This is a genomic window from Pseudomonas machongensis, assembly GCF_034961125.1.
In the GTDB taxonomy this organism is placed as follows: Bacteria; Pseudomonadota; Gammaproteobacteria; order Pseudomonadales; family Pseudomonadaceae; genus Aquipseudomonas; species Aquipseudomonas machongensis.
In genome coordinates, this window is the sequence record NZ_JAYFUI010000190.1 from 1 (window position 1) to 57671 (window position 57671).

32 protein-coding genes (1 of these 32 running past the window's edge) are annotated in these 57671 nt (G+C 63.1%); 20 read left to right on the plus strand and 12 right to left on the minus strand.

Translation table 11 applies throughout. From position 1 onward, the window contains the following. The 4 genes from VA602_RS22410 to VA602_RS22425 all read left to right on the plus strand — a co-directional run. A partial coding sequence (locus tag VA602_RS22410; protein WP_323454385.1) for a DUF489 family protein occupies positions 1-380 on the plus strand: 380 nt, incomplete at its 5' end. Between the two features lie 186 nt (positions 381-566). Beyond that, positions 567-1937 carry an adenylosuccinate lyase gene (gene purB / locus VA602_RS22415; RefSeq protein WP_323454386.1) on the plus strand — a complete coding sequence of 457 codons (1371 nt, stop codon included), beginning with the start codon at positions 567-569 and terminating at the stop codon, positions 1935-1937. 81 nt (positions 1938-2018) lie between these two features. Continuing rightward, positions 2019-3185 (plus strand): ribosomal protein uL16 3-hydroxylase, encoded by a 1167-nt coding sequence (locus tag VA602_RS22420; RefSeq protein ID WP_054892341.1) that lies wholly within the window; start codon positions 2019-2021, stop codon positions 3183-3185. Further along, positions 3178-3612 carry a GNAT family N-acetyltransferase gene (locus VA602_RS22425; protein WP_054892342.1) on the plus strand — a complete coding sequence of 145 codons (435 nt, stop codon included), beginning with the start codon at positions 3178-3180 and terminating at the stop codon, positions 3610-3612. Before VA602_RS22420 ends, VA602_RS22425 begins: the two co-directional genes overlap by 8 nt. Positions 3613-3647: 35 nt before the next feature. Here the strand turns inward: VA602_RS22425 and VA602_RS22430 are convergent, their stop codons facing one another. Next, the gene (locus VA602_RS22430; protein ID WP_323454387.1) at positions 3648-5498 is read right to left on the minus strand and encodes a polyurethane esterase; all 1851 of its coding nucleotides are present in this window, start codon (positions 5496-5498) and stop codon (positions 3648-3650) included. 249 nt (positions 5499-5747) lie between these two features. Here VA602_RS22430 and VA602_RS22435 point away from each other — a divergent pair, with 249 nt between their 5' ends. After that, the gene (locus VA602_RS22435) at positions 5748-7721 is read left to right on the plus strand and encodes a DNA topoisomerase III (protein WP_323454519.1); all 1974 of its coding nucleotides are present in this window, start codon (positions 5748-5750) and stop codon (positions 7719-7721) included. A gap of 86 nt (positions 7722-7807) precedes the next feature. Beyond that, positions 7808-8728, plus strand: coding sequence for a glutaminase B (glsB, locus tag VA602_RS22440; RefSeq protein WP_323454388.1), 921 nt, complete (start codon positions 7808-7810; stop codon positions 8726-8728). A gap of 105 nt (positions 8729-8833) precedes the next feature. Here glsB and VA602_RS22445 read toward each other — a convergent pair whose 3' ends face one another. Further along, on the minus strand, positions 8834-10168 hold the full coding sequence (locus tag VA602_RS22445; protein ID WP_063544244.1) for an OprD family porin: 1335 nt from the start codon (positions 10166-10168) through the stop codon (positions 8834-8836). Between the two features lie 266 nt (positions 10169-10434). Between VA602_RS22445 and VA602_RS22450 the strand changes: the two genes are divergently transcribed. The 3 genes from VA602_RS22450 to VA602_RS22460 all read left to right on the plus strand — a co-directional run bounded on the left by VA602_RS22450 (position 10435) and on the right by VA602_RS22460 (position 13266). Further along, positions 10435-11061 carry a glutathione S-transferase family protein gene (locus tag VA602_RS22450; RefSeq protein ID WP_323454389.1) on the plus strand — a complete coding sequence of 209 codons (627 nt, stop codon included), beginning with the start codon at positions 10435-10437 and terminating at the stop codon, positions 11059-11061. A gap of 177 nt (positions 11062-11238) precedes the next feature. Continuing rightward, entirely contained in the window at positions 11239-12303 is a 1065-nt protein-coding gene (locus VA602_RS22455; RefSeq protein ID WP_153773092.1) for an LLM class flavin-dependent oxidoreductase, read from the plus strand. A 9-nt stretch (positions 12304-12312) separates the two neighbouring features. Then, a complete protein-coding gene (locus tag VA602_RS22460; RefSeq protein ID WP_197891382.1) occupies positions 12313-13266 on the plus strand; it encodes an ABC transporter substrate-binding protein in 954 nt (317 codons plus the stop codon). Between the two features lie 20 nt (positions 13267-13286). Here VA602_RS22460 and VA602_RS22465 read toward each other — a convergent pair whose 3' ends face one another. Next, positions 13287-14432 carry a GGDEF domain-containing protein gene (locus tag VA602_RS22465; RefSeq protein WP_323454520.1) on the minus strand — a complete coding sequence of 382 codons (1146 nt, stop codon included), beginning with the start codon at positions 14430-14432 and terminating at the stop codon, positions 13287-13289. A gap of 224 nt (positions 14433-14656) precedes the next feature. Between VA602_RS22465 and VA602_RS22470 the strand changes: the two genes are divergently transcribed. Both VA602_RS22470 and VA602_RS22475 read left to right on the plus strand, forming a co-directional pair. Then, positions 14657-14836, plus strand: coding sequence for a hypothetical protein (locus VA602_RS22470; RefSeq protein ID WP_054892350.1), 180 nt, complete (start codon positions 14657-14659; stop codon positions 14834-14836). A 75-nt stretch (positions 14837-14911) separates the two neighbouring features. Further along, on the plus strand, positions 14912-15289 hold the full coding sequence (locus tag VA602_RS22475; protein WP_054892351.1) for a glycine zipper domain-containing protein: 378 nt from the start codon (positions 14912-14914) through the stop codon (positions 15287-15289). Between the two features lie 110 nt (positions 15290-15399). On the opposite strand, the gene zwf is transcribed toward VA602_RS22475, so the two are convergent. Together zwf and gnd are read right to left on the minus strand one after the other, a co-directional pair. Further along, a complete protein-coding gene (gene zwf, locus VA602_RS22480; RefSeq protein ID WP_323454390.1) occupies positions 15400-16905 on the minus strand; it encodes a glucose-6-phosphate dehydrogenase in 1506 nt (501 codons plus the stop codon). Then, positions 16902-17930, minus strand: a complete 1029-nt coding sequence (gene gnd, locus VA602_RS22485) for a phosphogluconate dehydrogenase (NAD(+)-dependent, decarboxylating) (protein ID WP_256673967.1) — start codon at positions 17928-17930, stop codon at positions 16902-16904. The genes zwf and gnd overlap by 4 nt, the downstream gene beginning before the upstream one ends. Positions 17931-18090: 160 nt before the next feature. Between gnd and VA602_RS22490 the strand changes: the two genes are divergently transcribed. The 8 genes from VA602_RS22490 (at position 18091) to glgX (ending at position 30177) form a co-directional block, all read left to right on the plus strand. Continuing rightward, positions 18091-18258: a DUF6026 family protein gene (locus VA602_RS22490; protein WP_226938273.1), complete on the plus strand. Its 168-nt coding sequence runs from the start codon at positions 18091-18093 to the stop codon at positions 18256-18258. Positions 18259-18429: 171 nt separating this feature from the next. Continuing rightward, a complete protein-coding gene (locus VA602_RS22495) occupies positions 18430-18888 on the plus strand; it encodes an SgcJ/EcaC family oxidoreductase (protein ID WP_153773002.1) in 459 nt (152 codons plus the stop codon). 444 nt (positions 18889-19332) lie between these two features. Beyond that, positions 19333-20892 carry a glycogen synthase GlgA gene (gene glgA / locus VA602_RS22500; protein ID WP_323454391.1) on the plus strand — a complete coding sequence of 520 codons (1560 nt, stop codon included), beginning with the start codon at positions 19333-19335 and terminating at the stop codon, positions 20890-20892. Positions 20893-20907: 15 nt separating this feature from the next. Next, positions 20908-22650: a malto-oligosyltrehalose trehalohydrolase gene (treZ, locus tag VA602_RS22505; RefSeq protein ID WP_323454392.1), complete on the plus strand. Its 1743-nt coding sequence runs from the start codon at positions 20908-20910 to the stop codon at positions 22648-22650. Then, entirely contained in the window at positions 22647-24716 is a 2070-nt protein-coding gene (malQ, locus tag VA602_RS22510; protein WP_323454393.1) for a 4-alpha-glucanotransferase, read from the plus strand. Before treZ ends, malQ begins: the two co-directional genes overlap by 4 nt. Next, on the plus strand, positions 24713-27487 hold the full coding sequence (locus VA602_RS22515; protein WP_323454394.1) for a malto-oligosyltrehalose synthase: 2775 nt from the start codon (positions 24713-24715) through the stop codon (positions 27485-27487). Before malQ ends, VA602_RS22515 begins: the two co-directional genes overlap by 4 nt. A gap of 17 nt (positions 27488-27504) precedes the next feature. Further along, positions 27505-27768 (plus strand): DUF2934 domain-containing protein, encoded by a 264-nt coding sequence (locus tag VA602_RS22520; protein WP_063544221.1) that lies wholly within the window; start codon positions 27505-27507, stop codon positions 27766-27768. Positions 27769-28023: 255 nt separating this feature from the next. Beyond that, on the plus strand, positions 28024-30177 hold the full coding sequence (gene glgX, locus VA602_RS22525; RefSeq protein ID WP_323454395.1) for a glycogen debranching protein GlgX: 2154 nt from the start codon (positions 28024-28026) through the stop codon (positions 30175-30177). Between the two features lie 105 nt (positions 30178-30282). Here the strand turns inward: glgX and VA602_RS22530 are convergent, their stop codons facing one another. From VA602_RS22530 to VA602_RS22545, 4 genes are all read right to left on the minus strand, one after another. After that, positions 30283-35433: a SpvB/TcaC N-terminal domain-containing protein gene (locus VA602_RS22530; protein ID WP_323454396.1), complete on the minus strand. Its 5151-nt coding sequence runs from the start codon at positions 35431-35433 to the stop codon at positions 30283-30285. Positions 35434-35650: 217 nt separating this feature from the next. After that, a complete protein-coding gene (locus tag VA602_RS22535; RefSeq protein ID WP_323454397.1) occupies positions 35651-39253 on the minus strand; it encodes a hypothetical protein in 3603 nt (1200 codons plus the stop codon). Then, positions 39240-43829, minus strand: coding sequence for a Tc toxin subunit A-related protein (locus tag VA602_RS22540; RefSeq protein ID WP_323454398.1), 4590 nt, complete (start codon positions 43827-43829; stop codon positions 39240-39242). Before VA602_RS22540 ends, VA602_RS22535 begins: the two co-directional genes overlap by 14 nt. 42 nt (positions 43830-43871) lie before the next feature. Next, positions 43872-48503, minus strand: a complete 4632-nt coding sequence (locus VA602_RS22545) for an Ig-like domain-containing protein (RefSeq protein ID WP_323454399.1) — start codon at positions 48501-48503, stop codon at positions 43872-43874. Positions 48504-48992: 489 nt separating this feature from the next. Between VA602_RS22545 and VA602_RS22550 the strand changes: the two genes are divergently transcribed. Continuing rightward, on the plus strand, positions 48993-50069 hold the full coding sequence (locus tag VA602_RS22550) for an autotransporter outer membrane beta-barrel domain-containing protein (RefSeq protein ID WP_323454400.1): 1077 nt from the start codon (positions 48993-48995) through the stop codon (positions 50067-50069). A 45-nt stretch (positions 50070-50114) separates the two neighbouring features. Here the strand turns inward: VA602_RS22550 and glgB are convergent, their stop codons facing one another. From glgB to VA602_RS22565, 3 genes are all read right to left on the minus strand, one after another. After that, a complete protein-coding gene (gene glgB / locus VA602_RS22555) occupies positions 50115-52325 on the minus strand; it encodes a 1,4-alpha-glucan branching protein GlgB (protein ID WP_323454401.1) in 2211 nt (736 codons plus the stop codon). Between the two features lie 201 nt (positions 52326-52526). Beyond that, positions 52527-55838: a maltose alpha-D-glucosyltransferase gene (gene treS, locus VA602_RS22560; RefSeq protein ID WP_323454402.1), complete on the minus strand. Its 3312-nt coding sequence runs from the start codon at positions 55836-55838 to the stop codon at positions 52527-52529. 109 nt (positions 55839-55947) lie between these two features. Continuing rightward, positions 55948-57671: the 3' portion of an alpha-1,4-glucan--maltose-1-phosphate maltosyltransferase gene (locus VA602_RS22565; protein WP_323454403.1), read on the minus strand. It continues 310 nt past the right edge of the window; the window shows 1724 of its 2034 coding nt (coding positions 311-2034); its start codon lies off the right edge, out of view; the stop codon is at positions 55948-55950.

Here is a 57671-nt window from a genome sequence, read left to right on the forward strand (position 1 = left end):
CGCTGCGCTACGCCCTTTCGATGCTGGGCCTTGAGCGTCAACTGGCCAAGCGTGGCGACCTGCTCGACACCATCGGCAACCGTCTGCCGCAGATCCAGTCGCAAGCCGATCATTTCGGCCTGGTTCACGAAAACGTCATCGCTTCCAGCGGAGCCTTGTACCAGGACACCCTGAGCACCCTGCGTCAGCGCATCCAGGTGCACGGCGACATGCGCTTCCTGCAGCAGGCCAGCAACGCCTCGAAGATCCGCGCCCTGCTGCTGGCGGGCATCCGCGCCGCACGCCTGTGGCGCCAGCTGGGCGGGCATCGCTGGCAGTTGGTGTTAAGCCGACGCAAGTTGCTCAATGAACTGTACGACATGATGCGCGCGCCTTCCTGACCTGTAGGAGTGGGCTTGCCCCCGAATGCGATGCCGGACTCACCCCCGCATTCGCGGGCAAGCCCGCTCCCACAGGAACCGCGACACGCGTTTCGACGGCCGACCTTTGGTCAGCCACCCGACCCAGGCGCAATTTTCATGTATGATATGCGCCCTTCCAAAAGCCTGACTGTCCGAGAACACCCCATGCAGCTCTCTTCGCTCACTGCGGTTTCCCCTGTAGACGGCCGTTACGCCGGCAAAACCCAGGCCTTGCGCCCCATCTTCAGCGAATTCGGCCTGATCCGTTTCCGCGCCCTGGTCGAAGTACGCTGGCTGCAGCGTCTGGCCGCCCACCCGCAGATCGGCGAAGTGCCGGCGTTCTCCGCCGAAGCCAACGCTCTGCTGGACAGCCTGGCGACCGACTTCAAGCTCGAGCACGCCGAGCGTGTGAAAGAAATCGAGCGCACCACCAACCACGACGTCAAGGCGATCGAATACCTCCTCAAGGAGCAGGCCGCCAAGCTGCCTGAGCTGGCCAAGGTCAGCGAGTTCATCCACTTCGCCTGCACCAGCGAAGACATCAACAACCTGTCCCACGCCCTGATGCTGCGCGCCGGTCGTGACGAGGTGCTGCTGCCACTGATGCGCCAGATCGCCGAGGCCATCCGCGCCCTGGCCCACCAGCACGCCGACGTGCCAATGCTGTCGCGCACCCACGGCCAGCCGGCCTCGCCGACCACCCTGGGCAAAGAGCTGGCCAACGTCGTCTACCGCCTGGAGCGCCAGATCGCCCAGGTCGCCGCCGTGCCGCTGCTGGGCAAGATCAACGGCGCCGTGGGCAACTACAACGCCCACCTGTCGGCCTACTCGCAGATCGACTGGGAGCAGAACGCCCGCGCCTTCATCGAAGACGAACTGGGTCTGCAGTTCAACCCGTACACCACCCAGATCGAGCCGCACGACTACATCGCCGAGCTGTTCGATGCCATCGCTCGCTTCAACACCATCCTCATCGACTTTGACCGCGACGTCTGGGGCTACATCTCGCTGGGCTACTTCAAGCAGAAGACCGTCGCTGGCGAAATCGGCTCCTCGACCATGCCGCACAAGGTCAACCCGATCGACTTCGAAAACTCCGAAGGCAACCTCGGTATCGCCAACGCGCTGTTCCAGCACCTGGCCAGCAAGCTGCCGATCTCGCGCTGGCAGCGCGACCTGACCGACTCCACCGTGCTGCGCAACCTGGGCGTGGGCTTTGCCCATAGCGTCATCGCCTATGAAGCCAGCCTGAAGGGCATCGGCAAGCTGGAGGTCAACGAAGCGCGCATCGCCGCCGACCTCGACGCTTGCTGGGAAGTACTGGCCGAGCCGATCCAGACCGTCATGCGCCGCTTCAATATCGAGAACCCCTACGAGAAGCTCAAGGAGCTGACCCGTGGCAAGGGCATCACCCCTGAAGCGCTGCTGACCTTCATCGACGGCCTGGACATGCCGGCCGACGCCAAGGCCGAGCTCAAGGTGCTCACCCCGGCCACCTACATCGGCAACGCAGCCACCCAGGCCAAACGCATCTGACCTGCGCCCTGCGTACAACGCCCGGCTCAGCCGGGCGTTTTTATTCCCGGACGAAAATTACGTTTTTTCAATAGGTTGAACATGAATCCTGATACTCCACTGCAGCTGCTTGGCGGCCTCACCGCTCGTGAATTCCTGCGCGACTACTGGCAGAAGAAGCCCCTGCTGGTGCGCCAGGCCTTCACCGACTTCGAAAGCCCGATCGATCCGGACGAGCTGGCCGGCCTGGCCCTTGAGGAAGAGGTCGAATCGCGCCTGGTGCTGGAGCACGGCGAACGCCCATGGGAGCTGCGCCGCGGCCCGTTCGAGGAAGACACCTTCGCCACCCTGCCCGAGCGTGACTGGACCCTGCTGGTCCAAGCCGTGGACCAGTTCGTTCCGGAGGTGGCCGAGCTGCTGGAGAACTTCCGCTTCCTGCCCAGCTGGCGAATCGACGATGTGATGATCAGCTTTGCCGCCCCCGGTGGCAGCGTCGGTCCGCACTTCGACAACTACGACGTATTCCTGCTGCAGGGCCACGGCAAGCGCAACTGGAAAATCGGCCAGATGTGCAACAGCGACAGCCCGCTGATCGAGCACGCCGACCTGCGCATCCTCGCCGATTTCGAGCAGAGCGACGAATGGACCCTTGAGCCGGGCGACATGCTCTACCTGCCGCCGCGCCTGGCCCACTACGGTGTGGCCGTGGACGACTGCCTGACCTACTCGGTCGGTTTCCGCGCCCCAAGCGCTGCCGAAGTGCTGACCCACTTCACCGACTTCCTCAGCCAGTTCCTGCCTGACGAAGAGCGCTACAGCGACGCCGACGCCCAACCTGTCAGCGACCCACACCAGATCCAGCACGACGCCCTCGACCGCCTCAAGGCCCTGCTGGCCGAGCACATGGGTGACGAGCGCCTGCTGCTGACCTGGTTCGGCCAGTTCATGACCGAGCCGCGCTACCCCGAGCAGGTGGCAGGCGAGGCGCTGAGCGAGGAAGAGCTGATCAATTATCTAGAACAGGGCGCGATCCTGGTGCGCAACCCGAGCGCACGCCTGGCCTGGTCGGAAGTCGACGACAACCTGCTGCTGTTCGCCAGCGGCCAGAGCCGCCTGCTGTCCGGTCATCTGCGTGCTCTTTTGCAACTGATTTGTTCAGCCGACGCCCTGCACAGCGAAAACCTTGTAGAGTGGCTGGAAGACGAAGAAGGCCTCACGCTTGTCTGCCAGTTGGTTCAACAAGGAAGCCTGGGATTTGCCAATGAATAAGATCCGCGTTCGCCTCGCCGACTGGCATAAAGACAACGCCGATATCCATCGTATCCGCAGTGCGGTATTCGTCGCCGAGCAGCACGTGCCGCCAGAGCTGGAGTTCGATGCCGAAGATCCGACCGCGGTCCATTTCCTGGCCATGGAAGGTGACTACCCGATCGGCACCGCGCGCCTGTTGCCAGACGGCACCATCGGTCGAGTATCGGTGCTCAAGGACTGGCGTGGTCTGAAAGTCGGTGACGCGTTGATGAATGCGGTCATCATCGAAGCGCAGAACCGTGACCTCAAGCAGCAGATGCTCAGCGCCCAGGTACATGCCACACCCTTCTATGAGCGCCTGGGTTTCAAGGTGGTCAGCGAAGAGTTCCTCGAGGCCGGCATCCCGCACGTGGACATGGTCCGCGATTCACGCGAGATCGCCTGATCGGACGGGGCCGGCGCTGCCGGCCCCTCCGTTGCTCAGGCAATCACGATCTGCCCATCCCCAAGCCCCTGCCCCGCAATCCCCACCAACGTCACGCTATCGCGCCCGAACGACAGCACCAGGTCATCCCCCACCCGACTCAGGTGGTCACGCCAATCCGGCGCTGCCGTCCCGCCTTCAACGCCCATGAACACCAACCGGTCCTGCCCGGTGAAGTCCAGCACCCGGTCCTGCCCGAAGTGCCCGCTGAACAGAAAGGTGTCTCGTCCACCGCCGCCACTGAGCACATCATTCCCGGCACCGCCCACCAGCACATCGTCGCCTGCCCCACCCACCAGACGATCATCGCCACCCAGGCCGAACAGCCACTGGCCCTGGTTGCCGGCCACCAACTGATCATTGCCTTGTCCGCCGCTGACCGACAGGGCGTAGGGATCCAGCTTGCCGCTGCTGAGCAGCCCATTGACGGTCACTGCGTGACTGACGTCCTTGCTGAAGAACACCAGGCTGCTTTCCTTGCTCACCAGCGACTCGACATTGCGCACCTGGCTGATCCCACCCTCGGCATCACGCACATACAGCGTGCCCTCGCCATCCCGGGCTATCGAGAAGCGCGCCAGCGCATCCCCCAGATGCAGGGTGTCATGTCCGGCGCCGCCGTCTATCAGGTTGAAACCGCCGTCGTCGCGGAAGGTGTCATTGCCTGCGCCGCCATACAGGTAGTCGTTGCCGCGCCCGCCCCGGATCAGGTCGTCCTGGGCCGAACCGACAATGAAGGTACTGCCAATGTGCGGCTCGGCGTTGCGATTGAGGTCCTGTACCCAGGTCGAGCCACGGGTGGCGTCGGACAGGTTGCTGACCACCACTGTCGAGTCGCGGCTGGTCCAGGAGTAGAACGGCGAATCCACTACCCGACCCAGGCCATCGGCGTAGGCTGCCGGCAGGTGCGAGAGCCAGGTGGCGATATTGCCGATGGAAAACGGCAGCAGGTTCCACGCGTCGGAGGCGTAGTGGTCATTGAAATTGACGATGTTGTCAGTGGTCGAGGGCTTGGCGGCATCGTGCACGCCCAGGGTCGCCCAGGTCAGCGCCGTGCCGTCGAGCACACGGAACACAGGATCGTTCTCGTAACCGATATTGAGCACCTTGTCGGGGTCGGCAGCCTGCGTGGGCGAGGCGAAGGCAACATAGCGGGCATCCTGGTAGAAGCCGCCCCAGCGCGAAGCACTGAGGTCGGCCAGGCTGTTGACCGCCAGCCCGCCAAGGCTGTGGCCGCTGACGGTGATATCGGCACCTGACAAGCCGTGGGCCCTGGCGAACGTCGCGACATCGCCCAGCAGGCGGTCGAAAGCATTGCCGGCGTAGTTGCGTGAGTAGTCGGCTGGCCCCAGCGCTGCCAGCAGGTCGTTGATGGCATCGCCGAGGGTGTCGCCAATCAGATTCTCCCGCGGGCCGCTGGTGCCACGAAAGGCGATACCGAGGCCAATAAGCTGGCCATCGCCGGCATAACGGCCGAGCACCTCGACCTGCGCCGAGGTGTAGCCCGGTGCCTCGCCATGGAAGGTGCCACGCGCATCGGTCTTGCCCTGGTAACCCAACTGTGCGGCACTGATTGGCGTCCACCCAGCCGCCTTGACCTGCGCCAGGGCCTTGGCCTCGGAGTCGGGATTCCAGGGGATGCCGGGAATCACGCCCTGGCTGTCGGTGCCGCCGATCAGAGCCTTGACCAGGGTTGCCGGCAACCCGAGGCCGAAGCCGTGCTTCTGGTAGCCAGCAGAGAAACCGTCGTCGATACCATGATAGGCATAGATCGCCAGGGCCATGGCATCCTTGTAGAGCGCGTAGGAGGCAGCACCGTCGAGCTGACGGTAATCGAATAGAGGCATGATCCGACTTCCTTGTTGTGATTGGAGTGAAGGCCCACAAGCGACATCGTCCATTGACACATCTGGCAGGCGAACGACAACGCTGGCACGGTACCGGCCGGTCATCCAAGCCCGATGCCGTGGCATTCATGCCAAACCTGCGGACATATTTCCTGGCAATAACCTGTACATGCATACAGATAAATCTTGCCTGCGCGCCCTGTCTTGCGCATCCTAGTCGCCATCAACCTCGATGAAGCGTTCACGGCCATGCGCCTTTTTCTCTGTGAAAAGCCCTCTCAGGCAAAAGACATCGCCAAGGTACTGGGTGCCAACCGCAAGGCCGACGGCTGCTGGCAAGGCACTGATGTCTGCGTCACCTGGTGTATCGGCCACCTGCTCGAAACCGCACCGCCCGACAGTTATGACGCACGCTACAAGCGCTGGTCGCTCGATGATCTGCCGATCATTCCGGAAAAATGGAAAATGCTGGTCAAGCCCAAGACCGCCAGCCAGTTCAAGGCGGTCAAGCGTCTGCTCAGCGAAGCCCGGGAGCTGGTGATCGCCACCGATGCCGACCGTGAAGGCGAGATGATCGCTCGCGAACTGGTCGAGCATTGCCGCTACCGCGGGCCGATCCAGCGGCTGTGGCTCTCCGCGCTCGATGACGCCTCGATCCGCAAGGCGCTGGCCCGCCTGCTCCCCGGCAGCGAAACCTTCAGCCTCTATCACTCGGCCCTTGGTCGCTCGCGGGCCGACTGGTTGATCGGCATGAACATGAGCCGCCTGTTCACCCTGCTTGGTCGCCAGTCCGGTTATCAAGGCGTGCTGCCGGTAGGAAGGGTACAGACACCGACACTGCGCCTGGTGGTCGACCGCGACCGCAGCATCGCCGACTTCGTGCCAGTTCCCTACTGGGCGATCGAGGTGCAGCTAGCGCATTCGGACCAGGTCTTCAACGCCCAATGGCGTGCACCACAAGACACCTGCGACGATCAGGGCCGTTGCCTGAACCAGGCAATCGCCCAGCAGGCCGCCACCCAGATGCAGGGCGCAGGTAGCGCACAGGTGCTCAAGGTACAGACCGAGCGTGTGCGCGAGGCTGCACCCTTGCCTTTCGACCTCGGTACCCTGCAGGAGCTGTGTTCCAAGAAATTCGGCCTTGGCGCCCAGGAAACCCTCGACATCGCCCAAGCGCTCTACGAAACCCACAAGCTGATCACCTACCCGCGCAGCGACTGTGGTTACCTTCCGCTCAGCCAGCACGCCGAGGCGCCCGCCGTTCTCGCCGCCCTGCAACGCGCCGACACGAGCCTCGCCCCCTTGCAGGCGCATCTGGAGCCACACCGCCGCTCCCGCGCCTGGAACGACGCCAAGGTCAGCGCGCATCACGGCATCATCCCCACCGCCGCCGCCAGCGATCCTGCGCGCCTGCCCCCCAAGTACAAAGCGGTCTATACCCTGATCCGGGCGCGCTACCTGGCGCAGTTCCTGCCCAATCACGAGTACGATCGCACCCAGGCCGAACTGGACTGTGCCGGGCACGCCTTGCGTGCAGTGGGCAAGCAGATCGTCGAACCCGGCTGGCGCCGCGCCCTGCCCGAGGCACTGACTCCAACCAAGGGACGCGAAGCGCCACCCGCGCAAGTTCTGCCGCAACTGCGCGAAGGCGACGACTGCAGGGTCCAGGACCTGCAGCTGAAAGACCTGTGGACCCAGCCGCCGAAGCCGTTCACCGAGGGCGACCTGATCAAGGCGATGAAGAATGTCGCCAAGCTGGTCGACGACCCGCAGCTCAAGCAGAAACTCAAGGAAACCACCGGCATCGGTACCGAAGCGACCCGGGCCAGCATCATCCAGGGCCTGCTCGACCGCGGCTACCTGGTCAAGCACGGCAAGGCGCTGTCCGCCACCGCCGCGGCCTTCAGCCTGATCGACGCCGTGCCACGGGCCATCGCCGACCCCGGCACCACTGCGATCTGGGAACAGGCACTGGACATGGTTCAAAGCGGCGAAATGAGCCTGGAAGAGTTCGTCACCCGGCAGTCGGCCTGGATGGGCAAGCTGGTGCAACGCTGCGCGGGAATGCGCCTGACCATCAGCGGCCCGCCCCTGGTTGCCGGTGGCAAAGGTGCACCCTGGAAGAAAAAACGCCGCAGCAGCGGTAAGGGCAAAACCGCCGGCAGCAAAGCCGCACCTCGTGCAAGCAAATCTCCAAGACGGCCTGCGGGGAAGTCCAGCTGACGATCACATCCTGGGGTGTGTCGCCGCCTCGCCAACGCTCGTCTTGTACAGCATACAAACCCTGAACCCGCTCCGCGCAGGCCCCCATGCAAGCATTACTGCAAGAAATCCTCGATCAGGTCCGCCCGCTGCTCAGCCAGGGCCAGGTCGCCCAGTACATCCCCGCCCTCGCCCGGGTCGACCCGCAACAACTCGGCATCGCCGTGCAGAGCCTGGACGGCCAGCTGCATTGCGCCGGCGATGCCCATACGCCCTTCTCGATCCAGAGCATCTCCAAGGTCTTCAGCCTGGTCCAGGCGATCAACCACAGTGGCGAGGATATCTGGACGCGCCTGGGCTACGAGCCCTCCGGGCAGGCGTTCAACTCGCTGGTTCAGTTGGAAGTGGAAAAAGGTCGCCCACGCAATCCTTTCATCAATGCCGGTGCGCTGGTGATCTGCGACATCAATCAGTCGCGCTATGCCACCCCGCCCTTGTCGATGCGCGACTTCGTCCGCCGCCTGGCAGCCAACCCACGCATCGTCAGTGACCCGGTCGTAGCCGACTCCGAGTACCAGCACCGCGCCCGCAACGCCGCCATGGCCTACCTGATGCAGGCGTTCGGCAACTTCCACAACGATGTCGACGCCGTGCTGCGCAGCTACTTCCATCATTGTGCGCTGTCGATGAATTGCGTCGATGTCGCCCGTGGCTTTGCCTTCCTGGCCAACAGCGGCTACTGCCCGCACAGCGGCGAGCACGTGCTCAGCCCGCGCCAGGCGCAACAGGTGAATGCGATCATGGCCACCAGTGGGCTGTACGACGAGGCGGGTAACTTCGCCTATCGCGTGGGCCTGCCGGGCAAAAGTGGAGTGGGCGGTGGCATCGTCGCGGTAGTGCCGGGGCGCTATAGCATCTGCGTGTGGTCGCCGGCGCTGAACGCCTCAGGTAACTCGCTGGCGGGGCTGCGGGCACTGGAGTTGCTCAGCGAGCGGATCACCGGCTCCGTGTTTTCCGCAGTGCTGTAGGCCTGACGCTTCAATCGCAGCGCACCTTGAAAAACAAACCCCACCAGGGAGGTCCCTGGTGGGGTTTGTTTTACTACAACTACCCGTAGCCGGGCTGACCCGATGTCAGAAGAAGTTGTAGGTGTAGCTCACGATCAGGCGGTTTTCGTCCTGGTCACGCTGGCCCGATACGTCGGTGCGCAGCGCAGCGTTACGCCACTGCAGGCCCAGGCCCTTGAAGGTACCTTCCTGAACGACGTAGGCCAGGCTGAAGTCACGCTCCCACTCCGAACGGTCCGAGCCCGCCGAGTTGACGTTGGTGCCCTTCAGGTAGATGGCGTTGGCGGTCAGGCCGGGTACGCCGAGAGCGGCGAAGTCGTAGGCGTACTGCGCCAGCCAGGTGCGCTCGCCGGCACGCAGGAACTTGCCGATCTGCACGTCGGTGATCAGGTAGGCACTTGCACCGTCGCCCTGGTTCAGGAATGGGAAGTCGCTGGTGCCGTTGACACGCTGGTAACCGGCGCTCAGCGCGTGGCTACCCAGCGAGTAGGTGAACTTGGCGCTCCAGGTGCGGTTGTCCACTTCACCGTTGTTCTGGTAGCCCGATGCGCGATAGCCAGCCAGGCGGCCTTCGGTGCTGGCGTTCTTGCCGTCGGAATCGCTGTAGAAGTAACGCAGGTCGGACTTCAACGAACCCACTGGCAGCGCCAGGTTGTGGGTCAGGCCCAGGAAGTGCTGTTTGTAGAAGTCGTCCAGGTTGCCGTAGTAGTACTGCAGCAGCAAGTCCTTGCTCAGCTTGTAGTCGGCACCGGCGTAGTAGAAGGCGTTGCTGCGACGGTTGGAGGTGGCGGTGGCCGGGTTGCCGTTGGAGCCGGCAATGGTCAGCGACTCCATGTTGGTGCTGTTACGGCCCTTGGCATGCTCGAGCTTGCCGCCGATCAGGGTCAGGTTGTCGATCTCGTTGGAGGTGATCTGGCCACCCTCAAACGTTTGCGGCAACAGACGACCGTCGTTGTAGGTGACTACTGGCAGCTTGGGCTGCAGTACACCGAGCTTGGCTTCGGTCTTGGAGATCTTGACCTTGCCGGTTACGCCCAGGCTGCTGAAGTCGTCAACGGCGCGGCCATCGGAATCGGTCGGGAACACAGTACCGCCCTTGGCGGTGCTGGTCGGGTTGTAGTGGGTACCCTTGCCCGAATCCAGACGGAAGCCGGTCAGGCCGATGGCGTCTACACCAAAGCCAACGGTGCCCTGGGTGTAGCCGGAAGTGAAGTTGAAGATGAAGCCTTGGCCCCACTCCTCCTGCTTCGACGGGTTGGCAGTGCCATTGCGGTTGTCGGAATTGATGTAGAAGTTGCGCGCAGTGACCGAAGCCTTGCTGTCTTCCACGAAACCTGCCGCCTGCGCCCCCAGCGACAGGCTGGCCAGTGCAACGGCCACTGGCAGTGTGCATTTGTACATGTGTGCTCCTTTCTAGCTTTTCTTATAGGCCTCTCGCTGAACGCGAGGGCCGAGTTTCGATACGTTTGAACGTCAAGCGTTATTACTTTAACAACAATCGAAAAAGATTTTTATTCGATTGTGCTATAGGGACCGAATGCTAGCAAAAAACCACTATCGGCAGGGAGAAAGGTTTCAGTTCCATGACCTCAGGCAGGGCTTTTACAGATACGCTTGGACGCTACAGCACACCGCTGTTTCGGCTGCTTAGCAAAAAGGATGATGACATGCTGCGAATATTGGGTAAGGCGAGTTCCATCAACGTGCGCAAGGTGCTGTGGACTTGCGCCGAAATCGACCTTCCATTCCACCGCGAAGACTGGGGTTCAGGTTTCCAGCCCACCCAAACCGCTGAATTCCTGGCCCTGAACCCCAATGCCATGGTCCCGGTAATCCAGGACGGCGACCTTACGCTGTGGGAGTCCAATACCATCATCCGCTATCTCGCCAACCGCTATGGGCAAGCGGCAGGGATATACCCGGCCGACGCAGTGGCTAGAGCGCTTGTCGATCAATGGATCGACTGGCAGGCCAGCGATCTCAATCGCTCCTGGAGCTACGCCTTCATGGCGCTGGTCAGGCAGTCAGGTGCGCATCAGGATGAACAGGCGCTCAATGCCAGCCTCGGCGAATGGTCGCGACATATGCAGATCCTCGACCAACAGTTGGCAAAGACTGGCGCCTATGTTGCCGGCAAGGCGTTCTCCCTGGCAGACATTCCAATCGGGTTGTCGGTAAACCGCTGGTTCGAGACACCGTTCGAGCACCCGCACCTGCCTGCAGTGGCTGACTACTACGCGCGCCTGAGCGAGCGGGAAGGCTATCGACTGCACGGCAGAAACGGAACGCCCTGAGCGAGCAATAAAATTATTTTGCATATTAGAATATGCAAAAAATGAATTTCCATCATTTACAGCTGGCCGTTAGATTCTAAGAAGAAGCCCGGCCAGCTCGTTTTCTTCTAAACCGCTCAACGCCAGGCAACCTTGTCCCAGCAAAGGAACCCAGCAATGAGCGTCGAAATCCTCGGCATGATCACCGCCTCGCCCGGCTCGGAGGTCGACCAACCCACGGGAGATGCGGTCGATCCGGACTACGTGCGTCGCTTCGCCCAAGCCCATGAAGCGGCCGGTTTCGACCGCATCCTGGTCGGCTATTTTTCCAACGGGCCGGAAGGCGCAGTGGTCAGTTCGTTCGCCGTCGCTGCCACCGAACGCCTGGGCATCCTGCTGGCCTACCGCCCAGGGGTGATCAGCCCGCCCCTGGCAGCGCGGCAACTGGCGACCCTCGATCAATTCAGCAAGGGCCGCCTGGCGCTGAACGTGGTCAGCGGTGGCAATGACCAGGACCTGCAACGCGATGGCGATTTTCTCGACCACGATCACCGCTATGCGCGCACCGGCGAATACCTCGATGCCCTGAAGGCAATCTGGACCGCCGAACAACCGGTGGACTTCTCCGGCGACTTCTATCGTTTCAACGCTGCCTCGCCCGCCGTACGAACCGTGCAGCGTCCGCATATCCCGATCTACTTCAGTGGTTCATCGGATGCCGCGGTGCGGGTCGCAGCGCAACATGCCGACACCTACATGCTCTGGGGCGAACCCCTGGCCGCCGTCGCCGAGCATATCGCCAAGGTCCGCCAGGCCGCCGCTGTGCAACAGCGCGCCCCGCGCTTCTCGGTGTCGTTCCGCCCCATCGTCGCCGATACCGAGGAGGCCGCCTGGCAGCGCGCCGCCGAGATCCTCGAGCAGGTCCGCGATGCACGCCAGAAACTCGGTTTGCCGCTGCACGACCACCAGCCTGAGAACGTCGGGTCGCAGCGTCTGCTGGCCGCCGCGCAACAGGGCGAAGTGCTCGATCAACGTCTGTGGATGGGCGTTGCCCGTCTGACTGGGGCGCGCTGGAACTCCACCGCGCTGGTCGGCACCCCCGAGCAGGTCGCCCAGGCGTTGGGCGAGTACTACAAGCTCGGCGTGTCGACTTTCCTGATCCGCGGCTTCGACCCATTGAACGACACCATCGAATACGGCAAGACCCTGATCCCCGCCATCCATCACCAGATCGAACGCCTGGATACGCGCCAGGCCAGCTGAGGAAACCCCATGAAACTGTCCCACCTGATCCGAGTCACCCTCGCCGGCCTGTTCCTTGGTACCCCGCTGGCGCAGGCCATCGCCGCCGAGCAGGTCACCCTGCGCATCGGCGACCAGAACTACTACAACGTGCGCGCATCGCTGGAAGCCTCCGGGGCCCTCAAGGATGCGCCCTACAAGGTCGAGTTCAAGCACTTCCAGTCGGCCGCACCGGTGGCCGAAGGGCTGGAGGCCGGTGGCCTGGACATCGGCTTTCTCGGTGACTCGGGCTTTCTGTTCCTGGCTGCCAAAGGGGCGCCCGTCAAGCTGATCGGCGTGTCACGGCAGAACCTCGACACCATCGCCCTGCTGGTGCCCAAGGACTCCCCCGCCAAGACCATTGCCGACCTCAAGGGCAAGAAGGTCGCCTATTGGCCAGGCGCCTGGAGCCAGCAGTTGACCTTGCGCGCACTGGACAAGGCCGGCCTGCCGCACGACTACGTCGAGTTCGTCAAACTGATGCCAATCGATGCCGCCGCCGCGCTGCCGCAGGGCAGCATCGATGCCTTCCCGGTATGGGAGCCCTATATCTCGCAACAGATCGTGTTCTCCGGCGCGCGCAAGCTGGTCACCGCCCAGGGCCTGATGCCTGGCCTGAGCAGCATCGCTGCGCGGAACGATTCGATCGACAGCAAGCACGCCGCCATCGAGGACTTCCTGGGCCGCCTGCAAAAAGCCCGGGCCTGGGTCGGTGAGCACAAGGAAGCCTATGCCGACCTCTGGGCCAAGAAAGCCAACCTCGACCAAAGTGTCTCGCGTCACTGGATCGGCCAGGCCGACATGAGCGTGGGCCCGGTCGATGCGCAGGCGGCGAAGGACTACCAGGATACTGCCGACTTCCTTGTCCAGACCGGCACGCTGCCCAAGCCCCTGGACACCCGCGCGATCATCGACACGTCGTTCGACGGCGCGTTCAGCCAGTAAGCTGCCGGGCGCATGAAGGATCAAGCCGCCAGCCGCACCGCATTGCGCCCGCCAGCCTTGGCCAGGTACAAGGCGGCGTCGGCCTTGGCGATCAGCCGTGCCGGGGTATCATCCTCCCCCGGCACACCGCACCAGAGCCCGACGCTGAAGCACAGCTCGATCTCCAGCCCGGCGAAGCGCGCCGGGTTCCTCGCCATGGCTTCGCGCAGACCGTTCAACGCCGCCAGGGCGCCCTCGCCCTCGGTTCGCGGCAACAACAGCAGAAATTCCTCGCCGCCGTAGCGCCCCAGGCTATCGCCTTCGCGCAGCCGCTGCTGTAATTGACGCACGCAGTGGCACAGCACTTCATCCCCCGCCAGATGGCCGTGCACATCGTTGATACGCTTGAAGTGGTCGATATCGATCATCGCCACGGCCAAGCTGTACTGCGCTACGCGCGCCTGCTCCAGCTCGAACTCGAAACGTTCGAGGATGGCGCGCCGATTGCCCGTGCCGGTCAGCACATCGTGTCCGGCAAGGTGCTGCAAGCGCGATTCGCTGCGCTCCTTGGCCATCAACACCAGGCCGATGGAGTACATCATCACCGTGGCCGTGCCGATCGCCACCGACACCGTCTGCTTGAGGTTGCTGGTGTCGTAGCGCATCTCCTGCGCCGTGCCCGCCAGCACGGCCACCACCCGCATGCCCAGCCCCACCAGGCTGATGCCGGCACCGATCACCAGCAGCAGGTGTGCCCTGCCCTTGTGCAGGGCCCGTTGACGGGCCCAGTAGAGAATCAACACGCATTGCAACATCAGCACCAGGGCCGCCAGCAGCATGCGCGGCTCCACCGTCTCGAGCAGCGAGATCAAGCCCAGCAGCATCAACAGCGGAATGGCGAAGATCGGCCGCCACGGCACGGGGCGCTCGCGCACCCGGAACAGGCTCGCCGAATAGAACGCCAACGCCAACGACAGCAGGCTGTTGGCCAAGACATAGCTCACCCACAGAGGCGCATGGCCGAACAACGTGTAACAGACATAGGCCAAGGCATGGGCCAACAGCCCACAGCCGGTCAGCAGCAGGTTGTCGCCTCGATTGAACTGCCCGACCAGCAACAGACAGAAAGCCAGGATCGTCGCCACCAGCGCGACCGCAGCGAACAGCGTAGGAGTATGGGCGATCATCATGATTCACCATGTGGCAGATGGCCGTCTTAATCGCGGCCTGCCTGACAGTCTAGGAGCCGTGCAGGCCCGCGACCATGACCCAACGGGACAGAAGAGCAGCCCGCAGACACGCCGCCTATCCCTGGCGCGGTAATATTTTGTGCCACTTTGAAACCAAATGAATCCTCACCGGTCTCAGCAGTTGTTCCGTAAACCGTTGCGGATCAAGGATTTCCATCGCCATGCCACGCCTTGCCAGTTTTTCGCTGATCGCCGCTGTCGTGCTGCTCGCCGGTTGCCACAGCCATCGTCACCATGATGACGATGGCTGGCGTGACGGCGACCGCGATCGTCACCGTCATCATCACCGCGATGATCGCGATGACGACGATCGCCGCTACCGTGACCGTTATTACCGCTGAAGCGTCTCTCCAATCCCTGTCCGCCGCACGCCTGCGGCATCCAATCCTGATGATTCCTTCGAGGTTCATGAAATCATGCGTCTGACTCTGCCTTCCCTCGCCCTGGGCCTGCTGCTGTGCCAGGGAGCGTTCGCCGGTGACGGCACCGCAGCCATTGGTGGCGGCCTGGGTGGCGCCTTGGGCAACGTCGTCGGCAAGCAGATCGGCGGCAGCACGGGCGCCGCCATCGGCGCAGGCCTGGGTGGCGCAGCCGGCAGTGCCGTTGGCGCACGCAAGGGCAACCGCACCGAAGCAGCCATCGGCGGTGGCCTGGGTTCGGCCGGCGGCTCGCTGGTGGGTGCCAAACTTGGCGGCAGCAATGGCTCGACCATCGGCGCAGGCCTTGGCGGCGCGGCCGGTGGTGCGATCGGCAACCACCTGGGCGACAAGAACAAGAAGCACCGTCGCCACTGATTGACGCACGCCTGCAGGAGCAACTGCCCTGCAGGAGCGAATGTCTTGTTCAAAATCTAAAGGCCAGCCCGCTCCCACAGGGATTGGGCTGGCCTCTACTCAGCCGTCTTTCAGCCCAGGCGGTGCCACTCGCGCTTGTCCCGGCTCAGCAATTCATTGCCGGCCTCGGGCCCATCCTCCCCCGCCTCGTACTCGTGCACTTCGCCACCACTGGCCCAGGCGTCGAGGAAAGGCTGTACCGCACGCCAACCATTCTCGATATTGTCGGCCCGCTGGAACAACGTCTGGTCTCCGGTCAGGCAGTCGTAGATCAAGGTTTCGTAACCGGTCGCCGGGGTCATCTTGAAGAAGTCCTTGTAGGCAAAACCCAGCTCGACGTTCTCCATCACCAGTTCAGGCCCGGGGCGTTTGGCCTGTAGATCGAACCACATGCCTTCATTGGGCTGAATCTGAATCTTCAGGTAGTTGGGCTTGGGCCGCTCCAGCTCCGACTCGCGAAACTGCGCGTAAGGTGCAGGCTTGAAGCAGATGGCGATTTCGGTGTCGCGCACGCTCATGCGCTTGCCGGTGCGCAGGTAGAACGGCACGCCCGCCCAGCGCCAGTTGTCGATCATTACCTTCAGCGCGACGTAGGTTTCGGTGCGGCTGCGCGTGTCGACATTTTGCTCCTGGCGATAACCGGCCATCCGTTTGCGGCCCTGCTTGCCCGCCACGTACTGCCCCCGCACCGAGTTCTTCAGCGCCATTTTCTGCGACCATGGGCGGATGGCACCGATCACCTTGGCTTTCTCGCCCCTGACAGCGTCAGCGCCGAAGGCCGCCGGTGGCTCCATGGCGACCATCGCCAGCAACTGGAACAGATGGTTGGGCACCATGTCGCGCAAGGCACCGGTATTGTCGTAGAACGCGCCACGCGTCTCGACCCCGACGGTCTCGGCGGCGGTGATCTGCACGTGATCGATGTAGTGGTTGTTCCAGAACGATTCGAACAGGCCATTGGAGAAGCGGCTGACCAGAATGTTCTGCACCGTTTCCTTGCCCAGGTAATGGTCGATGCGATAGATCTGCCGCTCGCTCATCACCTTGAGCAGGCAAGCGTTGAGCGCCTCGGCGCTGGCAAGATCGGTACCGAATGGCTTTTCCACCACCACCCGGCGAAAGCCGCCCGCAGACTCGTCGAGCAGGCCGGCCTCGCCCAGGCGCTGAGCCACCTCAGGAAAGAAACGCGGCGAAGTGGCCAGGTAGAAGATGGCGTTGCCGTGACGGGTCTTGGCGATGCGCTTGCCGATCTCGGCATAGGTCGCAGGGTCCAGGAAGTCGCCGGTCTGGTAGTCCAGGCGCTTGGCCAGGCGCGACCACAGCCCTTCGTCCAGGCACTTGCCTGCGCCCTCGCCGCCCTTGTCGCGCTCGATCATGAAGTCGTGCAGGCGCTCGGCGAACTGCTCGGCGCTGGCCTGGTTATGATCGACCCCGACAATCCGCAGGTTGCGGTCCAGCAAACCGTCACGGCTGAGGTTGTACAGCGCCGGCATCAGCAGACGCTTGACCAGGTCGCCATTGGCGCCGAACAGGAACAGCGTGCAAGGCGGCGCGGCGGGAATCGTCTGTTTGCTCATGAACCCTTCTTCTCGACATGGCCACCGAAGCCCAGGCGCATGGCAGACAGCACCTTGTCGCCGAAGGTGCCTTGCTGCTGGCGTGAACGGAAACGGGCAAACAACGCGCTGGACAACACCGGCACCGGTACCGCCTGCTCGACTGCCGCATCGATGGTCCAGCGCCCTTCACCGCTGTCGGACACCGAACCGCTGAACTGGGCCAGCTGCGGATCGGCGACCAGCGCATCGGCGGTGAGGTCGAGCAGCCACGAAGTGACCACACTGCCGCGCCGCCAGACTTCGGCGATCTCCGCCACGTTCAGATCGAAACGCTGGTCCTCGGGCAACTCGGTGCCGCCCTTGCTGCGCAGCAAGTCGAAACCTTCGGCATAAGCCTGCATCAAGCCGTACTCGATACCGTTGTGCACCATCTTCACATAGTGCCCGGCACCGGGCGGGCCGGCGTGAATGTAGCCATGCTCGGCACGCCCATGCTCACCCGTGCGACCCTGGGTGCGCGCAATGTCACCCACGCCCGGCGCCAGCGCCTTGAACAGCGGCTCCAGCCGTTCGAACACGTCCTTTTCGCCGCCGATCATCATGCAATAGCCCCGCTCCAGGCCCCAGACACCACCGGATGTGCCTACGTCCAGATAATGCAGGCCACGCGTTGACAGATGGGCGGCGCGGCGCATGTCATCCTTGTAGAAGGTGTTGCCGCCATCGATGATCGCATCGCCTGGCTCGAGCAGCTCGGCGAGCTGGGTGATGGTCTGCTCGGTAGGCTCGCCCGCCGGCAGCATGACCCACACCGCCCGTGGCGCCTTGAGTTTCTGTACCAGCGCGCCGAGGTCATGGGCGCCCAGGGCGCCCTCGCTGCTCAGAGCGCTGACGGCATCACGGTTGCGATCGTGTACCACGGTCTGGTGGCCTGCGCGCATCAGCCGTCTTGCGATATTGCCGCCCATGCGGCCCAGCCCGACGATTCCCAGTTGCATGTGCCGATGCTCCCCTTGCGAAAATGGATGACGAACGCGATTCAGGTGTTCAGGTTAGTCCAGCGTACCGCACGAGGGTTCACCGACGAACGGCGTGACCACCATAAACAAAAAAGTTCCCAAGGACAGGGAAAGAATTCAGAATGCGCGCCGCACGAAGCGTCTACGCTTGTTACTGTCACCAGCCAAACTGCGAGGTGTTCTCTTGGGTACCTACATGCCTGCCACTCCCCCCCAGACCCTCTATGTCACTGTGCGCCGCGACGAATTGCGCCAATTGAAGGACGAGCGCGATCAACTGCGCCAGCAGGTGGCCGAGCTGAACCTGTTGCTCGAACAGGCGCGCCTGGGCAGCAAGGCTGCCGGCCTCTGACCTTTCGCCGCGCAGCCCCTGCGTGCGCGGCGCCCTGACGTACCCGTCTGCTGCATAGCGAAAACACCTTCAAAGGTAGACGCGTGTGCCTATATGGGCTCGATCCAAGACTACCTAGATTGAGCGACGCCGCAGGCCCATTCCGGTGCCTGCTCCGCGTAGAAGACGCCCATGAATAAAATGATCCACTGGCTCCCGCTCGCGTTGCTGGGGAGCCTCAGCCTGCACGCCCACGCTGCGCCCCAGCCGTGCCAACCACTCGACGAGAAACAAGCCGTGGCGCTATTCGAGCGCTGGAACGACAGCCTGCGCAGCGGCGATCCAGAGCAGGTGGCCAACTTGTACGAAAACGATGCAGTCCTGCTGCCGACCGTATCGAAAATCCCACGCCTGACTACCGCCGAGCGCCTCGACTACTTCAAGCATTTCCTCGCCGACCAGCCCTCCGGCAAGCTCGATACCCATCACCTGAGCCAGACCTGCAACAAAGCCACACTGACCGGGTTATATACCTTCAACTTCGCCAAGACCGGGCAACAGGTCGCTGCGCGCTACACCTTTACCTACCGCTGGGACGGCCAGCAGTGGCTGATCAACCACCATCATTCTTCGCTGCTGCCAACCACCTGACACGGCCCGCCCTCCTCGTTCAGCGGGTGCCTGATCCGCCGCAGCAACACTGCGTTGCCGCGGCTCCAGCGCGCCAACGTTTGCGCAGATCAACGGTCGCGCAAATAGTGACCAATGGGTCACCCCACCTACCTTTCGTCCCCTACACTGAGGATTCGGCCCGTGTTTTGCTCCGAAACCAGTGACGCAATCAAGTCGAACTTTCCAAAACACGGGTAGGTCAGGAAGTAAGTAGGCCACGCAAAGGGACTTCCTCACGCGTCAGCCCGCCCACCCCACACTGTCCAGGCGCCTGTTCGGCCGGAATGCCGCTCGCGCTGTGCCTGCGCGCACGACCATGGGGCAAGGAATGCACTACGAAGATGCTGAAAGTCAAAGCGAGAACAGACACGAGATAAACGCAACGGGTGCCACCACCCGCATGAACAAGGGACGGAGAGAAGTATGATCAGTGCCGCTGTCGAGCCTCACGCAGAATCATTCAACCTGGAAAATCGCGAGCCTGTTGCACCTGGCTTCGCCACGGCAGGCAAGGCACCCGCTACCACGCGCCGCAATAATCCGCACAAGCGCAAGGTGCTGTTCGTCACCTCCGAAATCGCCGACCTGGTCAAGACCGGCGGCCTGGGCGATGTCTCCGCAGCCCTGCCCAGGGCGCTGTCACACCTGCACGATGTGCGGGTCTTGATTCCGGGTTATCCGCAGGTAGTCGACAGCGACAACCCCATTCACATCGTCGGCGAAATCGGTGGCCATGCTGCGCTTCCGCCGTGCAAGATCGGACGCATGGACCTGGCGGATGGCCTGGTCATCTACGTGCTGATCTGCCCCGAGTTGTACGAGCGCGAAGGCACCCCGTATGGTGCCAACAATGGCCGTGACTGGCCCGACAACCATATCCGTTTCGCCCGCCTGGGCCTGGCCGCCGCAGAGATCGCCGCAGGCGATGCAATGGCGCACTGGCGCCCCGATCTGGTGCACGCCCATGACTGGCCAGCCGGTCTGGCACCTGCGTACATGCACTGGCGCGGCCTGAATACACCGACCTTGTTCACCATCCACAACCTCGCGTACCAGGGTGTCTACAGCCGAGGCTGCAGCCCGGAGCTGGCCATTCCCGACCATGCCATGCAGCAGGAAGGCATGGAGTTCTACGGCAAGCTGTCGTTCCTCAAGGCCGGGCTTGCCTACTCGAGCCACATCACCACGGTCAGTGCCACCTACGCCCGGGAGATCACCACGCCCGAGTTCGGCTGCGGCCTCGACGGTTTTCTTGCAAGCAAGGCCCAGCAAGGCCTGCTGGGCGGCATCCCCAATGGCATCGACGAGAGCTGGGATTCGGCCACCGACTCGCACCTGCTGCACAACTTCAGCATCAATGACTGGGAAGGCAAGGCCCGCAATGCCGAGCAGGTCCGCGAGCTGTTCGGCCTGGAGCCGTCCGAAGGGCCCCTGTTCGCCGTGGTCTCGCGCCTGGTCTATCAGAAAGGCCTGGACCTGACGCTGAGCGTGGCCGACGACATCGTCCGCCAGGGCGGGCAAATCGCGATCATCGGCCGTGGCGAGCCGGAGGAAGAACAGGCCATGCGCGATCTGGCCCTGCGCCATCCGGGCCGCATCGGCGTGCGCATCGGCTTCAATGAAACCGATGCGCGGCGCATGTTCGCCGGCAGCGATTTTCTGCTGATGCCCTCGCGCTACGAGCCGTGCGGCTTGAGCCAGATGTACGCACAGCGTTTCGGCTCACTGCCGGTGGCGCGCAACACCGGCGGTCTGGCCGACACCATCGAAGATGGCGTCACGGGTTTCCTGTTCAACGAATCGAGCCCCGAGAGCTACCGCGAAGCCCTGAACCGCGCCTTCTACGTACACGGCAAGAAAGATCTGCTCAACGCCATGCGGTGCCTGTCGATGACTCAACCCTTCAACTGGTGCCAGGCGGTGGAACCCTACGCTCGCCTTTATGAGGAACTGGTCTGCCAGGCACGCAGCCGCCACTACTGAACGAGGGCTACGAAGATGCACAGGCATGGCGCACAGCAACTGGACGCCACGTCGACGCGCTTCGCCCTCTGGGCGCCGGATGCGCGCAACGTGAGCGTGGAAATCGAGCGGCAGCCGTCTGTCGAGCTGCTGCCCGAAGAGGATGGCTGGTTTATCGGCATCGCCCCCTGCCAGGCGGGTGATCGCTACCATTTCAGGATCGACGGCCACCTGCAGGTGGCCGACCCGGCGTCGCGCTACCAGCCTGACGGCGTGCACGGCCCCAGTGAAGTCGTCGATCCCCAGCGTTACGGCTGGCAGCACCCCTGGCGAGGCCGCCCATGGCACGAGGCGGTGATCCAGGAACTGCACGTGGGCCTGCTCGGCGGCTATGCAGGCGTTTCCCAGCACCTGCCACGCCTGGCAGAACTGGGCATCACCGCCATCGAGCTGATGCCGATCAACCAGTTCCCCGGCGAGCGTAACTGGGGCTACGACGGCGCCCAGCCCTTCGCCCCACACAATGCTTACGGCAGCCCGGAGCAATTGTGCGCACTCATCGATCAGGCCCATGGCCACGGGCTGATGGTGATGCTTGATGTGGTCTACAACCACTTTGGCCCTGACGGCAATTACTTGCCGAAGTACGCCAGCGGGTTCTTCCGCGAAGACCGCCAGACGCCTTGGGGCGCCGCCATCGACTTTCGCCGCGCAGAAGTGCGCGAGTTCTTCATCCAGAACGCCCTGATGTGGCTGTGCGACTACCGCTTCGATGGGCTGCGCCTGGACGCCGTGCACGCCATCGACCAACCGGACTTCCTCGTCGAACTGGCCCGCCGCGTACGCGCCGCTGTCGAGCCGGGCCGCGAAGTGTGGCTGGTGCTGGAGAACGAACACAACCAAGCGGCGCTGCTCGAGCAAGGCTTCGACGCGCAGTGGAACGATGACGGCCACAACGCCCTGCACGTGCTGCTGACGGGCGAGACCGAAGGCTACTACGCCGACTACAAGGACCGCCCGATCGAGCAACTGGCCCGGTGCCTGAGCGAAGGCTTCGTGTTTCAGGGCGAGCCCAACCGCCATGGCACACCCCGTGGCGAGCCCAGCGCTCACTTGCCACCGAGTGCCTTCGTACTGTTCTTGCAGAACCACGACCAGATCGGCAACCGCGCCTTGGGCGAGCGCCTCAGTCGCCTGTGCCCTCCCACGGCGCTGCGGGCCGCCACCGGCCTGCTGCTGTTGGCGCCAATGATCCCGCTACTGTTCATGGGGGACGAAGAAGGCAGTTGCCAGCCGTTCCTGTTCTTCACCGATTTCCACGATGAACTGGCCGACGCCGTGCGCGAAGGTCGACGCGGCGAGTTCGCTCACTTCGCAGCCTTCGCCGACCCCGAGAAGCGCGCGCACATACCTGACCCCAACGCCCTGCAAACCTTCGAGGCCTCACGCCCGATCAACACACAAGTGCTCGCGGGCTGGCACGGCCTCTATCACCAACTGCTGGACATCCGCCATCGCGAGATCGTCCCGCGCCTGGTGGGCAGCCGCGCACTGGGCGTCGAAGTGCTCGGCGACAAAGCCCTCAGCGCCCGCTGGCGACTGGGCGACGGCTGCGAGTTGCGCATTGATTTGAACCTTGGCGCATCTGCGCAGCCCATTACTTTGCCAGGCATGGATACACGCCTGTTCGACAGCAGTGACAACGCCCATACGGACTCCACCCTGGCCGCGTACAGCTGCGTGGTCAGCCTGCTTCCCTCTCGCTTGGAGACGCCATGAGCGAAATGCCCCTGCACCGTCTCGCCGCCCGCGCGGGCCTTGCCCGCGACTGGATAGACGCCAACGATCGACCCCAGCAGGTATCTGACGAGGCTCTGCGCCGGGTGCTGCAAGGGCTTGGTCATCCGGCCGAGGATGACGCTGCCGTCGCGCGCAGCCTGGCCGCCCTGGAGCTGCTCGACGACAGCGAGCACCTGCCGCCACTGCTCACTGCCGACCTCGGCCAGCCGCTGGCCCTGGCACGCTGGTTCAGCCCGAACAGCCAGGTACGTTGCACCCAGGAAGACGGCAGCGTGCACGCGCTGACCCTCGACCCACTGGCACAACTGCCCGGCGAACTGCCTACCGGCTACCACCGGCTGGAAATCGATGACCGACAGGTCACCATCGCTGTCGCGCCGCCGCGTTGCCACAGCCTGCAGGACATAAGCGAGCAATCCCCGCCACGTCGCTGGGGCCTGGCCGTGCAACTCTACAGCCTGCGCCGCCCGGGCGACGGTGGCTATGGCGACTGCCTGGCCCTGGAGCAACTGGCGCGCAGTGCGGCAGAGCGAGGCGCCGATGCGCTGGCGATCAGCCCGATCCATGCGTTGTCGATGTACGACCAACAGCACTTCAGCCCCTACTCACCGTCCAGCCGCCTGTTGCTCAACACGCTCTACGCCAGCCCCTCGGTACTGCTCGGCGAGCGCGAGGTGCGCATGGCGGCCGAGGCTGCGGGCCTGACCCAGAGCCTCGAAGACCTGGAGCAGACGTCGCTGGTCGACTGGCCACGCGCGGCCGATGTGCGGCACAAGCTGCTCAAGGCGCTGTATGCAGATTTCAGCCAGCGCGAACATCCCCTGCGCCCGGACTTCGACAGCTTTCGCCAGTCCGCTGGCCAAGCCCTGGAGCACCATTGCCATTTCGAAGTGCTGCAGGCCGAAGCCGTGGAGCAAGGCCTGGGGGCCGACTGGCGCGCCTGGCCAGACGCCTGGCGCAGCCCCGAAGAGCCGGAGGTGCAGGCCATGGCGGCGGCCTATCCGGCGCGGGTGGAGTTTCATGCCTTCTGCCAATGGCTCACCGAGCGCAGCCTGCAACGCGCCCAGGATGCGGCGCGCAGCAACGGCATGGGCATCGGCTTGATCGCTGACCTGGCGGTGGGTGCCGACGGTGCCGGCAGCCAGGCCTGGAGCCGCCAGGACGAACTGCTGGCCGAACTCAAGGTCGGCGCGCCGCCCGACATCCTCAACCGCTCCGGCCAGGACTGGGGCATCTGCGCCTTCTCGCCCGAGGGCCTCAAGCGCAACGGCTACCGAGCCTTCATCGAAATGTTGCGGGCCAACCTCGCCCACGCCGGCGGCCTGCGCATCGATCATGTTATGGGGCTGCGCCGCCTGTGGCTGATCCCGCGCGGTGCCAAGCCGAGCGAAGGTGCGTACCTGAACTACCCCGTCGAAGACCTGCTGCGCCTGCTGGCACTCGAGTCGGCACGCCATCAGGCCGTGATCCTCGGCGAAGACCTCGGCACCGTACCGCCCGGGCTGCGTGAGCAACTGGCGGACAAGGGCGTGCTGGGCATGCGCGTGCTGCCGTTCGAGCAGACCTCGCCCGGCCACTTCAAGCCGATCCTCGACTGGCCCGATACCGCCCTGGCCACCACTGGCACCCACGACCTCGCCCCGCTGGCCGGGTGGCTGCGAGCTCGCGACATCGACTGGAACCACCGCCTGCAACTGATCGACGCCGCCACCGAACTGCATTGGCGGCATGAGCGCGAGCAGGAGATTCACGGCCTGCGCCGCAGCCTGCAAGCGAACTATGGCCCTTTGAAGGATAACGACGCCTTGATCGACACCGCCATCCGTTATGTCGGCCACACCCGCGCACCGCTCGTGCTGGTCCCGCTCGAAGACCTGCTCGGCAGCGACGAACAACCCAACCGGCCCGGCACCACCGACGGCCACCCCAACTGGCGCCGACGCTTCGCCCTGCCGGTTGCCGAACTGCTCGACGACGAAGATGCCGCACGCCGCCTGGAACTGCTGGCGCAGGCGCGCGAACAAGCCTGGGAGCGCGACCGATGAAACCCTTGACCGCCACCCAGCGCCTGCAATTTCACAGCGACTTCACCCTCGACGATGCCGTGCCACTGGTGCCCTACTTCGCCCAATTGGGCATCAGCCACCTGTACGCGTCGCCCATACTCAAGGCCCGCGCCGGTTCCCGGCACGGCTACGACGTGGTCGATCCGACTCAGGTCAATCCCGAGCTGGGCGGCGAAGCGGCGCTGCAGCGGCTGGTGGCTTCGCTGCGCCAGCACGGCATGGGGCTGATCCTCGACACCGTGTCCAACCACATGGCCGTGGGCGGTGCCGACAACCCCTGGTGGCAGAGCCTGCTGGCCTGGGGACGGCGCAGCCCCTACGCCGAATTCTTCGATATCCAGTGGCACTCCAGCGACCCGCTGCTGGCCGGTCAGTTGCTGCTGCCGTTCCTGGGCAATGACTATGGTATTGCCCTGCAGAATGGCGAGATTCCGCTGACCTTCGACGCTGAGCACGGGTTGCTGCAGATCGAGCACTACGAGCACCGTTTCCCGATCTGTCCGCTGGATTACGGACGGATTCTCGACCACAGCGATGATCCTTCATTGCAGGCGCTGGCCACGCGTTTCAGCGCCCTGAGCGACTGCACCGACCCACTTTCCGAGGCCCTGCCATTGCAGGCGGAACTGGCCCGCCTGGTACGCACCGGCGCCCACCTGGAGCAGGCCCTGGCCGCCTTCGACAGCCGCAGCGAGCCTGGTTTCAAGCGCCTGCATCTGCTGCTCGAACGCCAGACCTACCGCCTGGCCAGTTGGCGCACCGCCGCCGACGACATCAACTGGCGGCGCTTTTTCGATATCAACGAGCTGGGCGGCCTGCGCGTGGAACGGGCGACGGTGTTCGAAGCGACCCACGCCAAGCTGTTCGAGCTGATCGCGCGCGGCCTGGTCGATGGCCTGCGCATCGACCATATCGACGGCCTGGCCGATCCTCGCCGCTACTGCCGCAACCTGCGCCGCCGTGTCGATCACTTGCTGGCCCTGCGTCCGCCAGAAGCGGCACTCGAACATTTCCCGATCTACGTGGAAAAGATCCTCGGTACCGACGAGCACCTGCACCAGGATTGGCTCACCGACGGCACCACCGGCTACGAGTTCATGAACCAGGTCTCGCTGCTGCAACACGACCCGGCCGGCGAAGCGCCGTTGACCGAGCTCTGGCACAACGTCAGCGAACGCCCGGCGTTCGACGAGGAAGTGCGCATCGCAAGACGCCTGGTGCTCAATGCCAGCCTGGCCGGTGACTGCGAGTCAGTGGCCCAGGCGCTGTTGCAGGTCGCCCGCGACGACCTGATGACCCGCGACCTCACCCTCGGCGCAATCCGCCGTGCCCTGCAGGCGCTGGTCGAGCACTATTCGGTGTACCGCACCTACATCAATGCCTGTGGCCGCCCTGAGCAGGATGAGGCGTTCTTCCAGCGCGCCCTGGAAGGCGCCCGGCAGTCGCTCAGCGAAGCCGACTGGCCGTTGCTCGACCACCTCGAGCGCTGGCTCGGCGGGCAGCCCTGGCGCCAGTTGCCTGTCGGGCGCGCGCGCAAACACCTGCGCCACGCGTGCGTACGCTTCCAGCAACTGACTGCACCCAGCGCCGCCAAGGCGGTCGAGGACACGGCGTTCTACCGCAGCGCACGCCTGCTCTCGCGCAACGACGTGGGCTTCGAGGCCGAGCGTTTCAGCGCCACACCTGCGCAGTTCCACAACGAAGCGCAGCGCCGCCTGCGCGACTTCCCGGATAACCTGCTGGCCACTGCCACCCACGACCACAAGCGCGGCGAAGACTGTCGCGCGCGCCTGGCGGTGCTCAGTGAACACAGTCAGTGGCTCGCCAGCCGCGTCGAGCACTGGCGCGAACTGGCCGAGCCGCTGCGTGAAACCCTCGAAGACGGCCTGGCACCGAGCCCCGGCGACGAGTTGCTGCTGTTCCAGACCCTGCTCGCCAGTTGGCCCCTGGCGCTAGGCCGTGATGACCCGCAGGGCCTGGAGCACTTTGCCGAACGTGTGCGCCAGTGGCAGCAGAAAGCCCTGCGCGAAGCCAAGCTGCGCAGCAGCTGGGCCGCCCCCAACGAGCGCTACGAACAGGCCTGCGCCCGCTACCTCGATGGCCTCCTGCTCGACAGCGAAAACCAGCAACTGCGTCACTCGCTCGCCGACGCCGTGGCCCGCATTGCCTGCCCGGGCGCCCTCAACGGCCTGGTCCAGTGCCTGCTGCGCATGACCACACCCGGTGTGCCCGACCTGTACCAGGGCAACGAATACTGGGACTTGAGCCTGGTCGACCCGGACAACCGCCGCCCAGTGGACTACCCGGCAAGACGTGCCAGCCTGGACAACAGCCTGCCCCAGGCCGAACTGCTCGAACACTGGCGCGACGGGCGCATCAAGCAGGCCTTGATCGCCCGCGTGCTGGACCTGCGCCGAGCGCATCCCGAGCTGTTCCTGCGCGGTGCCTACCTGCCGCTCAACGCCCAGGGTCGACACGCTGACAAGGTGCTGGCCTTTGCCCGCCTCGGTGAGGGCGAGCGTGCCATCGTCATCGCGCCACGGCTGGCCAGCACCTTGCTGGGCGCAGCCCCGATACCCCTTATCCCGGCACAGAACTGGGACGATACCCGGCTTGTTTTGCCGTTTGCCTTGTCGCCTGCCACTTGCAAGGGACTTTTCGCACACACCGCTGTCAGCCCTTCTAGGGAGCTGATGCTGAGCGATGTGCTGTCGGATTTTCCGCTCAACCTGTTGATTGAACATGCATGAACTTCAGGAGCGTCGAAATGAGTGTCGATGAAAAACGTATCCGCGAATTCGCCTACCAGATCTGGGAGTCGGAGGGTAAACCGGTAGGCGAGGAAGAGCGCCACTGGGAGATGGCTCGCAAGCTGGCCGAAGCCGAAGCCCTGGCGCCCAAGGCTGCACCACGCAAGAAGGCCGCAGCCAAGCCCAAGGCACCTGCCGAACCCAAGGCTGCCGCGCTGCCGGCGGGCAAGCCTGTGGTCGAGAAAAAACCACGGGCGCCGCGCAAGCCCGCCGCCGGCTGATACCCGCCTGCGGTTCAACCCAAGACCTGTGGAGCAGCTGCCTTGTTCAAAAGCCAAAGGCCAGCCCCTCCCTTTGAGAACAGCTGTCCTGTAAAAAATCCAAAGGCAAGCCTGTCCCTGTGGGAGCGGGCTTGCCCGCGAACACGGGCGTAGCCCGTGCCAGGCAGCGCGGTGTCTTTTTTCGCGGGCAAGTCGCAGCGGCGAACCGCCGCTCCCGCAGCCGAATTCAATTCACCTGGCCAGACGAGGACTGTCATGACCCCACGCACCCCGAAGAAAACCCGTTCCGTCGCGCCAACCCGGATTCGCGAGGGCCTGCCCTTCCCGCTCGGTGCAACCTGGGACGGGCTGGGCGTGAATTTCGCGCTGTTTTCCGCCAACGCTACCAAGGTCGAGCTGTGCATCTTCGACGCGACCGGCGAAAACGAGCTCGAGCGCATCGAGCTGCCCGAATACACCGACGAGATCTACCACGGTTACCTGCCCGACGCGCATCCGGGGCTGGTCTACGGTTATCGCGTGCACGGCCCCTACGAGCCGCAGAACGGTCACCGTTTCAACGCCAACAAGCTGCTGATCGACCCCTACGCCAAGCAACTGGTGGGCGAGCTGAAATGGTCCGAGGCGCTGTTCGGCTACACCCTGGGCCACCCCGACGACGACCTGTCGTTCGATGAACGCGACAGCGCCCCCTTCGTGCCCAAGTGCAAGGTGGTCGACCCGGCCTTTACCTGGGGTCGCGACCAGCGGGTGCAGATTCCCTGGGAGCAGACCGTCATCTACGAAGCCCACGCCCGTGGCATCAGCATGCGCCACCCGGCTGTCCCCGAGCATCTGCGCGGCACCTTCGCTGGGCTTGCCAACGACGAGCTGCTGGGGCACATCAAGGATCTGGGCGTTTCCAGCATCGAGCTGCTGCCCATCCACGCTTTCGTCAACGATCAGCACCTGCTGGACAAGGGCCTGAACAACTATTGGGGCTACAACACCCTGGCCTTCTTCGCCCCCCATCCCAAATACCTGGCCAGTGGCAAGATCGCCGAGTTCAAGGAGATGGTCGCGCACGTCCACGAGAAGGGTCTGGAAGTGATCCTCGATGTGGTCTACAACCACACCGCCGAGGGCAACGAGCGTGGCCCGACCCTGTCGATGCGCGGCATCGACAACGCCTCTTACTACCGCCTGATGCCCGACGACAAGCGCTTCTACATCAACGATTCGGGCACCGGCAACACCCTCGACCTGAGCCACCCGTGTGTGCTGCAACTGGTCACCGACTCACTGCGCTATTGGGCGGGCGAGATGCATGTGGACGGCTTCCGCTTCGACCTGGCGACCATCCTGGGCCGCTACCACGACGGTTACAGCGAGCGTCACAGCTTCCTCGTCGCTTGCCGCCAGGACCCGCTGCTGCGCAGCGTCAAGCTGATCGCCGAGCCGTGGGACTGCGGCCCCGGCGGCTACCAGGTGGGCAACTTCGCACCCGGCTGGGCGGAATGGAACGACCGTTTCCGCGATACGGCACGGGCGTTCTGGAAAGGTGACGAAGGCCAACTCGCCGATTTCGCTGCCCGCCTGACAGGCTCAGGCGACATGTTCAACAATCGCGGCCGACGTCCCTACGCCTCGGTCAACTTCATCACCGCCCATGACGGCTTCACCCTGCGCGACCTGGTCTCGTACAACGAGAAGCACAACGAGGACAACGACGAGAACAACCAGGACGGCACCAGCAACAACCTATCCTGGAACTGCGGCGTCGAAGGCCCGACCGACGACCCCGAGATCAAGGCCCTGCGCCTGCGCCAGATGCGCAATTTCTTCGCCACCCTGCTGCTGTCGCAGGGTACGCCGATGATCGTCGCCGGTGACGAGTTCAGCCGCACCCAGCACGGCAACAACAACGCCTACTGCCAGGACAGCGAGATCGGCTGGGTCAATTGGGACCTGGACGACGAAGGCCAGGCGCTGCTGAAGTTCGTCAAACGCCTTACCCAGCTCAGGTTGCAATACCCGGTGCTGCGCCGCTCGAGCTTCCTGGTCGGCGACTACAACGAAGCGATCGGGGTCAAGGACGTCACCTGGCTCGCCCCTGACGGCAGCGAAATGAGCGTCGAGCAGTGGGAAGACCCCCACGGCCGTTGTCTGGGCATGCTCATCGACGGCCGTGCGCAGGTCAGCGGCATCGCCCGGCCAGGAGCGGAAGCAACAGTGTTGCTGATCGTCAATGCGCATCACGACGTGGTGCCGTTCAAGCTGCCGAGCGTACCGGAGGGTGAGCATTGGAGCTGCCTGATCGATACCGATCGGCCGCAGTTGCGCAAGGCGCAGCACCTGGCGTTCGACAGCCTGTTCGAGGTGCAGGGCCGCTCGATGCTGTTGATGGTGCTGCAACGCGACGAGGAATGATCAGTCGGCGATACCCGCCCTCGCCCGCGTGACAATTGCCGATGGACTGCCCGGCAGCCCATCGGCACGTTGCTCGAGTCACATCGACGGCCCGGGGCCAGCGGCTCAATGCAAGGTACTGCGTGCCTTGAGCCGCGCCCGCTCGATGACCTCCTGCCAGGTATCGTTTTCGTCCTCCGAAACTGTGAACCAGGGGTATACCTGCACGCGCTGCTCGTAGTTCGCCCACTCGCCTTCGACATCCTCGCCATTGGCGCGCACGATCCTGCATTCGCGGCCCAATGCATCGTAGAAATGCGTGTCGGCATAGATCCCTTCACGTGCACTGTCGTCGCTGACCCAGCGCCAGTCGTCGAGGTAGAACGGCAACCACTTTCGAACCGCCTGCCCCTTGTTATCGAACTCGGTCTTGCCGGTGACCGCCCAGCGCACCTCGGCGTGGGCCAACACGGCGTGCCCGTCCTGATCCTGGGCAAGCCCTCCCTGCTCAGTGCGCACGAACGCCTCGCCGCCCGGATTGAGGATGGCGGCCTGCAACAACTGCGAGCCGCCTGTCAGCGACACCTGCACGCGCACCTGTTGCTCGGGGTCGTTGTCATAACGGTCGGGCTGGATCTGGATCACATGGGGTGGCGTACGTCCGGCCATGAACAGGTCGCCAGACACCTCGATGCCATCCCGACGCAAACGCTGCATATCCCGCTGCCAGGCCAATGCACCGCAACGGCGGGTGCCCGCGACACGACCATCGGCCTGCAGCGCCAATGGCATCCAGCTGTCGACCACGTTGGTGAATGCCATGGCCACCGGCACTCCCTTGCTCTCGTTGAGGGCCACGGCTTGCTCGACCGTGCGAGGGGGTGTGAAGGCAGCATCGGGGGAGAAGCCGCTCATCACGGCTTCATCGCTGCCCGCCGGGGTTTCGGTGCCATAGAAGCGGGTATGCATCACCCGTCCCAATGCATCGAGGCTGCTGGTGTGGATGTTGTCATTGGCGTCCTTGATCTGCGCTGGCTGCATGAAGCGCCAGTCATACACCTCGACAGTGGAGGTCAGACCGGCAGCATCGGTCACCTCGCACACGGCGATGTCATGGGCGGTGTACCGCAATTGGCGGGGGCCAATCACCGTACTTTCCTGGACGGTGTCGGGCGTCCAGAAATGCTCGGCGCCGCGATACCCTGAAATGCCGTGATGGCCGCAGTACGCCTCTTCGACTGGCGGCGCCCACGGGATCGACGGCGCGCCTGCGCCGGAGGGATCGTGCGGCTCGGCCAGCTCATCGGCGTCCTCCGCTCGGCTCATGGCGACATAGCCGCCACGCTTGAGCAGCTCGGTCAGGGATTCGGCCTGCACCCGGGTGTCCAGCAAGTGCTGGACGTCTTCCAACCATGCCTGGAGCTGGACAGGCTGGGGTGAATCAGTGCCGCGCGTGGCAAGGTTGGCCAGCACGACTCGCCAGAACACGCTGTCAGCACCGGTCACGGCCAGTCCGTCCGCCACTGCGGCATGCAGCTGCTGCAGATCCGCGCTGCCTTGCGCCTGTTCGGCGAACCATGCAACCACCGCTGGCAGAGCCGCATCGGCCACACGGCTCTGCTTGCGCAACGCCGCCTGCAAGCCCTCGGGCAACGCCGCAGCGTCGGCCTGGTACAGCCGCTCGCGCAAGGCATCCACCGAGATCACTGTCTTGAGCGCCGCGCGCAGAAGCCCGAGCGCCTGCGCGTCGTGGGGCGAGCACTGCAGATAAGCCATCAGCAGCGGGTACGAGGTCGCAACCGCCGTCACTTCCGGCAAGCGCTCGCGCACCCGGCGCAACACTGCCGGGTCGGCATTCGGGTTGGCCAGCGCCTGCTCCACCAGATTGCCCAAGGTCTGCTCGAAGGTCGGACGCAGGACGTCCAGTGAAGCCTTGTCGAGCATTGCCGTGCGGGTATAGGCCAGCAGTGCCTGACGCGAAGGGACCTTCGCGGCGCCTGTACCATCGGCTTGTCGCCAGACCGCCTTCTCGTAGCCGACCAGCGTCGTCCTCTGCGGATCGGCCACCAGCAGCTCCTCCACTGCCAGGTTCTCCACGCTGAAACCGTCTTTGGGCACGTCGCTGGCCGTCAGCTTGATCACATCCCGACGCGTGCCATCGGCCAGACCGATGACAAAGTCATCGCCACGAACCAAGTTGTGCACGCGAGCGCGGGTCAGGTTGATCCAACAGTCGTACTGCTGCTCATCGCAACTTGCCTCGATCAAGCCCGCCGGCAAGCTGTCGGGATAGATCTGCCGCTCCCCCTCCTCCTTGACCAGGTCCGCCTCGCTCAACTGACGCGGATAGTTGACGGCTGCACTTTGCAGCACGTTGCCATACAGGTCCTGCGCGAGAACAAGCGTCTGGGCGACCACCGGGTCCTCCGGTACCCGCTCGCAACTGAATGCCAGATGCTGGATCGGCGTCACCAGCGCACTCGGTCGCTGTGGATCGGCACTGGCCATGGCCCGGATCTGCAGGCGCGAGCGCTCGAGCCTGTAGGGGTTTCCTGCACGCGGATGGCCATCTTCTCCATACACCTCGATGCGCATGACCTGGCCACGGACCGCGCGGTACAGCCAGGCGCGCAGCGCACCCGTCACCTCGAGCGCCTCCTCTGCGTCGTCGCGCCACTGGGTGAAACGTGGTGGAGCCTGAGGGAATCGGGCATCCATGTCGACAAAAGCACCGTCAGCCGCCGCATCGAGCGCCTCCACCCCGGTGTAGAACCAGGTGCAGGTACGCGAGGGCGGCGACAGATGTGCCGCCATCGACCGGGCCACTTCATGGGTGTCGGTCTGGATCAGGCGCCTGAACCCGGCAAATTCACGCTCGCGGCCATCCCACACGCCGCCGAGATAGGTGGTCTCGCGGCCCATGCACACGCCGGTGATTTCATTGAACGTCGTGACCCGGCTCACAGTATGGACCGGGAACGGCAAGTAGCTGACCGGGGTCTGGCCGCGGGCCAGCTGTTCAGCCTTTTCATCGAGCCAGGCCTGGGCCGAGCTGCGGTACTGCAACTCGGTGCGGTTGCCGATGTTGTCGACGATGGTCGACAGCAACCACGGCCGGTGGTCGTTGAAGCGGTACAGCCAACTGCGGCGTTTTTTTTCAGGGCCATGATCCGGCGCCGTCACCAGCAAGTCGGCAGTACCTTGACCACGGATGTCGGCCACCTGCAGCTGGGTTTCACTGTCCAGCGTCACCCCCGGCGGCGTCTCGATCGCAGGCCCCTCGACGAAACGGTTGCCGCACTGGCTGATGAACACACGGATACGGGCGGGTTCCAGGTAAAGGATATCGGTGGTGCCTGTACCGTCGATATCGGCGAGGTATACCCGCGAGGCGTTGAAGTTGTCCACCTTGAAACCAGGGATACTGATGGCCTCGTCGAACCGGCCATAGCCCAGGGACGGCCAGAGCGTCACGCCGTCGCCAGTGATGCGCAGCAGGTGCGACTGGCCACTGCCGGCAGGATCGGCGAAGGCCACCAGTTGACGGTCGGCCCTATCCAGTAATGGAAGCGCTTCGCGTCCTGCGTACTGCGCGGTAACCGCAGCCAGCCAGCCGTCGGCGCCTGCGCTGGGGTACAGTCGCACGCTACGTGGACCGAGGGCGTGCAGCATGACCACATCGGAGCGGCCGTCGCCGGTGAGATCAGTCATCTGCGCAGCCTCATGACCATACTCGCTGGGCAAGCTCAACAGGGGTTTCCACGCCCCCCAGATACCGTCGGGCGCCAGCGTGAAACTGCCACGCATTCCCTCCTCGGTGATCAACCACTCGGGGCGACCATCGCCATCCAGGTCGGTCAGGCTGCCAGTGCTATCGGCCGGACGCTTGGGCAAGGGCCACGGCGCTCCCCAGGTGATCGCATCCTGCTCCGCGCCTAGGGTTGTGCCCTGCCGCATCGGCGGCCGGTAATGCCAGGCGTCCTGATCTCGGTACAACAGGCCTGGCACGCCTTCGCCCAGCAAGTCGGCCATCTGCCATGCAGGGGCCCAGAATCCGTCGAGCGCTGGCATCGCTTCCCAACCGGGCTTAGCCCTGCCCGGTCGGGTCAGCTCGAACTCCATCGGCGGCAAGCGACAGTCGGATACGCTCGACAGTTGTTGCGCCGACACCAGAATGCTGCTGACCGGGCTACTGTCGTACTGCAGGTGTAGCCGTGCCACCAGCTCTGGCGTGTCGTCGGCCTCGCCGTTCATGCGTGCGGTGCGGTGCCAGAGCAGCACATCGCGGCACAGCCGGCGGATGCGCACGTTGAACCCATAGCGCCAGAACGAATGGCAGTCGTCGCGTACCGGCCAGTCCTGCTCCGGCGCAAGCCCTGGCACGCGCTCGGGATCGGCGCCGCGCTCGCCATAGTCGAATTGGGTGAAGGTGAGAAAGTCCGTCTCGTCGAAGCCGTCTTGTGGAATCAGCAGCGCCTGCGAAGGCGTGGCGTTCATGGCGTAGACAGCATCGGCATAGAGGTTGACGACGTGCGGGTGTGCCTTGAGTTCCTGGTCGCTGCAGCCTTTGTCGTCTTCGGCGCGATAACGGTACACCAGATGCTCGCCACGAGCCGAAACCCGCTCTTCCAGGTACCAGCCCGCCACACGTTCAGGGGCTGCGGGATCGTGCAGACGTGCAGAGGCCGACCAGCCGAACAACGAAAGGCTGCCATCGGGCTGCCAGTGCAGCCAGAAACCAGGGTCAGCCGCAGCGCCTTTGACCACCCAGTGCTCAAGACGCTGCGAGGGCGCACCGCTGCGCAGGCACCAAGGGGTAACGCTGTAGCGCTCACCGTCAGAGGTCTCGGCGAACGGCAAGCCTGTGCGGTCATGGGGTGCACCCGCCTTGAGGACTTCCTCCCCGGACGGACCGACCATTCGGTCGTTGCCGTCGTATTTAGGGAAACCGAAGCGGGTCATGCAGAAGATCGCCGGCAAATCGCAATCCCAGCCGGCGCCAAAGGCGCTGTTGCCGCCGCCGGAGGAGTAGTGCAATGCCAGTTCCGCCGACAGCGCACGACCAGCCGGCGATGGCAGGGGCATTTGCCAACCAGCCGAACCATCCGGGCCACCCGCCGAAAGCATGCCGCCACCGACCGAGACCGTGCCGCCGCCCTTGGGGAGGGCTGGGGGGGTGTAGAAGGAGGCGTCTCCCTCTCCCGTCGCGGGAGCGGGGGCCTGATCCGAAGCAGCAGTCTGCTTTTCGTGTGAATACCCATCCAATGAGTCGGGCATGAACCCCTCCTGTGACCCGTTCCAACCTACCTATGCATGACGCGCAGCATTGATCCGCGCAGTTACTTCAGATCACCCGACCGCTCTTGATCAAACGGCGAGCTGTTTGGCAATGCATACAAAGCATCTCGTAACGAGGGTAAAGGTACGGCTCCGAACGCTCGTCATTTATCAAAAGGCCAGGAGGGCTTTTGCGAAGCGCTCTTCAAACGCACCGTTAGCTCGGCAAGCCATAGGGAATGGAAGCCGGGCACGGAAAGTCGTCTCCTTCAACTGTCAGTATCGAGACCGTCCTCGAAAGAGGGCCCAGGTTCCACACCAGACCATATTGGCCTTTCAACTCCCTGGCGATATGGAATGGAGGATCTGGTAGGAACCCTGGATATAGCTTGCTACTCGACAAGTATAATGAATACACCTTATCGTTAATTGGACTACCCTCGACGGGGACCGCGACAAGTACCATATCCGAGTCTGAGCTCGACAATCTAAGGCGTAACTCGTTAGAGCCGGTGCTGGACAGCATCATATTCGGCACGAGCGTTATCGACGTATCGAAGCCGTCGACATGAACTGTCAAGTTGAAATAACCACTGGCCTCGCGACCTCGCGTATTCCAACGCACTCCCGCCTGTGAAAGTATTACTTTTGATCCGAACGCGGGTAATGACCCCATGTCGCCCTCTTTCAGCGTCTGCGGATTAAATTCCATCCAGGCCGAGAGGCGGGCAGCAACCAACGGGCTTCCCGGCTTTGCCTTCAATGTGAATGCCAGATATTCCTCGCGGTAGAATACCGCCGGATCAGGCGGGAAGTGGGGTGTATGGGTCACCTCTGCTTCATCCGCCAATTTGCTGGATAACAGTACACATTTGGGCAGCGTCCGAACGGTCGAAATACCCGCGACATGAAAAACCAAGCCGAATGTTCCACTGAGGTCGGCCCCAGTCACCTCCCACTCCAACCCAGCGGAAGACATCACTCTTGACGCACCAAAATCGGGAGAGGCCGTTACATCCCCTTCCTTCACACTGTCTGCAGAGAGTGTCATCCATACCTCTCGCTTAAGGTCCGCCAGAGGGCTACCCGGCTTCGGCACGAGCACAACGGTCTGGCCCACCGAACGCCGAAACACCAACAGATCCTCGACAACGCGACCTTCTACCTTCACATCCACTTCATCTCTCAGGTCTTGCGACAAAGCGATGCCCGAGGTCACTTTCAGTGGTGTTGGAAACGCGCCTGTATGAAGGGTCAACCCGAAGGTGCCAGAGGCTTCGGCGGTCAACTTCCAGGCCAGGCCTGCAGTGGATATCGGTCGTCTGTCGTTGTAAGTCGGAAGCGTAATCAACTGCGCCTGGGGCAAACTTCCTTCGAGGTACTCGATCCACGCCTCGCTCAGGAAATCTCGCTCTAGCGGACTGCCCATTTTCGGCACGATACTCAACGTGTGCTCTGCTTCAGATTGGATAACCAGCGGCTCGACCAGAGGCACCCCGTCTATCAACGCGTCGAACTCATCCTCCATACGTAGCGACAGCAGCAAGCAACTGCCCGTCACCAGGGGCTTCGAAAAACCCGCCACATGAATGGCCAACCCGAACACTCCGCTTGCCTGTTTGCCCAGCATCTCCCATTGCGGCTCACCCTCCGTGAACCCCTGCTCAGCCCCATAGTGCGGATAGGCCTCCATCTGCTCTGGCGCCAGGTCATCTTCCACAAACGTCAACGTGGCCTTCAAACCGCTTTCAGCCAACGGGCTCCCGGTTTTTGGCTTGACTGCGACGTAGGACGGCACCATGCGCCGGAATATCCAGATCGATTCGTCAGTGCCACGCTCCTCGTCATAGATCAGCTCGGCTTCGTCCGCCAAAGCCCGGGACATCAGCAAACAAGTGTCGACGACCATCGGTTTGTCAAAGCCCTGCATGTGAACCTGCACCCCAAAGGTGCCACTCACCTGCGCACCGGTCAGGGTCCAGCTCAACCCGTCCTCCAACATCGCCCGCCGCTCACCGTAATTGGGCGCGGCAACGACACTGGTCGGTTTCAGGCTGCCGTCGGTGAAGGTCAGCCAGGCTTGTGTTTTCATCTTCGCCAGGGGGCTGCCGGGCTTCAGGTTGACCTTCAGCGTCTGCGCCTCCTCCCGCCAGAACAGCGCCGGGTTTGCCGGCACAGCGTCTGCAAGGGTCAGGTCGATCTCGTTTTCAAGGTCGGGCGCCAGGCGCAAGCCTTTGAGTGACAAGGGCAACGTCAGCGTCGACGTGGTGACTTCGAGCGTGAAATGATCCCGCTCTACACCAGGCATGATGGTCCAACTGACACCAGCAGCAGTCATTTCCTGCGGTTCGCTCGGGCTGAAGGTGATGTCCAGCTGTGGTGTGCCTCCTGGCCAACCCAAGGCCACCTGTTCGCCTATGAAAAAGTTGTCCGCAGACTTGGGCTTCAAGGTCAACGTATGCTCGCCGACACTGCCCAGCACCAGGTTGACCTCATCGAAATCAGTGATTGGCCTGTCGTCGAACAACACGTCGAACTGGGCCGACCACGGTGAGCGGGAGTACACAGGGATAGCTTGTAGTTGGTCGCTTTTTGCGCCAAGGCCATCAGTGCATCGGGCGCTGAGCTCGGCGGTGTAGAAGTCGACACCCTCCTTTTGCTCAGGGATGAATTCAAGTGTCGACTTGCCCTGCTCATCCGTTGGGACAGTCTTGTAGAGCACATCGTCGAGGTACCAATCCACATTGTGACCAACGATCGTTCGCGCTGATGCGACAAGGTTGCCCAGCGTTGCGGTCAGCTGGGTACTGCTACCCCACTCCAGAACCGGGACCACGCCATCCCAGGCCACCTCACTCACTTCATAGCGAAAATCCCCCAACTGCGCCTGGAGCTCATGCTTTTCGGCCCGCCAGTAACTACCCAGGCCCAGCGGTAGCGTGCCGGACATCACCTCCTTTGCCGCACTCGCACTCAAGCTCCAGGTACTGGTCCCGGCCTCCGGTTGCGGATAGCGGCTTTCCTCGTCGCTGTCGTCGATATTCAGCGACGGATTCGTAGTCAGCCCGTATGTCGTGGGTGACGTATCGGGATTCCCTGGCCACAGCACGCTCAGCTTCTGCCCCTGCCAGGCATCGCTGACGTGCAGGCTGTACGTGGCGCCATGGCACAGTTTGAACGGTGGCTGGGCTTGCGGAGCAAGCGATGGCTGATCAGGTCCCGGCGACAGCAACACGCTCCCTTCGAAGGGTGCCAGGTGCACTTCGGAAATGATGTTGCGCAGGCTGAGTTCCGTCGCCCTCGTGCCAACGGGGGTTTCGAACGCCACACGTATTGTCGATACGTCCGGGGGTATATCGATAATCCTGGGCGTCAACGTATGCCAGGTAGGTTCGGCGTCGGGCCTGGGATCTTGTTCGTCAGCCTGCTCGGCGGTCTCTGGGTTCTTGAGCGCTTGCTCATGAATCATCTGACCTTGCGAACCGCCCGAGAGTGCGTAGACCCTGAGCCAGCAACTGTCGGTGAAGTACAAGACGTTGTACTGGCAGCCCAAGGCATATCCCTGTGCAACCCACTCGGGCAAGCTGAAGTCCTGGTAGAGCCGACCCTCCTGGAAAAGTGAAAGGTACGTGCCGTCCTTTGCATCGTTTTCACGAAGCTCATAGCTGTCTTTCTCTTCGTAGCTCCACACACCTTCGAGGCCAGCGCTTTCCATTGGCCTCTGGATGAAAGGATCCTGAAGAAAGTCATGCCCTTTGGTAAGGCTTTGCGCACACGTCGAAATCGACTGGATACCCTGCACCTCATCACTGTTGCTCATGATCCTTCTCCCCCCATTGGACGACACGTGCAAAACTCCCGGCCGCGTCTTCCGGCAACAACGCCTCGACTTGTTGCTCGAACAGTGCACCGCCATACCGTGCGAGGTAGCGCACCTCCATGACGATATCGCTCAGCCCTTGGAGCAGTTCGGTTTGCCTTGCAACTCGCGGGAACTTCAGGTTCCAGTCGGAGACGGCGCCGGTGCCTTCGAACGGCAAGTAACGGTCATCGCTCTCGGGGGCCGTGACCAACCCGATGTCCTGCGTGGCTGACGACAGGCAGACCTGTTGGCTGGGTCGCAAACTTCGCATGACGTAGCGCCCATCCCCTTCACCCTGGTCCAGTTGCGGCGACAGGTACTTCACCCCTTCGATATCGGCCTTGGTCAACAACCAGCTCTGCGTCTGGGTCAGGGTGGCGCGTATGTTCTGGTAAGGCCCGAGCAAGGCAGGCAGCGACAGCGCCACACTGTGCAGGCGCCGCAGGTAATGCCCGGGGTAATCCTGGTTGAACAGCGTTTCGCTAAGGCTGAAATCCAGTTCGCCGTTCTCGGCCAGCGCCTCGAGCAGCGCCGGCCAGTCAACAAGCGCAGCCCCATTCTTGTCGAAGACCAGGCCCTCTTCGATCAGTGCACGCAGCGACACGGTCTTGCGCAGTTCCAGATGACGCTCATTGCGCAACAACGCTTCGGCCTCCAGGCGATGCAGGTCCAGCCGCAGTTCGCCTGCGGCATTGAGGCCATGCCGATCGGCCTGCCAGACCGAGGCACGCACGATGCGTTTGTCGTAGTTGCCCGTCTCGTACTGCCAGCAGGCTTCGGCACTGTTGCACAAGCCCACCGCGACATCGAACAACGTCGCATGCCAGGCGGTCACCTGCGAACGCAGCCAGCGATAGAGCGATACGTTGGTCGATTTGCTCTGGTAGAAGGCATACATCTGCTGGGCCTGGTCCAAGACCTTGCGGCTGTGATCGAGCGAGTTCCTGGCCGCCTGGGTGGCGCAGGCCTGTGCCTTGGTCTGCTCGGTGATCACATCGATGTCCTTGCGTGCCAAGGTCGCCTGCAGCTCCCAATCCTGTCGGCGACGCTTGTAGACCGACGTCTCGCGCATGATGTCACCGGAGATCTGCAACAGCCCCCCTGACATGAACGCAAGCTGAGCAACACTCATCATCGGGGAGGTCTTGTCCCCTGTGTCCTGCGCCATCCCAAAGATTCTGGGCACCATCTGTGTCGTGTAGTAGGAGCTCGTCGTGCTGGTACCTTGGGCATTTATTAACCCACCTGAGTTATGGACAACCATCGTCGCGATTTCCAGAGCAGAGATGTCCTCTTCGACCAGCTTGGTGTAGTGGGCTTGCCGAGCCTCGGCACAGAGCGCCTGCTTGAGCAATACCCCTTCCTGCTGTTGCTGCTGCTCGAGCAACTGTTCCTGGATGGCAATGGTGTATCCGGCGATCTCGGCGGCATGTTGGTATTGCAACGCTTCAAGCCCGGTGCGCTCCTCCTGCTCCATGAGGACACGCAATTGCTCGGAGAACTGGGTCAGGGTCGCCACCACCTCATGAGCCTTGGAGATCAGAGTACGGAAACGATACGGCGGCACCACCGTGCGCTGGCCCATCAGGTGCGACAAGTTGGTACCGCCCCCCATGCGTGCCATCAGCAAATCGAAGGGGTTCGCAGGTGGTGCATACAGTGGCAGCACCATGGGGCGTCCATCGAGGGTCAGGAAGTGCCGCAGGTTGTAGAAGCGCTCCGCCAGCAATTGCCAGATGTCCAGCAACTGCTGATTGACCGGCAAGCGGAAAGCCGGATGTGCCGCCACCCCAGCCCAGAAGAAGGTGGACAGCTGCTTGGGCAGGTTGGCCGGGACGATGTCCTGGCCACTAGCGGCCAATGGCATGTCGGCCGGCCCGACAGCGAGCACGTCGCGGACCGTTTTGGGTTGCCAGGTATTGATCGCCCGCGCATCCGGCACCTCTCCCATGAGGTCCGCGGCCATGCGGTACAACAGCCAGGCGTGGGCCAGGCCGTCACGGGTCTGGTAGCGATAGTGCTGGTCGGCTTCGCCGATCAGCATGTTCACGTACTGCACGAACACTGCCTTGCGATAATGGGACGGCGCGCGTAGCGCGATGACATGCGGCTCGATCAATTCGTGGTCGAGCCCTGCCGCCTCGGTGTCGTCCTGAAGCAACCAGGCGCAGTTCCAGTAGTCAGGGCCCGGGGTCGCCCTGGGCGGCTGCTTCTGGTACGGGTTGAAGATCAGCCCCAGCCAGCGCCGGGCATCGGCGAAGCGCTCCTCCTCCTGCAGACGTGATGCGATCAGGTGAGGGACATGGAAGAACAGCTCACGCAAGTAGCTGCCATAGGCATCGAACATGTGCAGCAACGGGTCCGCCGCACTGGGGTGCCAACCCTGATACACCGCGCCGGCCAGCTCCTTGCGGTATGCCGGCTCCTGCCGGTGCTGCGCATCCCAGGCGAACACGGCCTGGGGCGAGGCTTCGGCGCGATTGATCAAATCGGAAACATGTTGGGAGTTCAGCCGCACGGCCAAGGGCGCGTCGGCACCACCAATGGTATCGAAGACGAGGAAGTCGCTACCGTCGGACTGTTGGTGAATATACGGAATCGTCGTATCGGCCAGACTTGAGATGGCGCCCCAGCTCACCGTGAAGGTGGCGGTTGCTTCACCAGCGGCGGTAACTTCGAAGGTTGCCGAGCCAGTCGCAGCGACGTTCTCCAGACGGCTCCAGGTGCTGACGGCATGGCCATTGAGAACCCAGAGCCCCGACCAGCAGGTTGTCGATTTCTCGCTTTGCTTATGTACGAGTTTCACGTCCGGCAACTGGAAATTCTCGTAAACAAGAACGCTTCCGTTTTCCACCCCCTCCAGCGCCGCGTCCCCTAGTTCGTCGACAATGACCTTGAAACCCATGCCTTCACTGATGTAATCCTTGGAAATTGAACGCGAAAACTCCGGCAAATCGACCCGTGCCTCAGCCATAAAAGTGCTGGCGACAAACTCGCTAAAAAAGTCGGACCGGTTCAATACAGCCACGTCTTCTCCTTCATGCTGGAGAGTGACGGACTCAAAGTTCGGGGCCCCAAACGTAACGGCAGTGAAAGAAAGATGAGTTGTCCCTAATGAGTCATAGGCTTGTAGTTGGAAATCCACGCGAAGACCGTGGTAATTCAAACTAAATCGGTCAATCGACAAGACCGCTACCCGAGAAACCGTGCGCAACTCGCTGGAGCGCGCACGTACTCGCAATGAAGGCCCCGACAGGCCCTGCTCGAACTCAGCATCAAGTGCAATATAAGGATTGCCACTCCCCGTGATGCTTTTCACCTCAGCATCAACCGCTGCAATACGCTGCGAAAAGGGCAAGCGGCCCGCACTCCCTGTAAATCGCCGAGAAAGGGCTTCGCTGGCAAGTGCGTCGATAGCGCGCTCAGTCCTACGTTTCAAGACATCCCGTTGAAGGACGAACTTCTCCGCCCATTTTTTTTCGTCCGCGACGTCGTGAACAGTAACGAACAGTTGATCGTCATCGCCGTTCACACGCCCCGCCGCAACCGCCATCACTCTGAAACGCTCCACCTCAGGCGGTATCTGCGACGGGACATCAAGGCCAGTAACTTCGACGTCGTGCTTCCACAGTTGCTCCGGCGTAGTCCACTGGTTATCGAGTCCAAGATGAATGATATCCAGGGTCAGTGCATACGAACGCTTGTCGGTTGTTTCACCGTTCTCACCGAGGACCTTTGTCGGTGCGGTGAAGTACCACCAGACCACATGCAACCGACCACCGAACAACACCGGGCACATCTGCAACACTGTCGTGCCCGGCGGAATGCCCACCGGTTTCCATTCCGTCCACGCATCGGGCTGGATATACGTGGAGGCCTCGTCCAGACGTACCTGAACCTTGCGCCAGTAATAGGCGCAAGGCGTCGCGTTGTCCTTGCCCAGCAAGTAGTAATCAGCGTTGGCGTAGGCATACCCCGGGAACCGACCCTCATCGCGGTGCCCATCGCGATAGTCGATGTAGCCGGCCTGGACCCGGATGTTGTTCAGGAACTCATAACGTTTCAGATAGTTCAGCAGCGCCTTCTGGACACCCGCATCATCGATCCGCCCCTGCGCCAGGTCGTTCTCCAGGGTTTTGAACAGCTCCGTCTTGTCCAGGCGCAAGTCGGCACGGATATAGTTTTCCGGGTAGTCTTCCATCATCTGGTAGGCCGCCCATAACGAGTAGGTCGACATGGCCTGCTGCCAGAAAAGGGTCAACTCGGGGGCGAAATCCTTGCCGTAGCCCTGTTCGATATTGTTGAGGATCGCATTGACGTAGGTCTGGACACACGCGATTGCCTCGGCCAACGCGGACGTGGTGACCTTGGCGCTGACCTGGGTGTCGGTCATCAGGTAACGGTCAAGGTGATCGGCCGTCATCATGCCCAGGCTACCGGCTTGCAGCTTGTCCGGCAGTACGTGGTGAATGGCATAGGCACTCAGCGCGTCGCGCCATTGTTCCGCGAGTCGGTGGCTCAATTCAGTCTTCATGTGGGCCTCGCTGCAAAAGCTCGAAAGTCGATGGGGCTGCGGTCATTTCCGTACTCCCTTGATCACGACATCGGTCAGGTTCGACGGGTAAGCAGCGTCATAGGAGAATCCGAACCTCAGCCCTACATCCGTCGTCAGGGCCACGGGGCGACTGGTGATGGTCCAGGTCACGCCGTCGTTGCCCAGTTCGTTGTCGGCACCCGGCGCAGGCGAGATCACCAAGCCCAACGAAGCTGCCGAGTTGCGACCACTGACGTGAAGAGACATCTGCTGGCCGATCAGCGAATGGCCGGCAGCTAGGCGATAGGTCAAGGTGTGCGTCGTTTCCCCTTCGGAAGGCGGCGTAAAGACGATCTCCCCCTCCAAAGGTTTGCCGTCGAATTCGATCATCAACCCGAGAGGCTCGATGAAAGTCACCTGTTCGAAGGAATGGGACTGCTCCTTGCCCCAGCTCGCGGTTACCCTGCGCTGGCCAGTCGTGGTGCTTTTAAGATCGAAGCGGGCAATACCATCGCTGCCTGTCAAGCTGACAGCGGGCTCGGCCGCACGAGTGCCACCTTCACTGACGCTCCAGGTGATGGGGTAACGCGCCACGGGGATCCCATCGGTCGTGGCGATATGGATTTCGTACTCCACCGTGCTGATGCCATCGGCCAACGGCCAGCTCCCGATCTTTTTGTGCTGCCGTATCGTCGCATCGGCAAGCACGTCGAACTCGAGATCCTTGCTGTGATAGGCCTCTGCGGTTTCGCCGGCGGTACTGAGGGTCACGGTCACCTTCACCCGCCCAGCCGTACCGACCTGCAGTACGGCTCTACCCAGCCCGGCTGCATCAGAGGTTTGGTCGGCACTGACCAGTTCGCCCCCTTCACACGACCAGGACATCGCCTGACCAGCGACCGGCTCACCATCGAGCCCCAGGACTTTGGCCTGAACCGTGATCGGCTCGTCCACGACCAATGCAGATTGCAGTACGAGCGAATTGACGTAGGGCCTGTCGGCGAAGCCAACCTGCACCACTGTGACGTCATCGGGCTTGCCTGCGTACCACGCACGGATCACGCCCGAGCCTGGCTCCCGGCTTCTTAGCGCAATCCGGCTGTAGCCGGTGTGATCCGTCAGGGTTTCACCGGTGTTGTCCACAAAGTAGCCGATGGTGGTAGACCAATTGACCAGACGATCCACCCCATTATTGTCATAACGGTCTACAAGCAAGGCGGCCAGGCGATAAATGCCTTGTCCGCCTGCGAGCTCCAGAGGTGTCGTGTTACCCGGTCGCCCTTCGATTCTGAGTACTCGCACCGTCTCTTCGTCACAGTCGATCACCACCGGCGGCGCGAACGCCTTGCCATCGAGCAGGTAGCTGGCCTGCACATGGGCGCTGCCCATCGTCGTACCTGCCTGCAGTCGCACCTTGGCCACCCCCTCCTCGTCGGTGTAGCTGGAATGGGACTGCAAAATCCCGAGATCGGTGGACCAGGTGATGCGAATATCTGAAACCGGCTCGTTGTTCATATCGAGCAGTTTCAAGGCCACCGTGGTTTCCTGATCAGGCGCGCGTGCGATCAGGCGTGTTTCACTCACGGTGCAGCGCGAGGCCAGGCTCTGACGCAGCTCTGCCTCGTTGCCGCGCTGCGCGCTGTCGCTCTCAAGGCTGCTGAGCATCTCTTGTGCGGCATCGCGATAGTCCTGCGTGCCCGAATAGGCGGTCAGCCTGCTGAGTTTCATCAGTGATTCAGCACTCAGCCCCGTCGTGTCGCTCAGCAGCTTGGTGTCGACCACGATGCGCAACTGAGTCAGATCGCGAATGATGCCATCCGGCGAGACCCGGGCAGCCACGTCCAGCACCTCACGGATCCCCCAGCCCAACCAGGCCGCAATACGCTGGGCCGCCGCGTCCCTGAGCAGGCGCTGTTCATTCGCGCTCAGATCCTTCAAGTCCTCGATTGCCGAGAAATAGCCCAGCAGCTGTGCTTCCGATTGCTTGGCCAGGCGCAGGCCACGGGCGTAGCGTTCCAGATGGTAGAGCGTGTGCAAGGATAATTCGAAGGCGTCGATGCCGAACCGGGCGCGATGCGCGCGTATCAGCAGGCTGGAGAACAAGGTGGGCGTCAACTCGAAACGTGTCGCGATTTGTGCGCAGCGCTGCATCCGCTGCACCAGCCCCAGCATGGCCTTCATGGTATCGGACTGGGATTGCTGCGGGTCGAAGGCCACCGCGCTCTCCAGCAATTGGTGCACTGTCCCCTCGGCCCAGTAGACCATCGGAATCGCCATGTCGGCATTGACCCTCAGAAGCTGTGAAAGACTCTGCTGAACGACGCCCCATTGCTGCGAACGAATGCGCAGGACCACGCCGAGAATAATGCCGGTCAGGCGCTGCTTTTCAGCGCTGTCCATATCCGCCAACTGGCCATGGTCGGCGCCGGCCAACTGATCGACCGCGGTCTTGATTTCCCGCTCGGCAAATTGCTCGTACTGCTCAGGGTCGAAGTCCTGTTCAGGGTCGCCAGTGTCCGCCAGCAGGCCGTTCTCATCGACGACCTGCTCCAAGGCTTTCAACCACTCACCCGCGGGCAGGGCCACAACACCGGCATCCAGCAAGGCCTGCTCGAAGGCCTGGAAAGGTAGCAACTGAGTCTTGAGTTCGCCGAACAGTGCAGAGATTTCCTGGGGCACCACATCGGGCGTCTCGACCGGCAGCAACTGCTGCACGAGCCAGCTGATCGGCAGGTCCTGCTCCTGACACCAGAGCACGCAATGGCTGATGGCATGGATGACGCTAAGGGTGTCGGTCTGGGCAAAACTGCGGTACATGGCATTCTGCGGTGCTCCCCCCAGTTGCAAGGCATAAAGCCCCTCGGGGCTCAGGGTTTCCAACAGGGCCAGCAGCTCGATGGTGGTGACCGAAAGCAGACGGGCCAGCATCGTCACGCGGTAGAAGGCACTGACCACGCGCACAGAGCGCTGCAATTTGTCGCCCCCTTGCCCCTGCATCACCAGACGCGACAGGTAACGGAACGTCTGCACGTTGATGCCCAGCCCGCGGCATAACTGGTCGACGGTACGTTTGCTCGCGACATCGTCTCCCGAGAGGCTGAAGTCGCTGCCGTCGAGCACCAGAGGCGAAGTAGGGTCGCGGTTGAATACCCGGTCGAAATGGCTCGCAGTCGCGCCAATGCCGTGAACGGCCATATCCGAGAGCAGAACGGAAAAATCTTCAGCGCTGCAGGCAAAGCGCTCTCGCAAGAACTGGAATACACCCAAGGCCCGATGGGTATTGACCGTCATCCATAGCGGCGAGTCATCGGACGTGATGCGCCTGACTTCGGCGACAGCGCGCTTTTCCGCATCGATTGCCGCACACACCACCTGGTCGGCCTGGGCATAGGTCAGCTTCAACGCGGTGGCCACGCGCACCAGGCGTTGGATGCGGTCAAAACGCATGTCGGACAGGTTTTCGAAGGTGTGCCGCTGTGGATCCTGCGCATCGCTGACAACCCCAACCGGCGCGGCCCCGCCGCTGTTGATGAAGCGCGCGACGAACAGGGCCGGCGATACCTCCTCGGCCAGCACATTGCGGGTCACGTTGTCGGAACGCGTGGGCGCATAGGCCGCCAGGCCGAACAACGACTCCATCTCGTCCTGATTGATCTGCAGCACCTGACAGAAGCTCACCACCTTATGCAGGTGCATGGCATTCGGCACTCCGAAGTTGTCCTCGTAGAACGCCTTGTACCGCTCTCCGGGCTCATCGGCCTGTGTCTTCGGCCCAGGACTCTGCGCATTGCCGCCCTGCGACGCCGCGGTGCCGAAGTAGGGAACCTCGATCAGCAGGGCACGCAGCACCGGGCCAAGCGTAGCTTCCTGCTGCAGCGCGGCATCGGACCAGGGTGAATGCGCGCCGGCCTGGATGAAGTAAGGACTGTCGATATCCGACAGGCGTGCCACATCGCCCATCAGCAGCGAGTTATGCGACAGCACCGTGTGGATCTGCTCCCAATACGCTTCATAGGGGAACTGTTTGATGGGATAGCGAACCTTGAGCAGCTTATCTTCAGTCGCTGTGCGGTCACTGTCCGCTTGCTGGCGATGCTCTTCGATCAGCTGTTCCAGGACATGGATGATCACCTCGACCTGCGGCAGTTCACGGTTCATGAACGCCTCATCGATCAGGCGCTCGAACAGATCAGGGCGCCGAGTTTTCAGCGTCAGGATCATATCGGCATCGCCCTGGGCCTCGACGTGCTCCTGAACGAACGTCAGTAGATCGATGAGGTAGGCCACTGGGGAGGTGGTGGCATCCACGGCTTGCGGATGTGCGTTGTTGCCCCAACTGGGCAAGAACTGATTTTCGAAGGTGGGGCCTCTGGACAAGTCCAGAGGGCCCCTGAGCTCATCGGAGGGGCGGCGCGCCGAGGCACTCAGGCGCTTCTCCCGGAAAGCACGCATCATCGCCGCTGCTGCCACACTCAGACGCCCCTTGAGTCGCCGGGCTTCGTCGCTGTGCAAGCCCGGATAATGCGCCATCAGCGCATCGGTCGTCTTGCACTGCAGGTCGATGATCGAGTCTTGTTCCAGGGTCGCTGGGGCGATTTTGACTTTGATTCCCGGCTCGGTGTCCAGCAGTCTCTCGAGCAGACCAACGTGTTTGCGGCTCTGGCGTTTAGCCATGGCGTCCCCCTGGCGATCCTTGGCGTGAGCGAACGAAGCAGGCCTGCGTATACGGTGGCCCTTTCGTGGATGTCACTGGATGCTAGATACAAATACGCCCGCACGAAACTGACAGAAATAACAGGTAGCCAGCCGGGAAAAGAACCGCCGATGCAGCAAACCCTCGGCTAGCAATGTTTCGGCATAACCCAACCCAGGCAAAGAACCCACATTGCTAAACGAACAATAATCACGTTTTCATTCAGCACGTTATCTGTCACAACACAATTTTCTCATCCAGCCAACATTTTCTTGACGCAATGCGCCCGCTCTCCTTAGCTGAACATAACGCCCATTGCGAAAACTTCGCGCCGAGCTCTCTGGCCCGCGTCTTTACGCGCGCCAGCAGACTTCCGCGTGCTGGTTTGTGTCGCCCCCTGTTTCGTGTCGTACAGCTCGTGACAACAGGCCAGGCCTTGGCTGTTACCCACAAGAAACAGGAGATCCGCCATGAAACGAGCATCGAACCCTTTGCGCTTCGACCGGCTGTTCTGCGCGGTTTCCACGTCGCTGCTTCTGGCAACCCCGGTGGAAACCTTTGCGCTTGGTCTTGACGAAGACACCCCTTTTGCCAACCTCATGCAGCCACCGGCGATACCGCTGCTGTCGCTCAATCCGATGAACGCCAGTGGTCTGGGGATGGGCACGCTGCAGGCGTTCTCCGAGCGCATGAGCGCGCGCCACGGGAACGTGCCGATGGATCTGGTCGCCAGCCAATGGGCGCAATTCTTCCCCGGCGTTGCGCAACCGGCCTCCGCGCCACCGGCCCGACTGGAGGCGCCCAGCCAGCAATTGATGATCGGCCCGGACCTGTTCGTACGCGAGACCGCCAGCGGTAACGTGCACCGCGCCGGGGTGTTCGTCGGCCACAACACTCTGCAGAGCAGCTTCAACGGCATGCGTCCGCTGCTCGGTGACAAGCAGCGCAACGCGGTCAACCTCAGCGGCGAGAGCCTGGGCGTTTACTGGAGCATGACCCACGACCAGGGCTGGCATGTGGATGCGGTGGCCATGGGCACGCGCATCGACGTCAACGGCCGCAGCCAGAGCGGCCAGCGCCTGGACGACAGCGGCCATGCGATGACCTTCTCGGTCGAGGGTGGTTTCCCCGTCGGCCTGGGCAACCACTGGGTGATCGAGCCGCAGGCGCAGTTGATCAACCAGCAGTTCTTCCCCGGTAACCAGGCACAGGCCGAGACCCTGCAGGCATTCGACAGCCAGCCGAGCTGGAGTGGCCGGGTGGGCGCGAAACTGTCGGGGCGCTACGAAGTGCGCGGCATGCCGATCGAACCCTACGTGCGGACCAACGTCTGGTACGACTTCAACGACAGCGATGCGGTGAAACTGGATCAGGTCGACAAGATCTCCAGCTCGCGCAGTGCAGCGACCGTGGAACTGGGCCTGGGTTTGGTGGCGCGGGTCACGCCGACGGTGGCGCTGTTCGTCAGTGCCGACTACAGCAGTGATGTGGATGACAATGACCTGAACGGATTGATTGGCAGTCTGGGGGTGCGGATGCGCTGGTGATCAACGAGTACGGCGCATCCTCCTCCAGGAGGATGCGCCGCGACATCAGGCGGGCTTCATGACCAGAACCCCTAAAGGCGGCAGATTCAAAGCCAGCGACAGCGGCTGCCCATGGCTTGCCACCGCCTCGCCGGCCACCGCCCCAAGATTGCCGACATTGCTCCCGGCATACAGCTCTGCGTCGCTGTTGAGCAACTCGACCCAGCGCTCGCCGAACGGCACACCGATGCGATAGCCCTCACGCGGCACCGGGGTGAAGTTGGCCACCACCAGCAGCGGCTCGCCGGCACTGCTCCAGCGCAGCCAGGCATATACGCTGTTGGCAGCGTCGTCGCCGATCAGCCACTGGAAGCCCTGGGGCTGGCAATCCTGCTCGTGCAGGGCCGGCAGTTCGCGGTAGAGCCGGTTCAGATCGCCCACCAGCTTCTGCACGCCCTGGTGCTCGGAATACTGCAACAGGTACCAATCCATTTGCTGGTCGTGGTTCCACTCGCGCCACTGGCCGAACTCGCAGCCCATGAACAGCAGCTTCTTGCCCGGGTGCATCCACATGAACGTCAGGTAGGCGCGCAGGTTGGCGAATTTCTGCCAGCGATCGCCGGGCATCTTGTCGATCAGCGAGTGCTTGCCGTGTACCACTTCATCGTGGGAGATGGGCAGGATGAAATGCTCGGAGTAGGCGTAGATCAGGCCGAAGCTCATCTCGTTGTGGTGATGGGCGCGGTGCACGGGATCGTTCTGGATGTAGTGCAAGGTGTCGTGCATCCAGCCCATGTTCCACTTGTAGGCGAAGCCCAGGCCGCCCTGCTGCGTGGGTTGGCTGACACCCGGCCAGGCAGTGGACTCTTCGGCGATGATCAGCGCACCGGGCGCCTCGTGCAGCGCGATGTCGTTGAGCTGACGAATGAAGTCGATCGCCTCGAGGTTCTCACGGCCGCCATGGCGATTGGGCACCCACTCGCCAGCCTTGCGCGAATAGTCGCGGTACAGCATCGAGGCCACGGCATCGACGCGCAGGCCGTCGATGTGGAAGTGCTTGAGCCAGTGCAACGCCGAGGCGAGCATGAAGCCTCGCACCTCGTTGCGCCCGAGGTTGTAGATCAGCGTGTTCCAGTCCTGGTGAAACCCTTCCAGCGGGTTGTCGTACTCGTAAAGTGCGGTGCCGTCGAAGCGCGCCAGGCCATGTTCGTCGGTGGGAAAATGCGCTGGCACCCAGTCGAGGATCACGCCAATGCCGCCCTGGTGGCAGGCATCGATGAAAGCAGCAAAATCTTCCGCACTGCCGTAGCGGGAGGTGGGTGCGAACAGCGACAGCGGCTGGTAGCCCCAGGAGCCACCGAAGGGATGCTCCATGATCGGCAGCAGCTCGATATGGGTGAAACCCAGTTCTTGCACATAGGGCACCAGACGCTCGGCCAGTTCGCGCCAGTTGTAGAAGCGCGCGACCTCACCGGCTTCGTCCAGCTCGCAGCGCCAGGAGCCCGCGTGCAGTTCGTAGATGGACAACGGTGCGCTATAGGCATGGCGTTGGGCACGTTGCTCCATCCACTGCTGGTCGCGCCAGTCGTGGCTGAGCGCACCTGCGACCTTCGAGGCCGTGCTGGGCGGCAGTTCGGTGGCGCGTGCCAGCGGGTCGGCCTTCAGCGGCAGTACGCCGTGCGCCCCCAGCACTTCGAACTTGTAGGTTTCGCCCAAGGCCAGGCGCGGGATGAACAGCTCCCACACCCCGGCATCGTGACGCAGGCGCATGGGGTGACGACGGCCGTCCCAGTTGTTGAAGTCGCCCACTACCGAGACGCGCCGGGCGTTGGGCGCCCAGACCGAGAAGCACACGCCATCGATGCCGTCGACCTGGATCGGCTGGGCACCGAAGCGCCCGGACAGGTCACGATGATTGCCCTCGGCGAACAGGTACAGGTCCATGTCGCCAAGCTGCGGGCCGAAGCTGTAGGGATCCTCGGTGATCTGCTCGCCTCCGGCCCAGCCGATCTGCAGCAGGTAGGGCTGGCGCTCGTCCAGGTACGCGCTGAACAGGCCCGGCAGGCTGCCCTGCTCCATCTCGGCGAGGATGCGCCCGTCGTGACGCGCCAACACCCGGGCGTTCAAGGCGCCTGGCAGGAAGGCGCGGATGACTTCGTCGCCCGCCTCGTCGACGTGCGGGCCGAGCACCGCGAACGGATCTGCGTGCGCGGCGCTCGCCAGGGCGTCGAGATCGCGTTGGCGAAGGCCGCCGTTGCTACGCGTTGATGCATTCATCTCACTGCCCCTTTCCATATTCCATATATTTTTCAAAGTAACGCAGTGCCTGGCACGGGCTGCGCCCATGATCGCGGGACGAGCCCGCTCCCACAGGATTGTCAGCGCCCTCCCAACTGCACCACAGAACCTGTGGGAGCGGGCTCGTCCCGCGATCACCGGCGCAGCCGGTGCCAGGCAACACTGCCTTCCCTACAGGGTTCATGCTTCGCCCCAAGTACTGATCAACCCATGCAGACCATGCAAAGGCACGGCCAGCCAGCTGGGTCGGTTGTCGGCTTCATAAGTGATTTCGTAGGCCGCCTTCTCCAGGCAGAACAGCTCCAGCGCCGCACGCTCGCCCTCGGCGTGCTGCCAGCCATGGGCAATGGCGGCGGTGGCCAGGCCGTAGGCTTCGACGAAGGCATGACGCGACTGATGCAGGTACTGCCGGGCAACCCGTTGACGAGCCTGGCGCGCAGCATCGGAGAGGTCTACCGCCGAGGCGCTGCGCAAGATCATCGCTGCAGCATAGTCGAACGAGCGCAGCACGCCGCTGACATCCTTGTACGGGCTGTGCTTGGCCCGGCGCTCGTCCAACGGCCGTGCTGGCTCGCCTTCGAAATCGATCAGGTAGGCATCGCCTTGCACCACCAGTACCTGACCCAGATGCAGGTCGCCATGCACGCGCATCAGCAGGCCGCCCTGGGCCTGGCGTGCGAGCATCTCGATGTGCTGGGCAAGGCCTTCGCGTTGCTGTTGCAGGTCATCGACCAACGCCTGGCTTTCGCTGTCCAGTTGCTCACGATGCTGGGCCAGCAGCTCGAGGGCGCGGCTGAGCTCGGCATTGATCTGCCGGCCCCAGCGCTCACTGTCCTGGGTGTCGCTGGGGCGCGGTGCAAAGGCTTGGTCGGCGGTGGGCGCGGCCAGCAAAAGGTGCATTTCACCGAGTCGCTGCCCCAACAAGGTGGCGAAACCCGAAAGCTCCGACAAGGCATCGGTGTGCGCCTCGGCACTGCCCTGCGTGGGCTCCATCTCGTCGCGGATCGCTCGCTCCAGGGTGTTCTGGGTCCATGACCAGGCATCGCCCTGGTTACTCAAGTAACCCTGGGCAATCATCAGCAGGTGGGATTGCGCCTGCTCATCCACCCGACTGACCCAGGCCAGCAGCGGCGAGATATTGGCAAAGCCGGCCGCCGTGAGGTACGCGCTCATTTCCAGTTCCGGGTGAATGCCGGGATTGACCCGTCGGATCAGTTTGAGCACCACGCGCTCACCGATCACCACCGAACTGTTGGACTGCTCGGCACTGAGGTAGCGCACCTCACTGTCCTCACCCAGCGCCAGGCCAGCAAGCTGCTCGGTACACTCGAAGCGCAGCTCGCCGGCACTCGAGGGCAGGCGGGTGTCATCCTGGCAGGCGCGTAACACGGCCCGCACGAACGACTCCTGCACGAAGGCATCGGTGATCAGCCCGACCTGTCGACCTCGGCGCACCCGCGACAACGCCAGCTGCTGGGGCAAGGCGCTGTGGATCTGCTCTTCAGGCAGCAGCCCGAACGGCAGTTGGTAATGGCTGGTCACACCGTCACTGAGCACCTCCAACTCGCTGAGCAACACCGGGGTGGCCGGCGTGCCGAAACGCACGCCATAGCGGATGCGCACCGCGTCGATCGGCCCTTCCTTGCCGGCGAACCAGCGGCGCTTGGGCAGGTACTGCGGCAGGATCGACGCCTGCAAGGTGTCTGCCGACGGCGCTTCGAGCAACTCCTCCAGACGCTTGCGCAGCACCAACGTGGTCAGCTCCGGCAAGCCTTCGGCAGGCTGGATGTGCCAGCTGGGCATGCGGTCGTGGGAGGCCAGCAGGAACCAGTAGAAGGCATACGGTGGCAGGGTCAGCAGGAACGGCAACTGGCCGATGGGCGGGAATGCGCTGCCTCCGAGCATTTCCACCGGCACCCGCTCGGCATATTGCGAGAGGTCCAGTTCGGCGGCCTGCGCCGCGCGCGAGACGTTGGCCACGCACAGGATGGTCTCGCTGTTGCCGTCGGCATCGGTGTACTCGCGCACGTAGGCGAGGATGCGCCGGTTGCTCGGGGTCAGCATCTTCAAGGTGCCGCGACCGAAGGCCTTCTGCTGCTTGCGCACCGCGAGCAGGCGCCGGTTCCAGTTGAGTAGCGAATGCGGGTCGTGGCTCTGGGCTTCGACGTTGACGGTCTGGTAGCCATACAACGGGTCCATGATCGGCGGCAGCACCAGGCGTTGCGGGTCGGCCTTGGAGAAGCCACCGTTGCGGTCTGGCGACCATTGCATGGGTGTGCGCACCCCATCACGGTCACCGAGATAGATGTTGTCGCCCATGCCCAGCTCGTCGCCGTAGTACAGCGTCGGAGTGCCGGGCATCGACAGCAGGAGGCTGGTCAGCAGTTCGATGCGCCTGCGGTCGCGTTGCAACAGTGGCGCCAGGCGCCGGCGGATACCGAGGTTGATGCGTGCGCGGCGGTCCTCGGCGTAGTAGTTCCACAGATAGTCGCGCTCGCGGTCGGTGACCATCTCCAGGGTGAGCTCATCGTGGTTGCGCAGGAAGATCGCCCACTGGCAGTTGGCGGGAATCTCCGGGGTCTGGCGCAGGATGTCGGTGATCGGAAAGCGGTCCTCCATGGCCAGGGCCATGTACATGCGCGGCATCAACGGGAAGTGGAAGGCCATGTGGCATTCGTCGCCATCGCCTTCGCCGAAGTACGGGCGGGTGTCTTCCGGCCACTGATTGGCCTCGGCCAGGAGCATGCGATCAGGGTAGTTGGCGTCGATCTCGGCGCGGATCGCCTTGAGCACGTCATGGGTCTCGGGCAGGTTCTCGTTATTGGTGCCGTCGCGTTCGATCAGGTACGGAATCGCGTCCAGACGCAGGCCATCGACACCCATGTCGAGCCAGAAGCGCATGACCCCGATCACCGCCTTCATCACCTGCGGGTTGTCGAAGTTCAGGTCCGGCTGGTGCGAGTAGAAGCGATGCCAGAAGTACTGGCCGGCGACCGGGTCCCAGGTCCAGTTGGACTTCTCGGTGTCGAGGAAGATGATCCGCGTGCCGTCGTACTTCTGGTCGTCGTCCGACCACACGTAGAAGTCCCGGGCCTTGCTGCCGCGCTTGGCGTGGCGGGCACGCTGGAACCAGGGGTGCTGGTCGGAGGTGTGGTTGATGACCAGCTCCGTGATCACCCGCAGTCCGCGCTTGTGCGCCTCGGCGATGAAGCGCCGGGCGTCGGCCATGCTGCCATAGTCAGGGTGCACGGCCTTGTACTCGCCGATGTCATAGCCGTCGTCACGACGCGGCGAGGGGTAGAACGGCAGCAGCCAGAGGGTGTTCACACCCAGCTCGGCGATGTAGTCGAGCTTGCTGATCAGGCCGGCGAAATCACCGATACCGTCATTGTTGGCATCGAAGAACGACTTGATGTGCAACTGGTAGATCACCGCATCCTTGTACCACAGCGGGTCGTCGATGAAGGCTGCCGGGCGGGAACGCTTGGCCATGTGCGACTCCTTTCAATTCTGGGTTCGGCACGCCCTGTGCAGGAGCGGCCTTGTGAGTGGCGGCGGGCTTGTCGGGTCACGCCCGCAAAAGCCCACCCCGGCAAAGGGATCAGCCGAGCTTGCTGATCCGCCAGATGCCGAACGGCTGGTGCCAAGGTTCGATGCGCATCCACTGGGTCTTGCCATGCCAGGTCCAGCGGTGCCCGGTCATCAGGTCTTCACCTTGCGTATCGGCGCTGTCATCGAGCCCCAGCTCCCACAGCGGCAGTTCGAAATGCGCTTCCTGGGCGTTGTACGGATCGAGGCTGATGGCGATCAGGATGAAGTTGTCACGCTCGGGCGTGCGCTTGGCGAAATACAGGATCTGGTCGTTCCAGCAGTTGAAGAAGGCCACGCCCAGGTGCGTCTGCAAGGCGCGGTTCTGTCGGCGGATGCGGTTGAGCTGGGCGATCTCGGCGACGATATTGCCGGGCGCGGTGAAGTCGCGCGGGCGGATCTCGTACTTCTCCGAATCCAGGTACTCCTCCTTGCCCGGCAACGGCGTGCCCTCGCACAGCTCGAACCCTGAGTACATGCCCCACAGGCCCGAGCCCATGGTCGCCAGCGCCGCACGAATGAGAAAACCGGCGCGGCCGCTGGTCTGCAGGAAAAAGGGGTTGATGTCGGGGGTGTTGACGAAAAAGTTCGGCCGGTAGCACAGGCTCCACGGCGGCTGGTTGAGCTGTTCGAAGTACTCGCGCAACTCCTGCTTGGTATTGCGCCAGGTGAAATAGGTGTAGCTCTGCGCGTACCCGACCTTGCCCAGGCGCGCCATCATCGCCGGCCGGGTAAAGGCCTCGGCCAGGAAGATCACATCAGGGTACTGGCTGCGCACATTGGCGATCAGCCATTGCCAGAAAGGCAGCGGCTTGGTGTGCGGGTTGTCGACACGGAAGGTGCGTACGCCCTCCTCGACCCAACCGACCACCACATCGCGCAGTGCCAGCCACAACGAGGGGACGGCCTCGGGCGCATAGAAATCGACGTTGACGATGTCCTGGTATTTTTTCGGCGGGTTCTCGGCGTAGCGAATGGTGCCGTCCGGGCGCCAGCTGAACCAGCCCGGGTGTTCGGTAAGCCAGGGGTGGTCCTGGGAACACTGGATGGCGAAGTCGAGGGCGATTTCCAAGCCGTGCTCGGCGGCGGCGGCGACCAGCCGACGGAAGTCTTCGCGGGTGCCCAGTTGCGGGTGGATGGCGTCGTGGCCACCGTCTGGGCTGCCGATGGCGTAGGGGCTGCCCGGATCGTCGGGGCCCGCCTGCAAGGCATTGTTGCGCCCCTTGCGGTGCTGCTTGCCGATGGGATGGATGGGCGGGAAGTACAACACGTCGAAGCCCATGTCGCGGATCATCGGCAGGCGCTGGTGCACATCGTCGAACGTGCCGTGGCGCGCCGGATCGTCGGTGACAGAGCGTGGGAACAGTTCGTACCAGCTGGCGAACAGGGCGCGCTCGCGGTCCACGTCCAGCGGCAGCTCGGGACTGCGGGTCAGGTAACTGCGGTGCTCGGCCTGGCTCATCAGGCTGGCGCTTTCGGGGCTCAGCAGCAACGCCACCTGATCGTCCGGTGCCAGCGTCGGCAAGCGCTGTTGCAACTGCACGAGCTGCTCGCGCAACGGCCCTTCGCTGCGCTCGATGCCCTTACCCAGCAGCAGCCTGCCCTCCTCCAGCTCCAGCTTGACCTCCACCCCGGCGTGATACTTCTTCTCGAGGTCGTGACAGTACGTGGCGTAGGGATCGATCCAGGCTTCGATGCCGAACAGGTGCAAGCCGAGCTCCACTGGGGTGAACTCGG

What these genes read in the sequence shown, in the direction of transcription:
- glgX (WP_323454395.1), top strand. Translation starts at nt 28,024, where the DNA reads ATGACCCCACGCACCCCGAAGAAAACCCGTTCCGTCGCGCCAACCCGG.
- VA602_RS22495 (WP_153773002.1), top strand. Translation starts at nt 18,430, where the DNA reads ATGAATAAAATGATCCACTGGCTCCCGCTCGCGTTGCTGGGGAGCCTC.
- VA602_RS22475 (WP_054892351.1), top strand. Translation starts at nt 14,912, where the DNA reads ATGCGTCTGACTCTGCCTTCCCTCGCCCTGGGCCTGCTGCTGTGCCAG.
- VA602_RS22435 (WP_323454519.1), top strand. Translation starts at nt 5,748, where the DNA reads ATGCGCCTTTTTCTCTGTGAAAAGCCCTCTCAGGCAAAAGACATCGCC.
- VA602_RS22520 (WP_063544221.1), top strand. Translation starts at nt 27,505, where the DNA reads ATGAGTGTCGATGAAAAACGTATCCGCGAATTCGCCTACCAGATCTGG.
- VA602_RS22445 (WP_063544244.1), bottom strand. Translation starts at nt 10,168, where the DNA reads ATGTACAAATGCACACTGCCAGTGGCCGTTGCACTGGCCAGCCTGTCG.
- VA602_RS22550 (WP_323454400.1), top strand. Translation starts at nt 48,993, where the DNA reads ATGAAACGAGCATCGAACCCTTTGCGCTTCGACCGGCTGTTCTGCGCG.
- zwf (WP_323454390.1), bottom strand. Translation starts at nt 16,905, where the DNA reads ATGAGCAAACAGACGATTCCCGCCGCGCCGCCTTGCACGCTGTTCCTG.
- VA602_RS22540 (WP_323454398.1), bottom strand. Translation starts at nt 43,829, where the DNA reads ATGAAGACTGAATTGAGCCACCGACTCGCGGAACAATGGCGCGACGCG.
- VA602_RS22515 (WP_323454394.1), top strand. Translation starts at nt 24,713, where the DNA reads ATGAAACCCTTGACCGCCACCCAGCGCCTGCAATTTCACAGCGACTTC.
- glgB (WP_323454401.1), bottom strand. Translation starts at nt 52,325, where the DNA reads ATGAATGCATCAACGCGTAGCAACGGCGGCCTTCGCCAACGCGATCTC.
- VA602_RS22545 (WP_323454399.1), bottom strand. Translation starts at nt 48,503, where the DNA reads ATGGCTAAACGCCAGAGCCGCAAACACGTTGGTCTGCTCGAGAGACTG.
- malQ (WP_323454393.1), top strand. Translation starts at nt 22,647, where the DNA reads ATGAGCGAAATGCCCCTGCACCGTCTCGCCGCCCGCGCGGGCCTTGCC.
- purB (WP_323454386.1), top strand. Translation starts at nt 567, where the DNA reads ATGCAGCTCTCTTCGCTCACTGCGGTTTCCCCTGTAGACGGCCGTTAC.
- VA602_RS22430 (WP_323454387.1), bottom strand. Translation starts at nt 5,498, where the DNA reads ATGCCTCTATTCGATTACCGTCAGCTCGACGGTGCTGCCTCCTACGCG.
- VA602_RS22450 (WP_323454389.1), top strand. Translation starts at nt 10,435, where the DNA reads ATGCTGCGAATATTGGGTAAGGCGAGTTCCATCAACGTGCGCAAGGTG.
- VA602_RS22465 (WP_323454520.1), bottom strand. Translation starts at nt 14,432, where the DNA reads ATGATCGCCCATACTCCTACGCTGTTCGCTGCGGTCGCGCTGGTGGCG.
- glsB (WP_323454388.1), top strand. Translation starts at nt 7,808, where the DNA reads ATGCAAGCATTACTGCAAGAAATCCTCGATCAGGTCCGCCCGCTGCTC.
- VA602_RS22530 (WP_323454396.1), bottom strand. Translation starts at nt 35,433, where the DNA reads ATGCCCGACTCATTGGATGGGTATTCACACGAAAAGCAGACTGCTGCT.
- treS (WP_323454402.1), bottom strand. Translation starts at nt 55,838, where the DNA reads ATGGCCAAGCGTTCCCGCCCGGCAGCCTTCATCGACGACCCGCTGTGG.
- VA602_RS22460 (WP_197891382.1), top strand. Translation starts at nt 12,313, where the DNA reads ATGAAACTGTCCCACCTGATCCGAGTCACCCTCGCCGGCCTGTTCCTT.
- treZ (WP_323454392.1), top strand. Translation starts at nt 20,908, where the DNA reads ATGCACAGGCATGGCGCACAGCAACTGGACGCCACGTCGACGCGCTTC.
- VA602_RS22535 (WP_323454397.1), bottom strand. Translation starts at nt 39,253, where the DNA reads ATGAGCAACAGTGATGAGGTGCAGGGTATCCAGTCGATTTCGACGTGT.
- glgA (WP_323454391.1), top strand. Translation starts at nt 19,333, where the DNA reads ATGATCAGTGCCGCTGTCGAGCCTCACGCAGAATCATTCAACCTGGAA.
- VA602_RS22470 (WP_054892350.1), top strand. Translation starts at nt 14,657, where the DNA reads ATGCCACGCCTTGCCAGTTTTTCGCTGATCGCCGCTGTCGTGCTGCTC.
- VA602_RS22425 (WP_054892342.1), top strand. Translation starts at nt 3,178, where the DNA reads ATGAATAAGATCCGCGTTCGCCTCGCCGACTGGCATAAAGACAACGCC.
- VA602_RS22455 (WP_153773092.1), top strand. Translation starts at nt 11,239, where the DNA reads ATGATCACCGCCTCGCCCGGCTCGGAGGTCGACCAACCCACGGGAGAT.
- VA602_RS22420 (WP_054892341.1), top strand. Translation starts at nt 2,019, where the DNA reads ATGAATCCTGATACTCCACTGCAGCTGCTTGGCGGCCTCACCGCTCGT.